This window comes from Couchioplanes azureus (genome assembly GCF_014648355.1).
In the GTDB taxonomy this organism is placed as follows: Bacteria; Actinomycetota; Actinomycetes; order Mycobacteriales; family Micromonosporaceae; genus Actinoplanes; species Actinoplanes azureus.
This window is the reverse complement of record NZ_BMQY01000005.1, coordinates 1-56925: the sequence shown is the minus strand read 5'-3', so window position 1 is coordinate 56925 and position 56925 is coordinate 1. Positions and strand designations below refer to the sequence as shown.

Genomic DNA, 56925 nt, shown 5'->3' with positions numbered 1-56925 from the left:
ATCTTCTTCCGTAACCCCCGGCCGGACGCGGTCGACCCCGCCACCGGCGAGCGCTATGCGGACGTGATCGTCTTCTGGGTCGAGTCGGACGCGGACAAGCAGGCGCTGATCCAGGACGAGTCGTCGCCCTTCTTCACGACGGCCCACTTCGACGGCCATCCGTCGGTGCTGCTGCGGGCCGGCCGGATCGGCGAGCTGACGCGCCGGGAGCTGGCCGAGCTGATCCAGGACGCGTGGCTGTCCCGGGCCTCCGCGCGCCGGGCGGACGCCTGGTTGAAGGCACACCCGCCGGCGAGCTGAGGCCGTCAGTCGAGGGCGACCTGGTTGCGGCCGGCCTGCTTGGCCCGGTAGAGCGCATGGTCGGCGCGGGCCAGGAGGGCGTCCAGGCCGTCGTCGGACGGGGTCAGCCGGGCCAGGCCGACGCTGATCGTCACCGGGACGGGGCCGACCCGCGTCTCCACCGGGGTGGCCTCGATGGTGGCGCGCATCCGCTCGACCACCTCCAGGTCGGCGCCCGCGTGATCGGGCAGGACCACCGCGAACTCCTCGCCGCCGTAACGGCCCAGGACGTCGGACGAGCGGATGCCGGCCGCGACCCGCCGGGCCACCTCGGTGATGACGTCGTCGCCGGCGCCGTGCCCGTACGCGTCGTTGACCCGCTTGAAGTGGTCGATGTCGAGCATCACCGCGGCGATCTGCCGGCGGTTGCGGCGGGCCACCTCGACGAGGCTGCCGGCGAGGTCGTGGAAGTGCCGGCGGTTGGCGACCCCGGTGAGGCCGTCGACGGTGGCGAGTTCCTGCACCTGGCTGAAGAGCTGCGCGTTGTCGTACGCGCTGACGCCCTGGCTGGCGAGGGCGGCGCAGATGTCGCGCCGGCTGTCGTCGAAGGCGGCCGCGGTGAGGACCACGACGCCGGCCAGGCGGTCGCGGGCGACGAGCGGGACGACGAGGGCGGCGCCGGACGGGTCGAGCACGCCGTGCAGTACGGCCGGTACCGGGCCCGCCTCGGGCGCGCCGGCGACGTCGAGCCCCTCGTGGCGAGCGCCCAGATGACCGGGATCGGTCTCGCCGTAGACGTCGGCCACGGTGAGGGCGCCGTCCAGCGGGTCCGGCAGCAGCAGGGCGCCGCCGGTGGCGGCGGCGTTCTCGGCCAGGGTGGCGAACAGGCGGTCGAGGACCTGCCGCGGCTGGTGCAGCGAGTTCAGCTCGGCCAGGCTGGTACGCAGCAGCTCGGCCAGCTCCTGCTGGTGGCGGGCGGTGCGCACGGCGACGTCGAGCTGGGCGGCGCGCGCGGTCTCCAGGGCGACCGCGACGTGGCTGACGACGGCGGTCAGCACGTCGACGTCGTCGGAGGTGAAGACGCCGCGGGCGAGCCGGCTGTCCAGGTAGACCACGCCGGTGGGGCGGCCCTTGAGCAGGACGGGGGCGACGATGATGCTGCGCAGGCCGTGCGCGACCACGCTGTGCGAGCCGAGGGCCGCGCCCTGGTCCGTGCCGGTGACGACGACCGCCTCGCCGCTCTCGTGCACCCGGTGGATCAGGGTGGAGCCGTAGTCGGTGACCGTGTCGAGGTCCGCCCCGCCCGCGTCGCGGCCGGCGAAGCGGCGCAGCCGGCCGGTGCCCTCGTCGCGCATGAACAGCAGGGCGCGTTCGCCGCCGAGGATGCGCAGCGTCTCGTCGAGGGCCACCCGAGCCAGCTGGTCGGGGTCGAGGACGGTGGCGGCGGCGACGCTCACCTGCTGCAGCGCCTCCAGCCGGCGGTTGCGTTGCGGGTCGGCGAGCCGGGTGCCGGCGTGGCCGTACCGTTCGGCCGAGCGGCTCCGGTCGACGCCGAACTCGGCGCGTACCTGGCGGATGCGGTGTTCCCAGCCGTGCGTCTCGGCCATGGCCGCGGCCAGCTCGGCCTGCCGCTCCGACTCCGCGACCCGGCCCAGCCGGCGCATCGCCCGGGCCCGGATCCGGGCCAGGTCGAAGCCGAGCAGCGGCGCGTCCAGCGACCACCACCGGGCCTCCGCCCGATAGGCGGCGGCGATCGCCGCCTCGGCGCGGCCGGACTGCTCCAGGAGAGCGGCCCGCGCCACGTCGTGGTAGGCCTTGATCAGCGGGGTACGGGCGATGCGCCGCAGCTCGCGCACGGCCTTGCGGGCGGCGGCGAGCCGGGCCGGCCGGTCCGCCTCGTCGGCGAGTCGCAGCTGCGCCAGCCGGCCGGCGGCGCGGAACACGAAGAACCAGTGGTGGAACACGAACATCTCGCCGCGGGTCAGGCGCATCCGCTCGAACTCGGCCACCGCCGTGTCGAACGGTTCGCCGAACTCACCCTGCTCCAGCGAGAGGAACAGGTTGGCCACGGCGATGTTGGCGCGCTGCGACACCGACGCGCCGTGCGCGACGGCTTCCCGCACGGCGGCCAGGGCCTCGGCGGCGTCGCCGTGCCGGCCCTGCAACGCCGGCGTCATCGCCCCGAGCAGCGAGAAGAAGTCCGCCGTCAGGTGCGAGGTGCCCGGCGGCAGCAGCGCCAGGCCGCGCTCGTGGGTGGTGCCGGCCGTGGTGGCGTAGCCGCGCAGCAGCTGCCGGATGCCCATCCAGCCGTAGCCGGTGAGGAACTGCGCCGGGGCCAGCCAGCGGGCGTCGCGGTGGATCGACCGCTCCCACGAGCTGCCGTCGTCGACCCCGGAGAGGTGCGTGGAGGTGCCGAGCAGCCAGGCGACGTACGCCTTCAGCGCCGGGTCGCCGACCGTCGTGGCGGCGTCGCCGGCCCGGGCGAAGCAGCGCCGGGAGATCGGGCGCAGCCCGGCCAGGGCACAGAAGAAGCCGAGCATCGCGTACGCCCGGGCGTACGGCGCGCCGGGTCCGAGCCGGTTCACCAGGTACAGCGAGCGCAGCGCGTAGAGCGCGGCCCGGATCATGCGGAGCCCGATCGTCGACCCGTAGGCGGCGGCGTCGAGGAGTTCGGCGCGCCGGCCGAAGTCGTCCCGGCGCTGCCCGGTCGCCGTGCCGGCACCGATGCCGGTGCGGCGGACGAGGGCTCCCGCGACCGCCGCGCCGAGCGCCGACAGCACCAGGGGGAGCGTCCGGCGCGGCACCGGGTGACCCAGCTCGGCCAGCGCCCGGGTGGCCGCGTCGACGGAGGGCGCGTCCGCCCAGGAGGTGTGCTCCAGCTCGGCCAGGGTGGCCCACAGCTCGGCCCGGGCGCGGGGGTCGGGCTCGGCGGCGATGGCCCGGTGCAGCCCGTCGCGAGCCTCGGCGAACCGGCCCGTACGCAGGTAGGCCCGGCCGAGCGCGTGTGCCACGGCCGTGGGTACCGGCCGGCCCAGCTCGGCGGCGGCCGCGGTGGCCGCCTCCAGATAGCCGGCGGCCTCGGCCGGGGCCTGGTCGGCGAGCGCCTGGGTACCGGCGGCCACGGCGCTGCGGTAGCGGGCCTCGGCGCCGCTCGCCGCCCCGGCCGCCGCGTGGTGCCGGGCGACCGCGTAGGCGTGGCCCAGCTCGCGGTCCGCCACGGCGAGCGCCTCGAGCGCCTCGCCGGCCCGCTGGTGCAGCCGTCGCTCCCGGTCCGCGGGCAGCTCGGCGAGGAGCGCGTCCCGTACGCCCGGGTGGACGAAGGTGTAGTGACCGGCCGTGCCGCCGTCCACGAGGCGCCGCGCCGCCGCCGTGCCGACCGCGGCCGCCACCTCGTCGTTAGGCAGCTGGCCGGTGGCGGCCACCAGGTCCAGCCGGAACCGGTTGCCGAGCACGGCGGCCACGGCGAGCACCGCCCGCTGCGCCGCGGAGAGCCCGTCCAGCCGAGAGACGATCAGCTCGCGGCCGCCGCCGGCGGGGAGCGCCTCCAGCCCCTGGCTCGCCAGCCGCCACGTGCCCCAGTGCGGCACCAGCAGGCCGCCCTCCACCAGGTCCCGCAGGTACTCGACGGCGGCGAGCGGCAGGCCGCCGCTGCGCGCGGCGACGTGCGAGGTGAGCTCCGCCGGCGCGGTGGCGCCCGGCAGCCGCGAGGCCACCAGGGCCGCGACGGCGGACTCGGCGAGGGGCGCCACGGGAACCGTGGCGTCCAGCGCGGCGCCGCAGGCGGCCCGGACGGCGGCGAGGTCGGCGCCGTCCGGCGCGGTCAGCACGACGAGCAGCGGCACGCCCGGGACGCCGTCGGCGACCGCGGTCAGCACCCGCAGCGTGGCCGGGTCGAGGTGGTGCGCATCGTCCAGTTCCAGCAGCAGGCCGCCGCAGCCGCGGGCGAGCTCGGCCAGGAAGGTGGCCAGGGCGGCGGCGAACTGCTCGTCGCGGCCCTGGCCGGCCGTGTCGGTGCCGCCGCCGAGCAGGTCGGCGAGGGCCGGCGAGGCGGTGCGGACCAGGGCGGTGCCGGCGAGCGTGGCGGCGGCCCGCAGCCGGTCCCGGGCAGCGTCGCCCTGCGGCCCGGACAGCCGGCGTACGCCGTCGGCGTAGCGTTCCAGCGCGGCGCGCAGGGCCGCCAGCGGCGCGTCCGGCTCGGGCGCGTTGCGGGCGCGCAGCGCGACCGCTCCCGAGCCGGTGACGATCTCGGCGAGGGCCGCGGCCAACCGGGTACGGCCGGCGCCGGACGGGCCGTGCACCAGCACCATGCCGCCCTCGCCCTCCGTGGCGGCGGCCCAGCGGGCGGTCAGCGCGGCGAGCTCGGCGTCCCGGCCCACCAGCGGCAGGTCCGCGGCGGGCACCTCGGCCCGGCCGGCGGCGTCCGTGCAGCGACGCAGGGCGAGCAGCAGCTCGCGGGCGTCGGGGAACCGGTCGTCCGGGTCCTTGGCCAGCAGCCGGTCGATCACCGCGGCCAGCTCCGGGGAGCCGTCCGGGCACAGTTCCCGCAGGTCCGGCGGGGGGCAGACCGCGTGCAACCGGAGCAGCTCGCCGATGTCGGCGGCGTCGAACGGCGGCCGGCCGGCCAGGCACTCGAACAGCACCACGCCGAGGGAGTACAGGTCGGAGCGGCCGTCGACCGGCCGCCGCAGCATCCCGGCCTGCTCCGGCGCGGTGTACCGGAAGGTGCCGACCGCCTGGTCGGCGAAGTCCCCGCCGTCCGCCGCGGCCAGCCCGAAGTCGATCAGGGTGGCCGGTCCGCCGGGCGGCAGCATGATGTTCTGCGGCTTCAGGTCGCGGTGCACCAGGCCGGTGCGGTGCGCGGCGGCGAGCGCGCCGGCCAGCTCGACGGCCAGGCTCAGCACCCGGTCCTGCGGCAGCGGCCCGTCGGCCAGCGCGTCGGCCAGGGTCGGGCCGTCGATCAGCTCGGTGACGATGGCGGCGTGGCCCTCGTAGAGGCCGACCGCGCGGGGCTTCAGGACGCCGGGGTGGTCGACGCCGGCCAGTAGCGCCGCCTCCCGGCGGAACGCGACCAGGGATTTCTCGTCGGCGGCGTGACGGGCGTGCTTGAGCGCGTACCGGGAGGTGCCGTCGTGGACCCGGAACACCGTGGTCGCGGCGCCGCGGCCGAGCACCTCCTCGACCACCAGGCCGGTCAGTTCGGGTACGTCGGCGCCGGCCCGCCCGGCCGTGTCCCACCCGCCGCTCATCGTCCCGCCCCATCTCACGTCGCCGGAGCCCGCGTGGTGCGGGGGCTCCGGAGCAAGACATCGGCGGGTGGCCCCCGAAGCTGAGCTTGAGGCACCCTTGAGCTTCGCCGGCTCAGGAATCGGCGCGCCGTGCCGATAGGCCGCGTCACGACGGCTCGCGGTGCGACAGAACGGGCAGGCAATGTACGAGGGATACACGGTGGCAGGCACCGCCGTGGCCGGGTGGTACCACGACCCGAGCGGCCTGCCTGCCCAGCGCTGGTGGGACGGATACGCCTGGACCGCTCATACCCGCCCATTCGTTGCGCAGATGCCGGCGCCGACCCGTCCGACGTCGACGGCCGGCGTCGCCACCTTGATCCTGGGCCTGGTGAGCCTCTTCGGCGGGTTCCTGCTGATCCTTCCCGTCCCGGTGACCTGGGCGGTCGGGCACGTCGCGCTCAAGGAGACCAGGGACGGCCGGATGAGCGGCCGCGGCCTGGCGATCGCGGGCAACGCCCTCGCCTGGCTCGCGTTCGTGCCGACCGTCCTCTGGACGATCAACCTGGTGTTCGGCAACGCCTGAGCGGCGAAGCGGGCAGGCGGCCACCGGCGGACAGCAGGATCGCCAGGGCCAGCAGAGCTGTCGCGATCATGAACGTCACGCGCATGCCGGCGGCGACCGCCGGGGGACTCGCCGTCGCCGGGTCCGTGGCAGCGGAGGCCAGGGCGAACACCGTACCCATGGCGGACGCGCCGGTGATGAGGCCGAGGTTGCGGGACAGGGTGAGCATTCCCGAGACCGATCCCCGCCGGTCGGGCCGGACGTCCAGCATGACGGCGGTGTTGTTGGCGGCCTGGAAGAGCTGGTAGCCCGGCGTCAGCACGACCATCGCCGCGAGATAGCCCGCCAGGCCCCACATCGCCGGCAGGATGGTCAGGGCGAGGGTGCCGGCAACCAGCGTGCCGAGTCCGGTGAGGACGGTGAACGGCGCGCCTCGCCGGTCGACCATGCGGCCCGCCGGGACCCCGGTGAGGGCGGAGACGACCGGGCCGGCCGACATCACCAGCCCGGTGAGCACCGCGCCGAGCCCGAGCGCGCGGGACAGGTAGAACGGCCCGACCACCAGCGTCGTCATCATCACCGTCGAGACCAGCGTGTTCGTGAGCAGCCCGGCGCTCAGCGCGCCAGCGCGCACGATCCGCGACCGCAGCGCCGGTGTGGCGATCACACCGACGGCGACGGCCGCCAGCAGCACCAGCGTGAGCCCGCCGGCGCCGATGGTGACGGCCACGGAGTAGGCGGCGAGCGCGAGAGCGAGCAGAAGCGTCTTCCGTACGCCGGAATCGTGGTCCTCGGTCTGCCGATGGCCGGCCGGAAGATGGCGGTGGGCGAGGACGAGGTTCAGCACACCCAGCGGCGCGAGGACGCCGAAGACGGACCGCCAGCCGGGACCGGCGAGCAGCAGACCGCCCAGCGACGGGCCGAGGGCGGTGCCGACCGCCGACATGGTGCCGAGCAGGCCCATGGCCCGGCCCGTCCGCTCCCGCGGCACCGTGTCGCGGACCAGGGCCACCGTGAGGGCCATCAGGACGGCAGCCCCCAGACCCTGCAGGGCCCGGGCGGCGATGAGCGTGCCGAGCGTGGGTGCGATGCCACACAGGACCGAGGCCGCGGTGAACAGCACCGTCCCGGCGGAGAGCACCCGGCGCCGGCCCAGCGTGTCACCGAGGCGGCCGGCACCGACGATCGCGACGGTGATGGCCAGAAGATAGGTCAGGACCACCCACTGGACCGCCGGGAAGGAGGCGTCGAAGGCCTCCGCCAGCGTCGGGAGGGCGACGTTCGCGATGCTCGTGCCGAGGGAGGACAGCAGCATCGACAACGCCAGGCCGGCAACTGCCCATCGAGGGGAGGAGGTCATGGCTGCCAGGCTCGTCGGCCGGCCGGCGGACCGGCAAAGATCGTTGCCGAAAGTGGGAAGGGCACAATGCGGGGATGGCCGACTTCGCACTCCAGGTCCAGCCGCTCGACGCGCGGGAGTGGCTCGAAACCGCCCGCCGGGCCGAGGCGGCCGGCTTCGACACACTGCTCGCCGCCGACCATCCGGGGTCCTGCGCCTCGCCGTTCGTCGCCCTCGCCGCGGCGGCCGCGGTCACCCACGAGATCAAGCTCGGCTCGTACGTCGCGAACGCCGGGGTGCGCGAGCCCATGCTGCTCGCCGCGGACGTCGCCACCCTGGACGTGATCTCCGGCGGCCGGGCCGTGCTCGGGATCGGCGCCGGCCACACACCCTCCGAATGGGACGCGGTGGGGCGGGTACGGCCCGGCGTGCGCGGCCGGGCGGACCGCTGCATCGCCGTCGCGGAAGCCACGGTACGGCTGCTCGCCGGCGAGAAGGTCACCGTCGCCGAGCCCGGCCTGACGATGCTGGACGCCTTCCTCGACAAACCCCGGCCGGTCCAGGAGCGGATCCCCCTGCTGGTCGGCACGGCCAACTCGCGCCTGCTGCGCTGGGCGGGCGCTCGCGCCGACATCGTCGGGCTGACCGGCTTCGGGCGGACCAGGTCCGACGGTCACCAGCACGAGGCCCGCTGGCGGCTGGCCGACATCGACGCGCAGGTCGCGCTGGCCCGCGAGGGCGGCGACGCGGTGCTCGAAGCGCTGGTCCAGCACGTCGAGATCACCGACGACGCGCCGGCCGTGCTCGGCGAGCACGCCGCCCGGCTGGGCATGAGCGTCGGCGAGCTCCGCGAGGTGCCGTTCATGCTGGTCGGCACCGAGCAGGAGATCGCCGCGGCGGTGCACCGCAACCGCGAACGGTGGGGGATCGCGCGTTACGCCGTACGCCGCAACGCGCTGGACGTCCTGGCCCCGTTGCTGCCGGCGCTGGCCGCGGTCTAGCGGCTCACTCCGCCAGCAGCTCGCGCTCGACCTTCACCCGGAAGTCCGCGTAGATCTGCTTGTAGCGGGCGACCGCGGCCTGGTTGTCGCCGCGCTCCAGCAGCGCGAGGACCTCCTCGTGACCCGTGATCCAGGTCTGCCACAGGTCGCTGTCCGCGCCCATGGCCAATATCCGCAGTGTACGGGCGACCACGAGATCCACCATGGACTGCAGCTCACGGTTGCCGCTGGCCAGGATCACGATGGTGCTGAAATCCGCGCCGGCCGCACCCGCCGCCAGCACGTTGCCGGCCCGCAGACCCTCGACGAACTCACGCTGGCGCTGCCGCATGAGATCGAGATGGGTCGCGGTGAGGTTCTCCACCCCCCACTCGAACCCCGCGCAGGCCAGGACGCTCATCACGTCGATCAGTTCGAGGGCGTTCTTCTGCGTCACCTTGGTGACGTGGCGCGTACGGTTCGGCGCGATGTCGATCAGACCCTCGACCGAGAGCTGGGCGATCGCTTCCCGCACCGGCGTGATGCTGACCCCGAGGCGGGCGGCGAGCTCCGCGTCCTTGACCAGCGTGCCGGGCGGAAGCTCCCCCGTGACGATCTCGTTGCGAAGCTGACGCACCACGGCGGCCGTACGGGTCGGCGGGACCGTGTAGGACATACGCAGAGCCTACCGACCGTCACACAACGCTGTGTTTCCGGCTGTCGCCTACTTCTCCGTGGTGCCGCTCCGCGTCTTGTCGCCGTTGTAGGAGGGTGGGGCGTTCCACTTCTGCAGCGGAGAGTTGGAGCAACGAGCCGTCCTCACCTTGGCCGTGCCGTCTCGGTGGGTCTCGGGGTTCTTCACGGTCAGGTCGGTCGCCGTGAGGCATTCGCCTCGGTTGCTGACGATGCTGTAGCTCGTCACCGGGTCCTTGGTGTCGCCGTACATGGTCCACATGAGGTAGGCGGGCGTGTCGGCCGGTTCCTGCCCGTTCACCCTGGCAGGACACGCGACCAGAGTGACCAGTCCGTAGGGTTCTTCCGGCTCACGAAGGCAGAAGCCGGGATTGCCGGTGCCGGCGGTGCGGAACCGTCCCTTCTGCCGTTCGGTCTTGCCGAGGGACACCGGCGGATGCTCCCACCGCTGGTTCCAGCGGACGTTGCCGTCGGGCGCCTGCTTGCAGAACCAGACGATCATGTACGTCGAGTAGACGTTGAAGTCGGTGACGTCCAGGCAGCGGCTGAACTGCTTGAAGTTGACGAGCTGCCCGGTGGCCAGGCCGGCACCGCCGGCCCCCGCCTCGGGGTCCGGCCGCCACACGTTGGCGTATTCAGCGGTGCACGGGTTGAGCACGACGTTCGTGCCCGAGGCGCTGAGGCAGAAGTTGTTGGTGGTGGTGGAGCCGAACGTGGTGCCGCGGAATCGGGAGCTGTCGTCCAGGCTCCACTGCTGGGCGGCCACCCGGCCGGCGCACTTCTGGAAGCCGACAACGGCGCCGTTCTTCACCGAGGCCGCTTCCAGGCACAGGCCGGTCGGGTAGTCGGTGGATTCCGAGCCCATCAGTTTGAGCGCGAGCTCAGGGGTGTAGGCGAAGCGCTGCTCGTCGGCACCGCCACTCTTGCACGCCTTCATCGTCAACGTCAGCTTGAGTGCGGCACTGCCGTCCATGCACATCTGAGGGTCCGTGGACGAGCTGGTGGCAAGCCGGATCAGGCCGCCGGCGGTGTTCGCGGAACTCCTTCTGAAGGTGTACGTGGTCTCGACGGTGCGGGTGTCCGAGGCGCCCTCGGTCAGAGTCGCGCTCTCCGAGCCGGTGCCGACGACCGTGAGCACGGCCTTCGTCGGCACCTCGGTCGGCGGGCAGGGCAGCTCCACCGGAGACGACCCTTCCTCGCTGTTCTCCGGCAGACCGTAGTAGGTGATCTTCACTTGGTACCGCAGACCGTCGGCGGCCTCGACACCGGTGATCTCGCAGGGAGGCAGGTCCGCCAGGTTGCCGGCCAGCGTGTCGCCGGAACCGGTCGAGGCCGCACGGAGCTGGGCGATGGCCGCGTCGAGGCCGGCGTTGGCGGCGTCGATCGACTCCGTGCGCTGATCGATGGTGCGGGTGGTGGTGACATTCTCGACGACGACCGGCACGATCGACGCGGTCAGGCTCATGGTGACCAGGCCGACCAGCATGGCCATCGGCATCGATCCGCTGTCGCGGAACGGGTCGGCGGTGCGTCCGCGCCGCCGCCGGAGCCGTTGCCTGATCTTCATGATGGCCTCCCTTCGCTGCACTGGTTGGTGGCCGGCGTCTCGCGCTCGGTGTTCAGGGCGGTGAACGAGATGTCGATCTCCGAGGCTCCGGCCGCCACCTTGGTGCTCAGGTGGACGCGGAGCCGATCGAACTCGGTGGTGAACTGCTTGCCGTACTTGGCGTTGGCGTAGGGCTTGCTGTCGATCTCCTGCAGCTCGAACGGCAGGTACTTGCCCGGGGCGGCGGCCGGCTGGCGCGAGATCTTCGTGGTGTCGATGTGTGAGGCGATGGTCATACCGCGGCTGCCCTCGGCGGGCGGGCTGCCGGGGGTCCACTCCAGGAGTTGCAGCAGTCCCTGGCCGGTGGGACTGTTCGAGCCGGGATCCGGGCCCAGCTCGAGTCGCAGCTGCCGGCACTTCTCGCCCGCCACGCCGGCGAACTCCACGTACCAGGTGTGTCCGCCTGATTCAGCGCGCACGCCTGGCTTGCTGACCCACGTGGCGTAGCGGAGGTAGCGATCGAAGCGCTGGAACGCGATGGAGAGCTGCGCCTGTGCGTCCGTCAGGGTGTCCGTCGCCTGAACGGTGCGGTACACCTGCAGGATGGCGCCGGTGAACACCAGCATCACCGCGCTCATGATCCCCATTGTCACCATGATCTCGGTGAGCGAGAAGCCCTCGTCGTCCGGGCGCGGCCGTCCATCCCGGCGGGTCATGTCACGGTCCACAGGAACACCAGGTGGGCGAGGTCCTTCTTGTTGTTCACCGTGAGCGTGACGCGATAGGTGCCCGGCTTCGTCGGTGTCCCGGACAGGCGGCCGCCCTTGGTGATGCTCACACCAGGTGGCAGGCCTCGCGCAGACCAGGTCCAGAACGCCTTCTGGGGGCCGAGCGCATCGGCGTCGATCGGCGTCATGGACACGCCGGCGCGAGTGACGACCGGATCTCCGGAAGGCGCGATGACCCTCATGTCACTTCCGCCCGCGCTCACCTCGAAGGTCACATAGATGCTCGCTCGCTGGCCGACTTTGTCGGTGACGGTCACGGTCGCGACGTACTGGGAGGCGTACTTGATGGTTCCGTAGATGATGCCGGTGCTGGCGTCGATGAACATGTCTTCCGGCAGGTCCGTGGCCGACCAGGTGTAACCCGGCTCGCCGCCGCTGGCCAGGTTCTCCTTACCCAGGTCGTAGCTGACGAACGTGCCCTTCGTCGCCGGAGCCGGGGTGTAGTCGGCCAGCGTCAGAGGTGTCGTCAACGGCCCGACGTACCAGGCGAACTTGGCGGACCTGGTGCGCGGCGCGCCGGAGTCGGTCACGGTGATCGTGGGGTAGTACGTCTGTGCGCCCGTGGTCGCGGTGCGACCGGTGATGCGACCGGTCGACGGGTCGATCGCCAGGCCGGGTGGGAGCTCGGTCGCGGTCCACTTCAGCGGAGTTCGCCCCCCGGCCGCCGTCACGGGGAGGTCGACGGCGGTGTCGTTCCGGGTCGACTGGTCGGTCGGCGCGGTCAGGACGAGGTCGTCCACCACGAGCCACTTGAAGAGGGCGTCGTCGCTCCGGCCGTCCTTGTCCGTGACCTTGATGACCACGTCGTAGTTGACCGAACCCTTCGCCGTGGGTTTGCCGCTGACCAGGCCCGAGTCGGGGTCCATGGCGAGTCCCGGCGGCAGCGTCCCGGTGTACGACCACGTCAACGGCAGCCGGCCACCTTGCGACTTGACCTGGTACTCGGGTCGGTATTGGGGGTCGGTGTCCACGTACACGACCAGGGTGTTGGGTTCGTCGATCACCTTGGGCGGCGGCTGCACGGTGTCGAAGACGGGGTCCTCGGCATCGCTGATCAGGGTGGATGCGGTGTAGACGCACTTGTCGGCGCACGCGGCGTGCTTCCAGCGGACGCCCACGACGACGCGGTAGAACGGTACGCCGCTCACGGCCTTGTCGCAGTTGCTCTCGGTCGGCGTCCCGCCGGAGCCCGATGCGACAGCTTTGCTCTGCCAGCAGCGGCCGACGTAGAAGTCCACCTCGTAGGTGGTCTTGTTGATCTCGACCGGCACGGATGTGGTCGGCAGCGGAGCCTGCTCACCCTCCAGGGAGCCCGGCAGATCCTCGTCCCAGACCCGCTCCATGTGCTCCAGCAGCGTTTCGACCTCGGCCGGGGCGGCCTTCCACTGCTCTTCCGCGGCGGCCTCGCCCCGGCCTTCCGGCAACTCGCGCGGTCGGATGGCCCGGGCTCGTTCGAGCCCGTCGTTGGCGACCTGGATCGCCACCTGATCGGTGCGCTGCCGGGAACTCATGGCTACGGAGGTGACCAGGAACGGGGCCGCCCCGGCCATCACGGTGCTGATCACGAAGAGGGCCGTCAGGACCTCGAGCAGCGACAACCCCGCGTCGCCAGGTGGCGGCGCGGTGGTGGCGCTGTGGGTTGGCATGCGTTCCTCACTGACATGGAGCTGACACCGCTCTTATCGAACGCCGAGATTCCGGATTGAGGATTCCGTCGGAAATCAAGCCGTCCGGCCTGGCGGAGGACCCGGGCGCCGCCCCTTGTCTCAGTCCGTGGTGACCGAGGGGGCTCCGGAGCCGACCGGCGGGGCCACGAAGGCCTGCACCGACAGGTCGAGCTGGCTCTTCGCGGCGGTGCCGCCTTCTCCCTCCGAGTCGCTCGCGGCGCTGTAGGTCGCCGACTCGATCAACACCGCGCGCTTCTGACTGCTGCCCTGCAACTGGTTCAGGAAGTCGCCGAGTTCCTCCGCGGAACCCTCCGCAGCTAGCTGGATCTTGATGGACCAGACGCCCTCGGCGCCCTCGATCTCTTCCGGCGCACCGACGGTGAGGCCGTTGACGTCCACGCCGACGTCGCCGCCCTGAGTCTGGAGCTGACGCAGGAATGCCGGTATTCCGGAGGTGGACGGCAGGGCCTTGCGATACGCGTCCCGAGTGGCCTTGAGCTTCTTCTCGATCTTCTTCGTCTTCTCGAGCTCGGTGATCTCCTTGAGCAGTTTGATCCTCTGTGTTTCGGCGGTCGCCGTCTGGTCCGCCAGCTCCTGGGTGTCGGCGGAGGTCGTACTCACGACCACGAAGTACGTCACGGCGACCAGCAACCCGGCGGCCAGGAAGCCGAGAATCAGCCAGAGCCGGTCAGCATGTCCGGTTCGCATCACTTACCTCCGGACTTGCAGGGCGCGCCGAACCGGCCGCACAGGGCCTTCTTGGTGATCTGCACGTCGATACTGAAACTGACGTGCTCCTCTCCCTCTTGCTTGCTGGTGGAGACGCTCGTGACGTACGGGTTGCCGACCGTGGCCTCCGCGGCGAGCGCGTCCACATAGGCGGCGACGGTCTTCTTGTCCGGAGCGGTGCCGGTGACCGTCACCGTGCCGATGGACGCGGACTTGGCGGCGCCCGGCAGGGCCCCTGGCGACTTGCTCGCGTCGGCCTTCGTCTGCTCGGCGATCTGGCCGCTGATGCTCGAAACCTTGACGGTGTCCGGTCCGGTGGTACGCAGCAGGTGCAGCAGCGCGGCCCAGTCGAGGTCGTTGGCCATCGCCGTCTCGAGCTGCTCCTTGAGCTCGTCACCCTCGTTACGCAACTTCACGACGGGGGCGAATTCTCCCTTCTGGCGTTGCAGGGCCGCCACCTTGCTCGTAGCGGCGGTCAGCTCCCGGTCGGCCTCCTGCTCCAGGCGTTTCGCGTGGACGATCCACGCGGCGCAACCCATGGCCACGAGGATCACGACGGCGATCATCAAGATCCGGATCCGCCGGGTACGGCGACGGGCGACGATCTCGTCGGGCAGCAGACGGGCCGAGATCGTCAGGAGCCGGTTGACCCGCTGGGCGGACACCGCCGGATCGACGGGCATCAGGGTGGTGGCCATCAGGCTGTCGCTCCCAGGGTGAGACCGATCGACACCGCCGCGGCGGGCAGGAAACTGTCGAACCCACGCTGCCGTGCCTTGCGGGTGTCGCGCAGCCGGCTCGCGTTGTCGGCGTAGACGACGGTGACGCCGAGCTGCTTCTGGATGTGTTCGGCCAGCCCCGGCATCAGCGCGCTGCCGCCGCACAGCGAGACCCGGGTGACCTGCTTCTGCCGCTCGCCCGAGGCGAGGTAGGTGAAGGAACTGCGCAACTCGCTGATCAGGGGCCGGACCGCATCGGTGACCGCGGTCGCGGCGTCGGGACGTTCGTCACCGTGCAGCCCGTAGCGGCACTTGAGCGCCTCGGCCTCCGGAGCCGGAATGCCCAGCCGGGTGGCGATGCTCTCGGTGATCTCGTCGCCGCCGCGCGGGACCGTGCGCACGATCAACGGCTCACCGTCGGCGTGCACGATCACGCTGGTGATCTGCGCGCCGATGTCGACGAGCGCCTCGACTTGCGCGTCCAGCCGGGAACCCGCGCGCAGCATGGCGAAGGAGGCGAGGTCGACGTCGACGACGTGCAGCCCGGCGCGCTCGACGGCCAGCACGAGGTCCATCACCGCGTCCTTGGGCATGGCGATGAGCAGTCCCCGGACGGTGGGATTCTGGCCGGGCTCTTCGAGCGGCCGGAAGTCCAGCAGCGAGCGTTCCACCGCGAGGGGGAGCATGTCGCGGACCTGGAACGGCAGCGCGCCCCGCATCTCCTTGGCGGGCAGGTTGGACACCGACGTCTCGCGAACCACGAGCTGTGGGTTCGTGACGCCGAGAACGACCCGCTTGGTGCGGAACTTACAGGCGGCCCAGAGCTGCTTGAGGGCGGATGTCACGGCGACCGGCTCGACCGGGACGCCGGCCTGCATCGTGCCGGGCGGCAAGGGGACCTGGCCGAAGTTGATCAGATCGAACTCGTCCTTCGCGCGGCGGACCTCCACGGCGCGGATGGACGACGAGCCGATGTCCAGCCCGATCGGAGAGACGCCAGCCATCGGTTCCTTCCTCGGTGGTCAGACGGTGGGGACGAAGAGAGACAGGTACCAGTCGGCGATCGGCGCCGCAGCGAACACCGCCAGGAGGGCGCCGGCGAGCATGTAGGGGCCGAAGGGTATCCGGGTCTTGCGGCCGGCCACCTTCAGCAGCATCAGCACGGTCGCGACGAGCCCACCGAGCAGGAACGCGGCGAAAGCCCCCACGGCGACAGAGCTCCAGCCGAGCCAGCCGAGGTAGAAGCCGAGCAGAGGTGCGAGCTTCACATCCCCGCCGCCCATCCCACGGGGGACCAGCGCGAGTGCCCGGTACAACGCGTAGAGGAGGGCCGCGGCGAGCAGGCCGCGGACCACGGTGCTCCAACTCTCGCCGGCGATCACCGCCGGCGTCAGCAGCAGTGGGGCCACCGCGTAGGACGGCAGGACGATCGCGTCGGGCAACCGGAGCACGTCGAGGTCGATCGCGGTCAGGGCGATCGCGATCGCGGCCAGATAGAGGTACGCCGGCAGTTCCCACGACCACCCGAACTTCGCCGTGACCGCGACGAACAACGCTCCGGTCGCCGCCTCGACGAAGGGATACCGGGCGCTGATCGGCTCCTTGCAGTCGGCGCAGCGGCCGCGCAGCATCAGCCAGCCGAAGACCGGGACGTTGTGCCGCGCCCTCACCCCGTTCCCGCAGCGCGGGCAGTGCGAAGCCGGTCGCACGAGGGACTCGCCCCGGGGAACTCGGTGGATGACCACATTCAGGAACGACCCGACCGCGACACCGAGCAGGCCGGCGATGCTGAGCAGCAGGAGCTGCGGCATGGTCGATCCTCCTCGGTGTCGCGGTCGCTGATGGGCGGGCGGGGTCGCCGTCCCGCAGGTCGGTGATCAGGTGCAGTCGTTCGTGTCCATGGTCGTGCTCTTGACCTCCTTGACGGAGCCACCCGCGTTGCTGTCGTAGAGGTACCAGACGTCGTCGCCGCCACCTTCGTTGTGCGCGCAGATCAGGTAGCTGTTGCCGTTGTTGGTCGGCACGTAGCCGAGCGCCGTGTTCTCCGACAGGGTGATCGAGCCGTCGGGCGGGTTGGTGCCCTCCTTGAGGTCGAGAGCTTCCTTCCCGGTGTTAGAACCGTCGTTGGCGCCCTCGACCTTGTCCGGGTACTTGTTCCCGTTCTTCGAGTAGAACTGCTCGATCGCGCTGATCGCGCCGCGGACGTCGGACTGGGCCGACTTGTCGGCCGCGCCCTCGCGGTAGTTCAGGTAGACCGGCACGGCGATGGCGACCAGCACGCCGATGATGACGACGACGACCAGAAGCTCGATGAGGGTGAAGCCCTCGTCGTCCTTCTTGGCGCGCAGCCGGCTGATGATGTCCTGCATTGGAGGTGCCTCCGTTGGCGTCAGGGTGGGGCGGGGATTTCGTTGTCCGGGCTCGGGCGCCCGACGTCGACCGGAGACCGGCCGGGTACTGCTTCCAGAGCCGTCAGCCCTGGATGTTCTGGTAGATGGTGAACATCGGTAGGTACAGACAGATCACCATTCCGCCGACCACGGAGCCCATGACGAGGACCATGATCGGTTCGATCGAGGCGGCGAGGGACTCGGCGGCGCTGTCGACTTCCCTGTCATAGAAATCGGCAACCTTGTCGAGCATCTGACTGATTTGACCGCTTTCTTCGCCGACTTCGACCATCTGGGTGACCATGGCGGGGAAGACCTTGTGGTGGCGCATGGCGGACGACATCGGCTGGCCGTCGCGGACGGCCGACTGGACGTCGGCCATGGCCCGGTTGACGACCTCGTTGCCGGTGGTCTCGCCCACGACGGCAAGCGCCTGCATCACCGGTACGCCCACGTTGAGCAGCAGGCCCAGGTTGCGCGAGAACCGGCTCATCGCAAGCTTGCCGAGCAGCGAGCCGAAGACCGGCATCCGCAGCTTGATCGTGTCGACCTTGAGCCGGAAATCGGCGCTCTCGCGGATCTGGCGCTTGTAGAGTGCCGCGCTGCCGATCGTCACGGCCAGGAACGTCGGGGCGATCCAGAACATGTTGTGGCTCACGTCGACCAGGAACTGGGTGATGGCCGGGAGCTCGCCGCCGAGGTTCTTGAACATCTGCTCGAAGATCGGGACGATGAAATAGAGGACCGCGCCGATCATGACGAAGGTGAAGCACAGCACGATCACGGGGTAGGTCAGCGCCGCCTTGATCTTGCCGCGGAGCGCCGAGTCCTTCTCCATGCTCTCCGCGATCTGCTCGAGAGCCTGGTCGATCATACCGCCGGCCTCGCCGGCGCGGACCATGGCGATCATCAGCCGCGGGAACACCCGGTCGTGCTTGGCCATCGCCGTCGACAGCGAGACACCGCCGGAGACGTCGGCGCGGACCTCGCCGACCGCCTTCTTGAGTGACGGCGCCGAGGTCTGCTCCTCCAGGATCGCCAGCGAGCGCAGCAGCGACATGCCGGACGCGGTCATCGTGGCGAACTGGCGCGCGAAGACCGCCAGGTCCTTCAGCTTGGTCCGGCCCCCGAGGCCGGGGATCTTGATGTCCTTGTTGAGGCCCTGGCCGGCCTCGGTCACGTCCAGCGGCGTCTCGCCGCGCTGCCTCAGCATCTGGGTGGCGGCGGCCTCGTTGGCCGCCTCCACCGTGCCCTTCGTCTTGCGGCCGGTCGAGTCGATGCTGTTGTAGTGGAAGGTCTTGGTCGCCGGCATCTCACACCCTTCCGATCAGGCGCTTCAGTTCCTCGGCGGAGTGGCAGATCTCGAGCGCGGCGTCGACCGACACGATGCCCTCGCGGACGCGTTCGGCCAGGTGCTGGTCGAACGCCAGCATTCCGTCGTTGCCGCCGGCCTGCATGAACGAGGGGATCTGGTGGGACTTGCCCTCGCGGATGAGGCTGCGGATCGCCGGGGTGGCCGTGAGGATCTCGCAGACCACCGCGCGGCCCTTGCCGTCGGCGCGGGGGGCCAGGGCCTGGGTGACGACGCCCTGGAGGCTGGCGGCGAGCTGGGCTCGGATCTGGAGCTGCTGGTGCGGGGGGAAGATGTCGATGACGCGGTCGATGGTCTGGGTGGCGCTCTGGGTGTGCAGCGTCGCCAGGACCAGGTGGCCGGTCTCCGCGGCGGTGAGGGCCGTGGCGGTCGTCTCGAGGTCGCGGAGCTCGCCGACCAGGATGATGTCGGGGTCCTGGCGCAGGGCGTGCTTGAGCGCCTGGGCGAAGGTGTGGGTGTCCGCGCCGACCTCGCGCTGGTTGACCACGCTGCGCTTGTGCGGGTGGAGGAACTCGATCGGGTCCTCGATGGTGATGATGTGCGCCGCCCGGCTGCGGTTGGCCAGGTCCAGCACCGAGGCGAGGGTGGTGGTCTTGCCGGAACCGGTCGGGCCGGTGACCAGCACCAGGCCGCGGGGGAGGTGGGCGAAGCGGGACACCGACTCCGGCATGCCGAGCTCGTCCAGCGGCTTGATCTTGTGCGGGATGGCGCGGAAGACGGCGCCGCACGAGTTGCGCTGGATGTAGAGGTTGCCGCGGAAGCGGGAGACGCCGACGATGCTGTGCGCGAAGTCCAGCTCGTGTTCCTGCTGGAAGGTCTGCCACTGCGCCGGGGTGACGCCCGCGCGGCACAGCAGGGCGGTGTCGGCCGAGTTCAGCTTGCCGTACCCGGGGAGCGGGCGCAGCCCGCCGTCGACCCGGATCATCGGCGGAGAGCCGACCGTCAGGTGCAGGTCGGAGCCGCGCGACTCGACGAGGGTGATGAGCATCTGGTCGAGCACGGCCAGGTCGTCCGCGGCGGGCTCGGACGGCGCGGCCTGCTGCGGCACTGAGTGGTCGAGCGTGTACATCTGCTGCACCGACAATCTCCCGATGGTCTCTGGACCCTCCTCATTCGGCATCGTGACGACCCGGTTAAGGACGTTTTTCGCCAGAAATGCGTCCCGTCGGCCGCGGCGAGGTACCCTGCTCAGACTGCGACACGGGACACCTCGGTCACCGACGTGAGGCCGCCGGCCGCCTTCGCCAGGCCGTCCGAGCGCAGGTCGTACATGCCCTGCTCGATCGCCACCTCACGGATCTCGCCGGCGGCGGCGCGGCGGATGGTGAGCGTCTCGATCTCGGGGGAGATCGGCATCACCTCGTGCAGCGCGATGCGGCCGCGGTATCCGGTGTTGGCGCAGTCGCGGCAGCCGACCGGCTTCCACAGCTGCTCCGGGATCTTGAGGTCCTGGACCGGCCAGCGGGCGTTCTCCAGCTCCTCCTCGGTCGGCGCGTACGCCTCCTTGCACCAGTCGCAGAGCCGCCGGGCGAGCCGCTGGGCCAGGACGCAGTCCAGCGACGAGCCGACGAGGAAGGGCTCGATGCCCATCTCGGTGAGGCGGGTGACCGCGCCCGGCGCGTCGTTGGTGTGCAGCGTGGAGAGCACGAGGTGGCCGGTCAGGGACGCCTCGACCGCGATCTGGGCGGTGTTGCCGTCCCGGATCTCACCGATGAGCACCACGTCGGGGTCGGAGCGCAGGATGGCCGGGAGCACCGCGGCGAAGGTCAGGCCGGCCTTGGCGTTCACCTGCACCTGGTTGATACCGCGCAGGCGGAACTCGACCGGATCTTCTACCGTGATCACATTGATCTCCGGCTTGCTGATCCGGCCCAGAGTCGCGTACAGGGTGGTGGACTTGCCGGAACCGGTCGGACCGGTGACCAGGACCATGCCGTGCGGCTTGCTGAACGACTCCGCGAAGCGGTTGAGGTTGTGCTGGGTGAAGCCCAGCTTGTTCATGTCGAGGTCGATACCGCCGGTGTCGAGCACCCGGAGCACGATCTTCTCGCCCCACACCGTCGGCAGGGTCGCGGTACGCAGGTCGACCTTGCGGTCGCGGATCATCACGGTGATGCGGCCGTTCTGCGGCACCCGCTTCTCGGTGATGTCGACGCCCGACATGATCTTCAGGCGCGAGGTGAGGGCGGACATGACGCCGCGCGGCACGGTGTCCAGCTCGTGCAGCACGCCGTCGATGCGGTAGCGCACCCGCATCTCGTCCTCGGTCGGCTCCAGGTGCAGGTCGGAGGCGCGGTTCTGGACGGCCTGCTCGATCAGGCTGTTGACGTAGCGCACGATCGGCGCGTCGTCGGCGCTGGTGGCCTGCGCGGCCATGCCGGCCTGGTCGTCGTCCGAGGTGTCGGCGATGTCGGCGAGGTCGCTGGCCTCGCGCTGCAGGCGCTCGATGATCCGGCGGACCTCGCTGCGGGCCACCACCACCGGGCGCACGGTCATGCCGGTGGCCGCCCGGACGTCGTCGAGCGCCACCACGTCGCCCGGGTCCGTCACGCCGACGACCAGCTCGTCGTCGACGATGTTCAGGCCCAGGACCCGGTGCCGCAGGACGACGGACAGCGGGATGCGCTTGAGGGCGGCCGGTTCCAGGGGGTAGCCGACCAGGTCGACGGTGTTCAGGCCGAAGGCGTACGCGGCCGCCTCGGTCAGCTGCTCCTCGGTGACGATCTTCTCGCTGATCAGGACCGCCCGCACGGACTTGCCGGTGCGCTCGGCGGTTTCGGCCGCCGCGTCCACCGCGTCCTCGTCGATGCCCATCTGCTTGAGGGCATCGATCAACGGGCGGAAGGTCTGGTCCATGACATCCTCACGAAAACGCCAGTGCCGGGGGTTATGTCAGTCCCATCGGACACTTCCGCCGCGAACTGAGCGCGGGTCTCAGGAGTGACGGAACGTACGTCGGTACGCGCTGGGCGCCACGCCGACGGACTGCTGGAAGTGCTGCCGCAGGGCCGTGGCGCTGCCCAACCCGCAGCGGCGCGCGACCACGTCGACGCTCAGGTCCGTCGATTCGAGCAGCAGCCGGGCGTGCGCGACCCGCTGCTGCAGCAGCCACTGCCGCGGGCTCGTCCCGGTCTCGTCGCGGAAGCGGCGGGTGAACGTGCGGACGCTCATCCGGGCGTGCCCGGCCAGCTCCTCCAGGCTCACCGGATCGGCGAGCCGGCCCAGCGCCCAGGCCCGGGTGGCCTCGGTGCCGCTGCCGTGTGCCGCCGGCACCGGGCGCTCGATGTACTGCGCCTGGCCGCCGTCGCGCCACGCCGGCACCACGCAGCTGCGGGCCGCGCGGTTGGCGACCGCGCTGCCGTGGTCCTGGCGGATGACGTGCAGGCAGAGGTCCACGCCCGCGGCGACCCCGGCCGAGGTGAGCAGGTCGCCGTCGTCGACGAACAGGACGTCGAAGTCCCAGGCGACCCGCGGGTACAGCCGGCGCAGCCGCTCGCCGTAGGCCCAGTGGCTGGCCGCTTTCCGGCCGTCGAGCAGACCCGCCGCGGCCAGCACGGAGGCACCCGTGCAGATCGAGATGATCCGGGCGCCACGGGCGTGCGCGCAGCGCAGGGCGGCGGCGACCTCGGGGGCCACCGTGCCGTCGCCGACGCTGGGCCCGCTGTGGATGCCGGGCACGAGGACGGTGTCCGCCTCCGCGACCGGCCCGAGGTCGTGGTCCGGCAGCACGGCGAAGCCGCCGCGCTCGGGGCGTACCGGCAGGCCGCCGACGCCGCAGGTGGTGACGGTGTAGAGGGGCTCGTCGCCGGGGCCGCGGGCGGTGCCGAAGACCTGCGGGGGTACGCCGAGGTCGAAGCCCACCACTCCGGCCAACGCGATCATCGCCACGGAATGCGTCATGGCCTGATTCTTGCGCATCATGGCCTCCGGGCCACTCGTTCGTTCCGCCCGGCCTCCGCAGAATGGATCGGGTGATCTCTCGCCGACTGCACCCCGCCTGGCTCGTCGCCGCCGTCGCCTTCGTCGCCCTGGTCGGCGCGGCCGGGTTCCGCGCCACGCCGTCCGTCATGCTGCGGCCGCTGCACGAGGAGTTCGGCTGGTCGCTCGGGACCATCTCGGCGGCGGTCTCGATCAACCTGCTGCTGTTCGGCCTGACCGCGCCCTTCGCCGCCGCGCTGATGGAGAAGCTCGGGATGCGCCGGGTGGTGGCCGGCGCGCTGCTGCTGGTCTCCGCCGGCAGTGGCCTGACCGTGTTCATGCGCGCGAGCTGGCAGCTCCTGCTCTGCTGGGGCGTGCTCGTCGGGCTCGGCACCGGCTCGATGGCCCTCGGTTTCGTGGCGATCGTGACCAACCGGTGGTTCGTACGCCGGCGCGGCCTGGTCACCGGCGTGCTGACCGCCGGCGGCGCGACCGGGCAGCTCGTCTTCCTGCCCTTGCTGGCCCGGCTCACCGACGCGCACGGCTGGCGGACGGCGGCGCTGACCGTCGCGGGCGCCGCCCTGCTCGTCGTGCCGCTGGTCTGGTGGAAGCTGCGCGACCGGCCGCAGGATGTGGGCGTCACGCCCTACGGCGGTGATGCCGCTCCGGTGGTCGCCGTGCCGGGCAGCGCGGCGCGCAACGCCCTGCGGTCGCTGGCCGTGGCGGCGCGGACCCGGCCCTTCTGGCTGCTGGCCGGCGGCTTCGCCATCTGCGGCGCCACCACCAACGGGCTGGTGGGCACCCACTTCATTCCGGCCGCCCACGACCACGGCATGGCCGAGACGACCGCGGCGGGCCTGCTGGCGCTGGTCGGCCTCTTCGACATCGCGGGAACGGTCGCCTCGGGCTGGCTCACCGACCGGGTCGACAGCCGGCTGCTGCTCGGCGGGTACTACGCCCTGCGGGGCCTGTCGCTGCTGGTGCTGCCCTCGCTGTTCGCGGCGGCGGCGCACCCGGGCATGATCGTCTTCATCCTGTTCTACGGCCTGGACTGGGTGGCCACCGTGCCGCCGACGGTCGCGTTGTGCCGCGAGTACTTCGGCGCGAGCGGGGCGGTGGTCTTCGGCTGGGTCTTCGCCGCGCACCAGTTCGGCGCGGCGATCGCGGCCACCTCGGCCGGGCTGGTCCGCGACCGCCTCGGCGACTACGACCTGGCCTGGTACGGCGCGGGCGCGCTCGCCCTCGCCGCGTCGTTGCTCTCGCTGATGCTGCTGGCCGGCAAGCGCACGCGCGACGGCGGCCCGGCCGGCCCGGGCATCGGCCTGGCGTTCCCGGGCCGTCCGGTGCCGGCGGACATCACGTGACCATGAGGCGGCAACCGGTATGACCTTCGCGCATCGGCCGACTTCTATCTGTCGATACGGTGAGAACATCCCCGTTCCCCGTCCCCCCGGGAGGTCACCGATGCTGGTCAAGAGACTGGCCGCCACGCTGCTAGCGGTGCTGGCGGCGGTCGGCGTGCAGGTCGCCGCCGCCGATCCCGCCACCGCGGCGCCTCGCGTGCGAGTGCTCTACTACGACGCCAGTCAGGCGCGGGAGTTCGTCTCCGTCGTCCACCAGGGCGCGCAGATCTGGAACAGCCGGGTCACGAACGTCCGGCTCGAGCCCGTCCCGGCCGGGCGCACCCCCGACATCCGGGTGTACGCCGACAACGGCTGGCCGCGCGCCTATCCCACCTCGCTCGGCAACGGGCGCTGGTACATGGGCCGGGAGGCGGTGAACGACGGCTACCACCCGCCGCGGATCGCCGCTCACGAGTTCGGGCATCTGCTCGGCCTGCCGGACCGCCGGACCGGCCTCTGCAGCGACCTGATGTCGGGCAGCAGCGCCCCGGTGTCGTGCACCAACGCCTACCCCAACGCGACCGAGGCCGCCACGGTCGACAGCAACTTCCGCGCCTCGGTGGCGGTGCCCGCCCGGGAGTTCGTCTGGGTGCGGTGACCCCGCCGGCGAGCAGGGCAGGGGGCCGTCCGGATGCCGGGCGGCCCCTACTGCTGGAGCCCGACGACCTCGAGGAGGCCGCTGAGGACCAGGATCTGGTGCACGCCCCGGGTCGGGCGGGCCAGCAGGAAGTCGACGCCCTCGTCGCGGGCCCGCTGGAAGCCGAAGATGATCGCGCCCAGGCCCGTGGAGTCGATGAAGGACAGCTCCGCCAGGTCCACCACCAGCGCCCTGGGCCGTGCCTCGAGCGCCTCCACGAGGGCCACCCGGACCTGGTCCACGTTGAGCACGTCCACCTCGCCGCGCAGGGCGACGGTGACCACGTCGGTGTCGCGGTCGAGGCTGGTCACGGGTTCGTCGGTCACAGGGGGCCTTCCATCGGTGCAGCTTCCGCAGTGGCGATGATTCCACGTACGGTAATCGGCAGCATCACAGTAGAGTCCTAGGTCACCAGTGGGGGAGGGGCGGCGTGCCGATCCGGGGCGGTCTGCCGCCGCGCAATCCGCGTTTCGTCGGGCGCGAGGAACTCCTCACCGACATCCGTGGACTCCTCGGCAACGGACCGGTCGTGCTGTTGCCTTCCGCCGATCACCAACTCGGTGGAACGGGACGTACCCAGCTCGCCGTGGAATACGCCTACCGCTACGCCGACACGTACGAGCTCGTCTGGTGGATCCCCGCGGAGCAGACCGCCGGGATGCGGGCCGCGCTGGTCGGGCTGGCGAGCGAGCTCAAGCTGCCCGAGGCCCGCGACATCAACCGCACGCTCGGGGCGGTGCGGGACGCGCTGAGCCGGGGGGAGCCGTACCGCAACTGGCTCGTCGTCTTCGAGAACGCCAACCGGCCCGAGGACATCAAGCCCTACCTGCCCAGCGGCGCCGGACACGTGCTCGTCACCTCGCGCAATCCCCGATGGGCCTCGGAGGTGGCGCAGGCCGTGCCGGTCCCGGTGTTCGACCGTACGGACAGCGTGGACTTCCTGCGCCGCCGCAACCCCGAGCTGACCGCGGCGCACGCCGAGCGGCTGGCCGCCCGCCTCGGCGACGTGCCGATGGCCCTCGACCAGGCCGCCGCGGTCCGCACCGCGACGGGCTGGGGCGTCGGCGAATACCTGCGCCGCTACGACGCCCGCGCGGCGGAGCTGGCGTTCCCGACGCCGATCCGGGTCGCCTGGGGCCTGGCCGCCGACGGGCTCGCCGAGGCCTCGCCGGCGGCGTTCGAGCTGCTGGAGCTCAGCGCCTTCCTCGCCAGCGCGCCGGTCTCCTGGGAGCTGCTCTGGGCGGCGCGCGGTCTGGTCTCGACGGAGCTGGCCCGTACGGTGCGCATCGAGCGGCGGCTCAAGGCCGCGATCCGGCTGATCGGCCGCTACGGCCTGGCCGATCTCGATCCGCCCGGCGAGAGCCTGATCGTGCACCCGATGGTCCGCGGCATGTTGGGCCAGCAGCTCAGCTCCGAGCGGCACGCCGCCCAGCTGCGCTCGGTGCGCGCGATGCTGGCCGCCGCCGACCCGGGCGATCCCGACGACCCGACGCACTGGCCGCGGTACGCCGCGCTCGTCCCGCACCTGGTCCACTCCGACGTCCTGGGCGGGGAGTCGGAGGAGATCCGCCAGCTGGTCGTCAACTGCGTCCGCTTCCTGTACGCCCGCGGCGACTACGACTCGAGCCGCGACCTCGCCACCCAGGCGGTGACCCGGTGGCGGGACAGCCTCGGCGAGACCGACGAGCAGACGCTGCTCGCCAGCTTCCACCTGGCGAACGCGCTGCGGGCGGTGGGGCGTACGGCCGACGCCCGGGCCCTGAACGCCCAGACCCTCCGTTCGCAGCGCGAGGCGCTCGGCGAGGACGACGAGACCACCCTGGCGACCGCCAACAGCGTCGGCGCCGACCTGCGCATGCAGGGGCACTTCGGCCAGGCCCGGCAGCTCGACGCGGACAACCTGGTCCGCTACCGGCGGCTGTTCGGCGAGAGTTTCCCGACCGCGCTGCGCTGCGCCAACAACCTTGCGGCCGACCTGCGCCTGCTCGGCGACTTCCGGGGGGCCCGGGCGCTGGACGAGCAGGTGCTGCGGCACCGGCAGACGATCTTCGTGGACGGCCATCCGGAGACGCTGTCGTCGCGGGCGGCCCTGGCGTTCGACCTCTTCGGCCTCGGCGACTACGCGGGCGCGAGCGAGCTGCTCGCCGTCGCCGGGCACTTCGACACGCTGGGCGCCGACCATCCGATGGCCCTGTGGGCCGGGCGCTTCGCGGCGATGGCGGCGCGGCGCTCGGGGCGTACCGAAGCCTGGGCGCTGGCCGCCACCAACGTGGAGCTCTACCGGCAGAAGTTCGGCGACCTGAGCGTCGAGACGCTCGGGGCGATGGTGTCGCTGGCCAACTGCGCCCACGACGCCGGAGATCTCGACGAGGCGCATCGGCTGCTGGAGCGGGTCGTCGCCCGCTACCACGCGGTGCTCGGCGACGAGCACCCGTTCACCCTGGCCGCCGGTGCCAACCTGACCGGCGTGATCCGGGCCACCGGGCGGCACGCCGAGGCGCGCACCATCGCCCAGGAGGCGCTCGGCGGCCTGCGGCGCAGCGTCGGCCCCGACCATCCGTTCACCTTGAGCTGCGCCAACGGCCTGGCGGCCGACCTGTTCGCCACGGGCGAGGGGCAGCGGGCCCGGGAGATCGCCCTGGACACCCTCAGCCGGTCCCGCGGCGTGCGCGGCGCCGACCACCCGGACACCCTGGCGTGCGCGTTCAACGTCGCGCTGGACGCCGGCGACGACGAGTCGGCCCACGCCGCCGTCGAGGAGCTGCAGAAGGCGTACGGCGAGGGCCACCCGACGCTCACCCGGGCGCTGTCCGGCGTCCGGCTGGAGACGGAGATCGAGCCTCCGCCGCTGTAGGAACCGCTCAGCCGGCGATCGCGGACTGGCGGGCCAGCAGCTCGGTCAGGTCGCCGGCCGGCATCGGCCGGGCGAAGTGGTAGCCCTGCGCCTGCGCACACTCCAGCTCGCGCAGCCGGGACGCCTGGGTGGCGTCCTCGACGCCCTCGGCGACCGGCGCCAGCTTGAAGGTACGGGCGATCTGGAGCACGGCCTCGGCCACCGACGCGCCGGAGGAGTTCTCCTGCATCGCCTGCACGAACGACTTGTCGATCTTCACGACGTCGACGGGCAGGGTGCCGAGGTGGCTCAGCGACGAGAAGCCGGTGCCGAAGTCGTCCAGCGCGATCCGGACCCCGAGGGTCTTCAGCGCGCCCAGCACCCGGGCCGACTCGACCAGGTCGACCAGCGCGACGGACTCGGTCAGCTCCAGCACGAGCAGCGACGGCGGGAGGCCGGTGCGCTCGAGCACGCTGCGTACCTCTTCGACCAGGTTCGGGTTGCCGAGCTGGCTCGCCGACAGGTTCACGTTGAGCTCGAAGCCGGGGTTCTGCTGCTGCCAGATGGCGGCCTGCCGGCACGCCTCCTCCAGCACCCAGCCGCCGAGGCGGGGAAGCAGGCCGAGCGACTCGGCGATGTCCAGGAAGGCGACGGGCGGGATCATGCCGCGCTCCGGGTGGTTCCAGCGGATCAGCGCCTCGACGCCGACCGTACGCTCGCCTTCGAGGTCGACGATGGGCTGGTAGTGCACCTCGAACTCGCCGGCGTCCAGGGCGCGGCGCAGGTCCGCCTCCTCCCGGCGCCGGGCCTCGGCCGCGGCGAACTGCGCCGGGTCGAAGCGCCGGGCGACGTTCTTGCCCTCTTGCTTGGCCTGGTAGAGCGCCAGGTCCGCCTCGCGCAGGACCTCGTCGACGGCCCGGCCGCTGCCCCGGGTGATCGCGATGCCCGCGCTCGCCGGGATGGTCAGCACGTAGTCGCCGATGAGCAGCGGCTGAGCCAGGTCCATCAGGATGCGGTTGGCCACCGTGTCGGCGATCTGGTCGTCGGTCAGGCGGGGCAGCAGCACCACGAACTCGTCGCCGCCGAGACGCGAGACGGTGTCGTTGGTACGGACGTTGGCGAGCAGCCGGGAGGCGGCCGTACGCAGCAGCTCGTCGCCGGTGGCGTGCCCGTACGTGTCGTTGACCTCCTTGAACCCGTCCAGGTCGAACAGGATCACGGCGGTCATCGTGTCGTCGGCGTCGGCCAGCGCGTCGGTGGCGTGGTCCAGGAAGAGCTTGCGGTTGCCGAGCTCGGTCAGCGGGTCGCAGGACGCCTGCCGGGCGAGCTGGGCACGCTGCCGGGTGAGGTCGCGGACGATGCTCTCGGTGGAGCGCGCGCCGAGGAACTGCCGGACCAGGATGATCGTGGCGACCGCGACGGTGAGCCAGGTCAGCCCCTGGCTGATCGCACCGTGCCGGCCGAACCAGAAGCCGGTCATGAGCACCGCGACGGCCACCGGGACGTAGCGCACCAGCGGCACGCGGCGGGTCAGCAGCAGCACCGCGGTGCCGGCGGCCGCCACCGCGGCCACCCCGGCGGCACGGCCGGCGACACCCGCGTCCTCGAGCAACGGGGGCCAGGCGAGCAGCAGCAAGGCTGCGTAGATCATGGCGCCGTCCACGCAACGACGCGCGCGATCCATGGTCTTGCCGCTCCGACTCATGACTCACCTCCCACGGGCAGCTTGATCGGCCCGGCGCCGGGGGACTTTAGGAAAGCCAGCGGATGATCGCCAGCGGGTCGGAATCCTCACCCCGCAACTCGTCGTAGGCCGCGGCCGCGAGCTCCGGCGCGGCCGGCAGGCCGCTGGTCAGCAGCATCCCGGCCCAGGCGGCCCGGTCACCCGGATTCCTCCGGTACGCGCTGAGCGCCGTCGCCTCGTCCCCGCGCACGTACGCGACGTCTCCCGCCGAGCCCTCCAGCGGCAGCCCGCGCAGCAGGCGGTGGGTCAGGTCGAGGCGCGGACTGATCTCCAGGGCCCGCCGCGGCGCCCGGCGCAGCACCGGCGTGACCGCGGGCGGCCGCTCGCCGCGCCGCCACGCGGTGGCCAGGTAGGTCCGGTCCGCCGGCTCGACGTGCAGGTTGCGCAGGCGCCAGCGCAGGTGGTGGTCCCGGTTGGCACCCTCGGCGAGGCGCCGGATCCGCGGCGGCACCGGCTCGTCGAGCCAGGGCCGGACCTCGGCGCGCAGGGCGCCGACGAACCGCTCGCCCGCCGGGGTCAGGTCCGGCAGCCCGTCCGCCGCCGCTGCCACGGCGGCGCGCCAGCGGGCGAACTCGAACCGGGCCAGCGGGTCGTCCGGCAGGGTGCGCCAGAAGCGGGTGACCGCCAGGTACGCGTACGCGCCGTGCAGGATGCCGGAGGCGGGCCGGGGATCGTCGCGCCACGGCGAGTAGCCCAGGGCGTCCGGGGCCTCGAGCAGGTCGAAGAGGTACAGCACCGCGTTGAGGATGCTGTGCTGGGCCTCGTGCAGCAGCCCGACGGCGAAGGCGGCCGGGTCGGCCGGCTCCGAGATGGCGACCGCCCCGAACGCGTCGGCCGAGGTCGCGCTGATGCCCCGGGCGGCCGGGTCGGCGCGTACCGGGATCACGGTGTCGAGGACCGCGGTGAGCGCCTCGGCGTCCGGGCGTACCCGTTCGACGAGCAGCCGCCACGCGGCGGCGAACGACTCCTGCCAGCGGGCGAGCTCGTCCGGGGCGAGCGGCGGCGTGGGCGGCAGGCCGAGCCCTTCCCGCAGCGGGTCGCGGTCCTCCAGCCGTACCGAGATGCCCAGCCCGTCGTGCTCGGCGGTGAGCTGCCGGCCCGGATCGCGCCGGGGATGCGGCGTCAGCGCGCCGGCCGCGAGGTCGCTGAGGTGGCCGACGCCGGCCCGCTCCGGTGCGGCGCCGGCGCGCAGGGCGCCCAGGCAGCCGGCCGCCCACACCCCGAAGAGCGGCCGGGCCAGCAGGTCGCGGACCCGGCCGGGGGCCGCGCGCTCGGCGGCGGCCAGGGCGGCGAAGTCATCCGTACGCGCCGTCGCGGCGATCTCGCGGAGCAGCAGCAGATGGCGGCTCAGCTGGGCGCGGCGCAGCTCGTCGAGGGCCGCCCGGTCCGGCCGCCCGGCGCCGAGGGCGGTGAGCGCGGTGTCGCTGAGCCGGTGTGGCAGCGCGGCCGACAGCGCGGTGAAGCCTGTCACCAGACGTGCCTACAGGGCCGAGTTGAACCCGGCGATCGGCTCACCCGGACGGGCGAGGTCGTCGGCGAGTCGCCGCAGGCAGTACGCCAGGGGGCTTTCGTCCGGCAAGTCCGATTCGGTGGTCGCCGCGAGGTCGGCCAGCGACAGGTCCGAGACGTCGATCATCGCCGACCGCCACTCCGGTGTCGCACCGGTGGTGCTCGCGCGCCCGTTCACGTCTCGCCTACCTTCGTGTTTCCCTGCACCGATCGATGTATTGCCGCCACATTACGGCGGTCGTCGGGTCGGGTGATGTCCGGGCGTGTCCGCGAGCGGGGTCGCCCAGGTTGCCGCGGCGTGATCTCATAGGACGCCAACACCGCGAAAGTCGGCAACGGAGGACAAACAGTGCTGGGGCGTAACGCCGGGGAGACGGGAGAGCGGGTGCAGGAGCCCGCCGAGGACGAAGTGACCGACGAGGGCGGCGCCGATGACGCGCCCGAGTCGCCGGTGATGCCGGCGCCGCCGTTCCCCACCTTCCAGAGCCGGCCGACGCTGCCGCACCAGACACCCGGGGTCGGGTTCGAGAGCGGGCGGGACAGCCGTGCACGCTGACGATTCGCGGCCGCACCTGCCGCGGCGCGGGCCGGCGCCCGCCGTCGAGCGCATGGACAACGCCGAGCTGGCGCGCATGGTCGAGGCGGAGCATCCGTACCGGGGGAAGGCGCTCTTCGAGCTCTGCGACCGGGTACCGCACGACGACGACGCCGCGACCAAGGTCGCGATGCTGAGCCGGCTGACGTCGCTGCGCCAGGCGCGGCTCTTCGACCGGGTCTCGCTGGCCTGGTCGGCGATCATCGCGCTGCTGGCGGCGGAGACGCCGCACGCCCGGGCCTCGGCGTACGAGGCGTTCGCCACGCTCGACCCCGCCGAGCAGCGGGACCTGCTGGACTACCTCGAGGTGCCCGCCATCGAGGAGGCGCACCCCAGGATCGGATAGGGCCGGTGGCCGGCGCGGGCTCAGGTCCGCGCCGGCCGCTTTCTCAGGCTTCGACCTTGACGCCCTTCCAGAACGCCACCCGGTCCCGGACCGCCTTGGCGTCCGGCTTGGGGTCCGGGTAGTACCACACGGCGTCCTGGGTGACGTGGTCGCCGGACTCCAGCGTGTAATAGGAGGCCTTGCCCTTCCACGGGCAGACGGTGTGCGTGTCGGAGGGGCGCAACACGTCCTCGCGCACGGAGGCGCGCGGGAAGTAGGTGTTGCCCTCGACTACCACGATGTCGTCGCTCTCGGCGATGATCTCGTCATTCCAGATGGCCTTCGGCATGCTTCGAACGTAGCGCGCCGGTCGCTCTCCGTCTGATATGCGGGGTTTATTCGCCTCCCCGGGGTGAAACGCCGTCGGACATCCGGACATTGCCCGCCCACCGTACGAAGATCTAAGGTCGATCCGCCCAGGACCCGACTGACGGAGCCCCCGCCATGATCAGTTCGACCACGCTGCCGGGCGTTCGCGAGCAGGCCCGGCACGCGCTGCTGCTCCTCGGGGTCCCGGCGCCCGCCCGCCTCGTCGTGGACGTGCACACCGCCCTGTTCGACGGCGACCTGTCCATGTCCGGTCTCGCCGCCGTGCTGCGCGACGAGGAACGGCACTACGATCCGCATGCGCTCGCCGCGTACCGGATCTGCCCGGCCCTGCACCACGACCTGACGGCGGCCCGCGGGCAGGTCACGCTCTCCGGCTGGCCGCCCGCGCGGCGCCTGGTGTCCCCGGCGGCCACCCAGGCCAACGCCCTGGCCGCGGTGATCCGCGTCGCCGAGTTCGTCGCCATCCGCGCGCAGGCGAGCGCCGCCGCGATCGACCTGCTGCGCCGCCTCGCCGACGCGGTGCCCGGCGGGCCCGAGGCCTTCCTGGTGCACGACCCGAGAGCGCTCGCCGACGCCGCCCGCGCCGCCCTGGCCGGGACGGCCGGCCACGAGGTGCCCGAGGCGCTCGAACGGCGGTGGGAACGGCTCGACGAACGGCAGCGGCTGTTCGGCGTCATGAGCCTGCCCCACCAGCGAGGGCGCGGGTGACCAAGGCGGTCGACCGGCCGCGCGGGGACGCGGCCGCGCTTGACCGGCTGCGCGGCGGCGTGCCCGCCAAGCGGCACAACGCCCGGACGATCGCCGCGCTCACCGCCAACCCGGGGTGCTCGCGGCGCGCCGTCCTCGACGCCGCCGGCGTCGACAAGCCGCGGCTGGCCGAGCGCATCGGTTTCCCGGGCAACTTCGGACAGTCCCGGTTCGCGCTCGCCCGCGGCAACGGCTTCGAGGCGATGCTCAAGAAGGACGACTGCGCGCTGCTGTTGTCGGTGTTGCGAGAGGTGCTCCACCTCCCGGAGGCAGCGGCGTCGCCGGACGACATCGTCTCCGCCGGCTCCCCGGCCGTTTCCTACGAGGATCTCGGCGAGGACGACGACGCTACGCTGGGAGCCCGGCACGGGCGTACCCGGGAACTGCTCGCTGCCGCCGCCGGTGCCGCGCTGATCGACCACCCGCTGCTGACCCTCGAGGTGGCCGGCCGGCAGGTCTTCCTGGAGCCGGACCTCATCGCCTTCCAGGCCGGCGGCCGCCTGCACGTCGTCGAGATCAAGTCCTTCGCCATCGTCGACGGCCAGGCGGACAGCGCCAAGGTGTCGGCCGCCGCCGTACAGGCCGCCGTGTACGTGCTCGCCCTGCGCCGCCTGCTCGCCGACCTCGGCCACGACCCCGCACTGGTCAGCCACGAGGCGGTACTGGTCTGTCCCCGCGACTTCTCGCTGCGGCCCACCGCCGCGCTGGTCGACGTGCGCAAGCAGCTGTCCACGCTCACCCGCCAGCTGACCCGGCTCACCTCGGCGGCCGACCTGGCCGCCTCCCTGCCGGCGAACGTCACCTTCGACACGTCCCTGCCGGTCGAGGAGCTGACCGCCGCGCTGAGCCGGGTCGAGGCGAGATACGCGCCCGAGTGCCTGTCGGCGTGCGAGCTGGCGTTCTACTGCCGGCACGAGGCCTCGGGAAGCACGGCCGCGCTGGGCCGGCCGGTCCGGGACGCGCTCGGCGGCGTCGACACGGTCGAGGAGGCGCTGGCGCTGGCGGCCGGCACCCGCACGCCGACCGAGGAGCAGAGCGAGGCGGCGGCGCTGCTTCGGGCGGCCGCCCGGCTCCGCGCCGAGGCTCTCCGGCCGGACGCGCACTCGTGAGCACGCTGACCGCCCTGGCCCGGGCGCAGGCATTCGCGGCCGGGCGGGCTCAGCCGATCGCCACCGTGCGCCATCTCCACCTGCACGAGCGCCCGCTGGTGCTTGTGCCGTACGCGATGGCGGGCGAGGCCAACGCACCCCTCGCCGCCATGGTCGGCACCGCGGAGGGCGAGCCCGAGCTGCTGGTGGTGGCCCAGCCGCGCAACCCCGACGACCGGTTCGGCTTCGCGGCGCGGCTCGCCGGTGTGCTCGTGCCGTACGTGGACTCCTTCGCCGCCGTCGCCGAGGCCGTACCGGTGGACCGCGGCCGGGACGTGCGCTACCGCTTCACCGACGCGCCCCAGCTGTGGGTACCCAACCCCGGCGGCGTCGACTTCCTGCGGCTGTTCGGGCGTTCCACCCGTTTCCGCAGCGTCGAGGGGGAGTATGCGGTGCCCGCCTCGGTGCCCCTGCTGGGACGGTGGCTGACCTTCTTCGCCGGCGCCGCCGAGGTGCCGGGCTCGTCGCTGCTGCTGAACGGCGTACAGGCGCTGTCGTCGCACTGGGTGACCGGGCAGAGCAGTGCCGAGGACGCCCAGCTCGCCGCCCTGATGGCCTGGCTGGACCCGCCGCCGGGACGGACCGTCTTCGAGGCCGCGGCGGCGGCCGAGGATCCGGCGGTGACGCCACCCCCCGGCCCCGCGACCGATCCGGCCTTCGACAACCACGTGCTGGCGCCGCTGCTGTCGGCGGCCCAGCCGGACGTCGCGGAACTGTCCGAGGTGCTGCGCGCCCAGCTGCTGCCGACCTGGACGCTCATGTGGCGCGCGCTGCGCCTGCTGCGGACGCTGCCGCCGGGCTCCCGGGTCGCCGGCCGCTGGGACGCCGACCGTGACTCGTACTCGTCCTTCGTGCAGCATCTCGCCGAGGGAGGCCCGCCGCAGCCCCGTCGCGACGGCGCGGTGGCCGCGGCCGCCCGTTTGGCTCGCCTGGAGAACGCGGCCGCCCGGTACGCCGTCCAGCGCGCCTTCGACGACCCGCTGGTGATGGCGGAGCACCGGCTCACCGGTGCGGCGTTCGCCGGGGAGGTCACGCTGGCCAAGGCCGACCGCGTCGACGACAGCGGCAAGCGGCCGGTGCTGCGCCCGCGCATCATGGTGGTCACGTCCGAGCCGGTACGGGTGGTGCCCGGCGCGGTGCTGACCTCGCCGGCACGGCCCGCGCAGAAGGCGACGGTCATCTCGGTGAACCCTGCCGCGGGGGGTGCCTCCGGCGGCGAGGGGGAGCTGACCGAGGTGGTGCTGGAGTTGTCCGGCGGGATGGGGCGCAAGCTGGTCGCCGAGCCGGGCAGCGTGCCGGAGGTGGGGGAGCGGCTGCTGCTCACCACGCTCAGCGAGGCCTACCGTCCGGGCGGTGCCTTTCCCGAACCGGACCAGACGCCGTGGACGCATGGCGGGCCGCCGGCGCCGCGCGATCCTGCGGACGAGGAGTTCGGAGAGCCGTCGCGGCTGCCGGATCAGTAGGGCGCGAGGGCCCCCGACGCTCGGGGTCCACGGCGCCGTGGCACCGTGGGGCGCAGTGGCCGCGCGGGAGGGCAGTGGCCGCGTGGGACGGCGGTGGCCGCGTGGAGCGCGGTGTCGTGGTGGTCAGGGGGCCGGGTCGGCCGCGGTCGTGACCCGTGCCTCACCGGCGAGCGGCGTCCACCTGTCGGTCCAGCGCTTGAGCACCACGTCGAACGCCGCGTCGTCCAGTCCGTAGGTCGAGATGACGATCTCCATGTGCCCGGCCTCCGAGCAGCCGAGATCCTGGCGACCGGCGATCACGACGAGGTGGCCGTCGCCGTCGACGCGCCAGGCGACCCGGCGGCCCGCCCGGGTCGCGGGACCGTCGATCAGCGTGAGCACCTGCCGGCCGGTCGCCGTACCGGTCAAGTAGATCGTGCGACGTGCGCCCTGCGGCTTCTCCTCCAGCAGGTGGCGCAACTGGATCAGGAAGGAACTCCAGCCCTCCTCGATCGCGTCGTACCGGTCGGGATCTCCGGCCGGCCTGCCCTCCCGCACCGCGCGCACCACGGCGTGATCGTCGTCGCCGGTGACCTCCAGATAGGACCCGTCAGCCCAGCCCATCCGCTCGGGCGCGCGCAGCGTCGCCTCGTCCACGAAGATGTGGCGGATCTCGGCATCGAGCCCGTCGTAGTCCCACCCGAACCACCGGCGCAGCACGGCCGGCTGGGTGACGGCTTCCCACACTCTGTCCCGGGCGGCGGCAACGGCGATCTCCACGGCGTACGGCTTCGGTGCCAGTTCATCGGTCACGCTCACTATCCTGGCCGTCACCCCAGGATCACGCCAAGCGATGCCGGTCAATGGGCGTCGGGCGAGGCTCACGGGGGCCACCGACCGGTGCCCGGGGGATCGTCGACTGCCGTCCGTGGGGGAGCGCCGGGTGGTGTTCGTGGGGGAGCGCCGGGTGGTGTTCGTGGGGGAGTGCCCGGTGGTGTTCGTAGGGGTGTGCCAGCCGGTGTTCGTGGGGAACGCCGGCCGGCGTCCAGTCCGGACCGGATGGTGCGGACGGTCTCGTCGCGGCCGAGTCCCGCCCAGGCCCCGGCCGCCCGGAGCTCGCGCGTCACCGTCGCCACGTCCAGCATCCCGGCGCCGACGAGGCGGCCGAGTGCGAAGGCAGCCCTGTTCAGCGTGTCGTTGCGGGTGCCGACCGCGGCGTACGCGACCCGATGGGTCTCCGCCTCCAGGGCCGCCGCCGCATACCGGCCCGGATGGGTGATCATCGTCAGGTCGGCGAGGGGTGCATCCGCCCCGGCCGGCGGATCCGGTCCGGCGATGAGCTCGCGCAGGGCGTCGGGCGCCGCCGGCGGCTCGGGTCCCGGGCGCACCACCCAGTAGTAGAAGGTGCCTCTGGCGTGCCGGGACGGGGGAGCTATCACGTAACCGCCGCGCCCGCGCCAGTCGACGCCCGGCAGCAGATGGACCCGGTTGCCGAAATCGGCCGGCCGGAACCAGAAGTGCCACCCACCACCGCCGGTGCGCACCTGCGGGCCCGCCGGCAGTTCGCCGCCGAGCAGGTGGCGCAGGGCATGCCAGCCCTCCGCCGAGTCGACGTCGGCGACGTCCATGACGATTCCCGTGTGGAGCCCGACGTTCGCGTCCGGCCAGCGGGACCACCACTGCGCGATCCGGTGGGGGTCGACGCTGGCCTCGGTCAGCCCGTGCCGGAGCCGGGGGTGCTTCCCCGGCCGGTCGCATCGGGCGCGGCCGCACGAGCAGGAACCGTCGGGCGCGGGCGAGTGGACCGGCAGGACCGGAATCCCGTGCCGGGCGTACGCGAGTGCGGCATCGAGCATCACTCGAACAAATGTACTACTGCACTGCTCTGAATGTGCCGTTCAAGGTCGAACAGCGGGGCCGGGACGCGGTGGGGCGCTAAAGGCGGGACAGCGAGGCGAGGACGTGGGCGATGTGATGGGACGTGCTCCACGCCATCCAGCTTGCCGGGCTTCCGCCGCCGCGGGCGCTACGGGCTCGGCGGGCGATCTCCGCGTCGCCCCACGAGAAGCGGGCTCCCGACGCCGGCCAGTGCGGCGATTGGACCAGGGTGCGGCACAGGTCGTGGCAGCGGTCGTCACTGCGGCCGCCGCGCCGGGCCCAGCGGTAGATCCACCAGTCACGCTCCGCTGTGTAGCGCAGCGTGGGGAGCTGGCGGTGGTTGATGCCGTTGCGGCGTACCGGAGACGTCACTCCGTAGTCCGCATAGCCGACGCCCGGCTCGCAGAGCCGGGCCCACATCCGGGCGTCGAGGCGGCCGACCGTGACCGGTTCGTCGGTGGGCAGGTCGTCCAGGTTGGGCGGCATGGCGCCGGCCGCGACGGTGACCGACCGCCACGGCGTCGCCCGGGCCCAGCGCAGGACGTGGCGGGCGCGTTCCTCGAAGCGCTCGGCGTGCGCGGTGCAGGCCGTCTCGGCGAGATCGATGAGCAGATCCACCCGCTCGGCCTCCAGCCCCGCCCCGGCCAGCAGCCGGTCGGTGGTCGCGGTCGCCTCGGCCGCGTTGCGCACGTCGACATGCGGCTGAAGCCGCAGGACCGCCCGCATCAGGTGCATCCGAGCGGCCAGGCCGTTCTCCACCAGGCGGCGACGGCTGTCGTACGCCCGGAGCACCGGAAGCATCGCCACCCCGAGCGCCACCAGGTCCTCGGCGAGGTCGAGTGGCGGGGAGACGAGCGGGTCCTCCGGGTCCGGCACGGCGCCGAGGTCCACGGCGATCGCGCCGGTGCGTGGCGGAAGCTGGCGGACCAGCGGGAGCAGCCTCTCGGAGGGCGCGGCCTCGATGATGGGGGTGACCCGGCGGGCGGCAGCCGCGTCGAGGTGGTGCAGGGCGGCGAGCTCGCCGCGGCGGGGACGCAGGATCGGGCGGTACACACCGTCCTCCGCGGCCTCGGGCCCCGTGAATACGGTCATTCACTCAAAGTAGCGGCATCTCGCCCGGCCGGGCCGATGCACGATCGGTTCCTCACTTCAGGTGAAGTTTGCGCCTGGCGGATTGTGTCGGACCCCGGCGATACGGTGGTCGCCGTGACCGCGACACCACCGCCGGCCTCGACGTCGACGCCCACCCTGGGCTCACCGTCGACCCTGACCTCGCCGCCGACCGTGAACTCACCGTCGACCCTGACCCCGCCGCCGGCCGCGAGCTCGCCGCCGGCCGTGAGCTCACCGCCGGCCGTGAGCTCACCGCCGGCCGTGAGTTCGCCGTCGATCCTGAGCTCACCATCGACCGTGGCCGCACGGGCGGTCCCGGCCTCGCCGCCGGAGAGCCCCGCCGCCGAGGCGGCCCGGGTCGTCGACGCCGTGCTGCACGACCTCGCCACCTCGCCGCATCGCGGTGTCGTCGTCGACTCCCCACCCGGCGCGGGCAAGAGCACCCTGGTGGTCAAGGCCGCCGGCGTGCTCGCCGCGACGGGCGCGCCGCTGATGATCGTGGCGCAGACGAACGAGCAGGTGGACGACCTCATCGCCCGGCTCGGGGCCGCGTCGCCGGAGCTGACCGTGGGGCGGCTGTCGGCGGTCGACTACGTCGCGACCGAGCGGGTCCGTGCGCATCCGTCGTGCCGGGTCGCCCCCAAGGTCGCCGATCTCGGCGCGCCGCCGGTGGTCATCGGCACCGCCGCGAAGTGGGCGACGGTCACCGACGGCACGTGGCCGTGGGCCATCGTGGACGAGGCCTACCAGATGCGGTCCGACGCGCTGCTCCGCGTGGCGTCCCGCTTCGAACGCGCGCTGTTCGTGGGGGACCCGGGTCAGCTCGACCCCTTCTCCACGGTGGAGGTCGACCGCTGGACCGGCCTGTCCTGGGACCCGATGCAGAGCGCCGTGGCCGTCCTGCTGCGGCACAACCCCGAGCTGCCGGTGCATCGTCTGCCCGTGTCGTGGCGCCTCCCGGCGTCCGCGGCGCCCGTGGTCGCCGAGGCCTTCTATCCCTTCACCGGCTTCCGCGCCGGCACAGAAGCGACCGACCGGGTCCTCACCTTCACCGACCCCGGGCGCGCAAGACCAGGCTCGGCGGCGAGGGGATCGCTGAGTGGTTCGGGGCTCGCGCCGGCGGGTGGCTCGGGGCCGGCGGTGGGTGGTTCGGGGCTCGCGCCAGCGGGTGGCTCGGGGCCGGCGGTGGGTGGTTCGGGGTTGGCAACGGTGGGTGGCTCGGGGCTCGCGGGGTTGGGTGGCTCGGTGTTCGCGGCAGCGGGTGGCTCGGCGTCGGCGATCGACGAGGTGCTGGACACGGCGGCGGCGACGGGATGGGGTTTGCACGAGCTTCCGGCGCGCTTCACCGTCCGCACGGATGCCGAGGCGGCCGCGGCCTGCGCCGCGCTGGCCGCGCGCGCCCTCTCGCGCGGCGGGGTCACCGTCTCCGAGGCGGGGACGAGCCCGCTCACCGCGGAGCGCATCGCCATCGGGGCGGCGCACCGCGATCAGGTCGCCGCCATCCGTTCCTTTCTCCCGCCGGAGGCGGCCGGCATCACCGTGGACACGGCGAACAGGCTCCAGGGCCGCGAGTACGACCTGACCGTCGTGCTCCACCCGCTCTCCGGCCGCCAGGACGCGACCGCCTTCCACCTGGAGTCGGGGCGGTTGTGTGTGCTCACCTCCCGGCACCGGCACGCCTGCGTAGTGGTGGCGCGGGCCGGCATCGCCGAGCTGCTGGACGCGCACCCGTCCACCGAGCCGGTGCATCTCGGAGTCCCGGTGAAGTTCCCGGACGGCTGGGAGGCGAACCAGGCGATGCTCGCCCATCTGGCGCGCTGCCGGTGAGATCCTGACCAGCCGCCGGCCCACGGGATACGACGACGCCGCGCGTTCGGCGGCGGACCGGGCCGGTGCCCGCCTCGCTTCCGGGCGGTGCCGGGCCTCGCTTCCGGGCGGTGCCGGGCCTCGCTTCCGGGCGGTGTCGGGCCTCGCTTCCGGGCGGTGTCGGGCCTCGCTTCCGGGCGGTGCCGGGCCTCGCTTCCGGGCGGTGCCGGGCCTTTTTGGGCGGTGCCGGACCCCGGTTCCCGGACAGTGGTGAACCTCGTTTCAGGGTCGTGAATGATCACCGTCCGTTGATGTTCGCATCGGCGCAATGCGCTCGAAATATGGGCCGGGTTAACTGTCAAATCGAGGACTGATCCGCGAGCTGACATGCAACTTGCACGAGCGGTTCGCCGTGCAAGTTGCATGTTCGCGGGTCGCGGACCTGCTGCTCCAACGTCGCCGCAACAGATTGACCGTCCTGTAATGCTTCATTCACGAACGTTTTTGAGATCTCGGTGGAAGGGCCTTCCTCTCGATCTTTGGAGGTGGAACTCTTCTAGCGAGACGTAGCGCCAGCGACACGGACGGTGGTGGTACCGGATGCGTCCAGACGTTCTTGTCGGTCCGAGCGAGTGGGTGGTCGAGCAGTTCGGTGACAAGGTCGCCGCCGAGCTCTGGACCCGGGTGCCCGAAGCCTTCAGCACGGCGATCGACCGCGAGGTCAACGCGCACCCCTCGACGACGCAGACCACAGAACGAGTTCTCGCCAACCCGCGTTGGCCCCTGCCGTACGAGGAGCTTGTCCTCTTCCTCGGCACCCTGCCCGGCGCTGAGATCATCAGCGTCCCCAAGTCGGTCTATCAGCTCGTGGTCATCAACGGTCACGTCGTCGTGCCCTGGTGTTACGGCCAGTCCGCCCGTGACTCCATGCGCGACGCCCCGGTCGGCCGCTCCTTCGGCCGGCTCGCCCGCGAGTTGCTGCGCCGGTTCGGCCCGCCGTGGCGCCGTTCGCAGGCCGAGGCCCCGTTGCCGCTCGACGCCGTCGACGAGCGGGAGGTGGCCAAGATCTGCGCCGCGATCGCCCGGATCGTGCCTACCCCGGAGGTGGTGATCGCCGGCTTCGCCGGCGCGCCGAATCTGGGTCTTCTGCGTGCCTGCCTCGGCGAGCTCAAGTCCACCGACAACGGCGCGCTGCACTGGAGCCACGTCGACGACCTGCCGCTCCCGCCGCCGGTGATCCCCCGTCCCCGCCGCATGCAGTTCCCCTGATCATCGACGTCGCCACCGCTCAGGCGCCCGCCGGACCGAGGTCCTGACGGGCGCTTGTCGTTGCGCAGGGACGGCGGCGCACGTCGGATAGTCTGCGAAGAATGCCCGAGCCAGAGTCGCCCACCGTCATCCGGGACCGGGCCGTCTCCGTCGCCGACTACCTGCTCGGCGTGCGGGCGCACATGGAGCGTCCGGCGCGAACCGTGCCCGCGGACGCCTGGTGGCTCGAGGCGCTGCCGGCGCATCCCGCATGCGGCGCCGGCCCGGCCGAGGACGGTACGACGTGGTTGCGCGTGGGCCTGCCCGACCTGCCCGGGCCGCCGCCGGTCCCGGCGGAGCTGCGCCGCCGGCTCACCGAGGTCACCCCGGCCGCCGAGCCGATGCTCACCCCCGAACCGGCTCCCCAAGCCCCGACGCCGCAAGGCTCAGCGCCCCATGGCTCAGCGCCCCATGGCTCAGCGCCCCATGGCTCAGCGCCCCAAGGCCCGGCCTCCCAAGGAGCGACGCCCGAAGTCCCGAAGCCCCAAGGCCCGGCGACCGACGGGCAGGGGCCCGTCGACGACGGTGGGTTCGCGGCCTGGCGTGACGAGGTGTGGCGGCCGTGGTCGCTGCTGAGCCGCGGCGCGGAACAGACCCGTACCCTGCACCGCCGCCTCTTCGACCTCATGCACCAGGTCGACATGGCCGCGGCCAGCACCGAGCTGGTCTGGGGACACGGCATCCTCGAAACGGTCGTCGACGGCCAGCGGGTTCGCTATCCGCTGGTCGCGACGCCGGTCGTGGTCGAGTACGCGCCGGACCGGTCGCTGATCACCGTGTCCCCGCAGGGGCCGTCCCGGCTGCAGACCGATGCCCTGGCCGGCCTGGACGAGCGTTACCTCGCCCAGCTGGTCGCCCTGGCCGGGCCCGCCGGCACCATCGAGGCCGACCTCTGGGACGACCTCGAGCGGCGGGAGCTGTTCGAGCGGGCGCTGGGCCGGCTCGGCTACGACCGGATCGTCGTGCCGCCGGGCCACACCGACACCGGCCCCGGGACGGTGCCTCCGGGACCGCGCATCGTGGACACCGGCGTGCTGTTCGCGCGGCCGAGACAGCGGCTGCTGCGGGGTTTCCTGGAGAACCTGCGCGACCGCCTGCTCGCCGGCGACACGGCCGGCGTCGGCGCGCTCGCCGCGATCGTCGCGCACGAGCCGAGCCGTCTGCAGATGCCCGGCGACCGTCCGGAGCAATGGCGGCGGGTGGGTGAGCGACTGCTCATGCCGCTGCCGACGAACGAGGCGCAGGAGTCGATCGCCCGGCGGCTCGCCCTGCACCGCAACGTCGCGGTGCAGGGTCCGCCCGGCACCGGCAAGACCCACACCATCCGCAACCTGATCTGCCATCTCATGGCCAACGGCAAGCGGGTGCTGGTGGTCGCGCAGAAGGAGGACCCGCTGCGGGTGCTCCGCGACGGGCTGCCCGAGGAGGTGCGGGCGCTGTGCCTGGCCGTGCTGGGGCGTACGACCGACCAGCTCGTGCAGTTGCAGCTCGCCGCCCGGGAGCTGTCCGACCGGGCCGCCACACTGGACAAGGACGCCGAGGCTGCGCGGGTCGAGCGGCTCACCGGCCGGCTGGAGGAGGCGGAGCGGGAGCTCGACCGGGCGCTGGGCGGGCTGCGGGCGATCGCGGAGGGCGAGGCGGCCACCTACCGGATCGACGACGCCGACCTGTCACCCGCGGAAGTGGGTGCCTGGCTGCGGGAACGGGCCGCGGCACACGGCGGCATCCCGGACGCCGTCGATCCGTACGCGCCGCCGCCGCTGACCGCGGACGAGTGCGCCGTGCTGCTGGAGCTGGCCGCCACGCTGCCGCCGGCCGACCGGGCCGCGGCGCTGCGGGACCTGCCCGAGGTCGCGGATCTGCCCGATGCGGCCCGGGCGAAACAGGACCGGGCCGACCGGGCGGCGGCCGCCGAGCGGGTGTCGCGCTTGGCGGCCGCCGGTGTCGACCCCGATCCGGTACGGGCACACGGCTCGAAAGCCCTGGCTGACCTGCGCGACGGGCTCCGGGACGCGGTGGCGTGGCTGCGCCGGCGCGAGGGCACCTGGACGGACCGGCTGGGCCGGCTGCTCTCCGACCCGCACTGGGCCAGCGTGTGGGCCGATCACGTGGCCGCCACCGAGGAGCTCCAGCGATCGCTGGCGGACCTGACCCGCCGGCTCGCGGGCCACCGGATCGCCGTGCCGCCCGCGCTGGCCGCCGAGCCGAAGCGCCTGCTCGCCACGCTCGCCGAGGTGCGGGGCCGGTTCGCGGCCGGCAAGGGTCTCCACCGCCTGCTGCAGGCCTCGCTCTGGAAGGTCGCGGACGAGGTACGCGTCGACGGCGAGCCCCTGCGGACGGTCGACGACGTGGACCTCGCCATGGCGTGGATGCGGCGCTCGCAGGCGCGGCGTCGGCTGGGCGAGCACTGGGCGGAGTGGATCCGGCGCCTGGACGTGCCGCGGCCCGAGGGCGATCCGGAGGTCTGGACGGGCGGATTGCTGGCCGAGGCGATGCAGTCGCTGGCCTGGGACGCCCGGCACTGGCCGGAGATCTCCGCGCGGCTGGCTGCGCTCGTACCCCAGGAGGAGCTGGAGCTCGACGCGGCCCGGCTGGCGGAGATCTCGGCCCTGCTGGACGACGGGCCGGTGGTCTTCGAGCTCGACCGGTGGGACGCCGGGGACCGGGCGGTGGCCGAGGGCCTGGCGCGGTGGCCCCGGCTGGCCGAGGCATGGCGCACCCTCGACGGCTGGGACGAGCAGGTGGCGGAGGTCGAGCGGCTGCGGAGTTTGCGGCCGCACGTGTCCCGCTACGTCGCGCTGCGGGACCGGCTCGCGGCGGCGGCGCCCGAGTGGGCCGCGCAGATCGACGACGGTGCCGTGCCGGCCGTCTCGGCGACCGCGTGCGCCCGGGCGTGGCGGTGGCGGCAGGCGCAGACGTGGTTCGACCAGGTGGTCGGCAGCGTCGATCCGGCGGTGCTGAACCGCCGGGTGGAGCAGGGCCGGGAGCGGATCCGCAGGCTCACCGGCGAGCTGGTGGTCGCCTCGGCATGGCTCGAGGTGGCCCGGGCCCTCGACGACCGGCGGCGGGCCGCCCTCGCGGACTGGACGACCGCGCTGCGCAAGATCGGCAAGGGCACCGGGCGCAGCGCCGCCGCCTGGCAGGCGCACGCCCAGCGGGCCATGGCCTCCGCGGTGGAGGCGGTGCCGGTCTGGGTCATGTCGGTGGACCGCGCGATCGAGCAGTTCGCCGGTGGCGCCCGCTTCGACGTCGTGATCGTCGACGAGGCGTCGCAGGCGGACCTGTTCGCCCTGCCGGTGCTGTCGCTCGCCGAGCGGGCCGTGGTGGTCGGCGACGACCAGCAGATCGGGCCGCAGCTGGGCTTCGTCGGACCGGTCGCGGGACTCATCCACACCCACCTGGGCGACGTGCCGTCGGCGGAGCACTTCGACCCCGAGTCGTCGCTCTACGACCACGCCGTGCGGCGCTCGCCCGAGCGGATCCTGCTCACCGAGCACTTCCGGTGCGTACCGCAGATCATCGAGTTCTCGTCGCGGCACTACTACGACGGCAAGATCCAGCCGCTGCGTGCGGACCGCTCGGCCCTCGACCCGGTCGCGGCCGTGTTCGTGGCCGACGGCGTACGCCGGCCGCGGGAGTCCTTCGGCGACGTCAACCTGGCCGAGGCGGAGGCGCTGGTCGACCGGGTCGCGCGGATCGTGGCGGACCCGGCGTACCGGGGCAGGTCGCTCGGGGTGATCAGCCTGCTGAGCAGCAGCGGGCAGGCGTCCTATCTGCTGTCCCGGCTGCGGGAGACCATCGGCGAGGACGAGATGGAGGCGCGCCGGCTGCGGGTCGGCGACGCGTACACCTTCCAGGGCGACGAGCGCGACGTGGTGCTGGTGTCCATGGTGGTCTCCGACAACGACGGCCGGCCGGCCGCCTTCACCAAGCGCGACTACCACCGCCGGATCAACGTCGCCGCCTCCCGCGCCCGCGACCAGCTCTGGATCTTCCATTCCGTACGCCCGTCGTCCCTGCTCCCGGACGACGCCCGCGCGCTGCTGCTGAACTATGCGTTGAACCTGACCGCCTCCGGCGCGCAGGCGGACGCGGAGCTGCTCTGCGAGAGCGACCTGGAACGCGCGGTGCTGCGCCACCTGGTGGCCCGGGGCTACCGGCCCACGCCCCAGTTCCGCATCGGCGGTTACCGCATCGACTTCGTCCTGAACGCGCCGGACGGACGCCGGCTGGCGATCGAGTGCGACGGGGAGGCGTACCAGGGTCCCGCGCAGTGGGCGAGCGACATGCGGCGCCAGGCGGTGCTGGAGCGGGTGGGCAACTGCGTGTTCGTGCGGATCCGCGGGAGCATCTTCGCGCGGGAGCCGGACGCGGCGCTGCGCCCGCTCTGGCAGCGGATCGAGGAGCTGGGCATCACCGCCTAGACGGATTCCTCCTTCTCGATGCGAGCCTTGATGCCGGAATGCTCGGCCAGCAGGTTGAGCAGGGCCGGACCGTCGAGCAGCTCCAGCGGACGGCCCGCCACCGCCTCGTACGCGTCGGGTTCGTAGCCTTCCGTCGCCACCAGGATGCCCTTGGTGGCGCCGCTGTCGGCGACGGCGGCGGCCAGGGCGACCGCCGTGCCGGCCGGGACCACCCGGCCGCGGACGGCGTGAATCACCACCTGGCCGCCGAAGACGGGCCGCGGATCGACCGCCTGCCACCGGCCGTCCGAGGCGGCGCCCATCGCCAGACCCATGTTGCTGAACAGGTCGGCGAGCGTCTGCTCCCATTCCGCCGTGGGCATCGTGGCGAGGTTGGGGCGGTGGTCGATGTCGGCCAGGACGTTGAACTCCTCGGTGAAGTCCTTGTCCGCCTCGCGGTCGAAGTCGATGACCGGGGTCACGCCGTCGAGCTGGTCGGGCGCGCCCGAGAGGCCGGCCTGCAGGTGCTTGAGGCAGGCGACCGGGTCGACGCGGCGCAGCTTGATGGCGGCGAAGGTGTCCCGGTCGGTGTGCAGCGAGACCAGGCAGGGCCGCACGAACCGGCCGGTACGCCGGTCGATCGTGTCCACGATGCCGTTGAACAGTACCTTCGCGACCAGGCCGCCGCGGTCCGCCTCGATGATCTCGTGCACCGTACGCAGCGCGACCATCGAGATGATCTCCGTGTAGCGGCGGCGGATCTCGGACTCGTCCCGCGGCACGGCGATGAGATCGTCGCGGACCCGGTCGTAGCGGTACTCCTTCACCACCGGGATGACCTCGACCGGAGGCAGGTGGTACTCGACGAGCAGGTGCTGCTGCTTCGGCAGGTACGCCAGCCGGAAGTGCTGAGGGAAGTCGTCCGGGTACACGGAGTTGCCGAGCACCATGGCGAAGTACTCCACCACCGAGGCCGGGTCCGCGTTCGCCACCGCCGCCGCGAACCGGTCCACCTCGGCGTTGTACGCGAGCAGCCGCGCCTCGTAGCGGCGGCGGTTCTCCTCGTACTGCGCGCGGCGTGCCGCCAGTTGGCGCTCGCGGCGCCGCTCGCCCTCCGCCCACTGCGCCCGTGCCTGCTCGAAGGCGCGCTTCGCCTGGTGGAGCTGCTGCTGATGGATCCGCTCACCGCCGAGGATCTTCCCGACGCCGCGCGGCGCGGGCGGGGCGAAACTCTGCCAGGACGGTTCGGGCGCCGCCCGGCCCAGCGGCCCCGGGTCGAACGGCGGCGCGGCGATCGGCTTCTTGAACCGGTCGAGGTCGATGTGATCGTCGACGTCCAGAGTGGACAGCAGGAGGGAGTCGAGGTCGCTGAGGCGGGCCCGGAGGTCGGCGTTGGCGGCGGCGGCGTCGGCCGTGCGCGCCTCGGCGTACAGGCGGCGGTGCTCGCGCTGCCGTTCCGCGTCGGCGGCGGCCTGCTGGGCCGCGGCTATCGCCAGGTCCGCGTTGCGCCGGATCAGCTGGCGCTGCCGGGCCGCGGCCGTGCCGGCCCGTAGTTCCGCGGCCGCCTGCGTCGCGTGCGCCCGCTGCATGTCCCGAATGATGCCCATGCGTCGTCGTCCTCGCTCACGTGTCCGAAGGGCCACCATATCCACCGGCTCGCGATCTCGTTACGGGGTGCACCGCTGTGGACGCTGTGCGTGCATGACGTGGGTGACCGGCGGGTAGGGGTCGCACATGGTTCCACAATCAGCACTGGCAGTAACTGTCCGTCATGGATTTCGCGCGTTCCGGGTCGTCCCGGGGCGCGGCTCATGCGTCAGCCGATCGGTCGGATTCACCGTCTGATCGGTCGAGAAACGCCTGTTCATTGTTTTGTTGGCCGAGCTACGAAAACATTGGTGCGGTCGTCCCCTGTTACATCGAGCGGTGACGGGTCGTAATAGGTCAGGGGCATCTAATCAGCGTGAGGGGAGGCGGCGGCGCATGACGGCACCCGAAGAGCGCTTCCCGCGTCCCCGTGCGCTGCGCGACCGCCTCTCCCGCCGTCCCCGGCTCAGCCCCAACGCCGCACCCCGGCAGGCGCACCTGCCGGAGTCGCGCAGCTCCGCCGAGGACGAGGCCAGCTTCACCTATCTGGCGGACGGCGACCGCATCGTCTGGTCGGCCGCCCTCGCCGCGCTGCTCGGCCGCCCGCCGCAGGACAACGAGGTCAGCCGCCAGCTCCTCGCCCGCCACGTGCACCGCGACGACCGGGCCAGGGCGCTGGCCGCGATCACCCGCGCCTGGACGGCGTGCGAGCCGGTGCGGATCACCCTGCGGCTGATGCACGCCGCCGGCGGCTGGTTCGACGTCGACTGCCGCCTGGAGGCGGTCTCGGGCCCTGATGGCACGGTCAGTGGCATCAGAGGCGCACTGCGTGACGTCTCCGCGCGCGAGCGCGCCCGCCGGGAGGTCGCTCGCCTGTCCCGCCGCGGGGAGACCGTGCAGGCGTCCATCGTCGACCCGGATCCCGCCACCGGTCTGCTCACCCGGGCCCGCTTCGCCGACGAGATCGACCGGGCGCAGCGCAGCGGCGGCGGAGCGCTGCTCATCGTCCGGGTCGAGCCGGACCGGGCGGACGGCGTGCGGTTCGACCTCAACGCCGACCTGCTGCACCGGGCCGCGCGGGTCCTGGAAGGGCTCGTCCGGCCGGACGACCTGCTGGGCCGCGTCGGGCCGAACGAGATCGGCGTCCTGCTGCCGGGGGCGTCCTGGGTCATGGCCCGGCGGCAGGCCGACCTCTTCGTCGAGGCGCTGCGGACGCAGCCGTTCGTGCTGCCCGACGCCTGGGTGCACGCCCGCGCGTGGGCCGGTCTCGTCCGGTTCCGGCCCGGCGGCGACGCGGGCAGCCACGAGCTGCTGATCGACGCCGAGCACGCCTGGCGGCAGGCGCGCGAGGCGGACCGCCCGCTGACGCTGGTCCCCGAACCGGTGCCGGTGAAGGACCGCCAGGGCTCCTACCGCAACCGGGTGGCCGACGCGCTCGGCACCGACCGGTTCACCCTCTTCGCCCAGCCCATCCTCGAGCTGCAGACCAACCTGGTGCTGCGCCACGAGCTGCTGCTGCGGGTGCTGGACGAGCACGGCGAGCCGCAGTCGCCCATCCACGTGCTCGACACCGCCGAGCGCCTCGACGCGGTCTACGACATCGACCTCTGGGTGGTCGAGCGTGCGATGGAGGTCGCGGCCTCCCTGCCCGCGCACTCCTTCCAGATCAACCTGTCCGGGCGTACGGTCGGCGACCCGCGCCTGACCACCGAGGTCGAGACGTTGATCGACCGGTACGGGGTGAACCCGGAACAGCTGACCTTCGAGATCACCGAGACGGCGCTGATCGGCAACCTGAGCGAGGCCCGGCACTTCGCCGACCGGATCCGTGACCTGGGCTGCCAGCTCGCGCTCGACGACTTCGGCTCGGGATACGCGTCGTTCCGCTACCTGCGCCTGTTCCCCATCGACCTGGTGAAGATCGACGGCGAGTACGTGCGCAACCTGGTGCGCAACCCGCAGGACCAGGTGCTGGTGCGGGCGCTGGTGCAGGTCTGCCAGGCGTACGGCATCCACACGGTGGCGGAGTTCGTGCAGGACGAGGCGACGATGCGAATGCTGGCCGATTTCGGGGTGGATTTCGTGCAGGGTTATCTCATCGGGCGGCCCGAGCCGCTGTCGGCGCTGGGTCCCACACCCCGCCTGCGCCGCTCCTGACCCCGCGCCGGGCGGGCCCGCCACGATTGCGACGGGCCGGTTGCGGGTATCGCCCCTGGCATGGAGCACTACACGATCGCCACGGTTGCCGAGAAGAGCCCGGATTTCCGCCGCGTGCTCTGGACGGGCAAGCACACCCAGCTCGTCATCATGACGATCCCGCCCGGCGGCGAGATCGGCGAGGAGGTCCACGAGGTGGACCAGATTCTGACGTTCGTGAGCGGCACCGGCGAGGCCCGGGTGAGCGGCAAGACCCGCAAGGTCAACCAGGGGGACCTGGTCGTGGTGCCGGCCGGTCACACCCACAACTTCGTCAACGAGGGCCCGAACCCCTTGGTGCTCTACACGGTCTACGGGCCGCCGGAGCACGCCGACGGCGCGGTGCACAAGACCAAGCAAGAGGCGGACGCGATGGAAGAGGCCGGCAAGGACGAGCCGCCGCAGTCCTGACACCGCGCTGCGCGAGACGGCGCCGGAACCGGGTGAGGCCCCCCAGCCAGCCCGGTCCCGGCGCCGCGCCGGAACGATACCCTGGCCGATCAAGGGCCCCGATCCACCGTTCTGGCTGCTGAGACACCCGGCGTTCGCGTACCGGAGGGTCCACTAACCTGCAGCCATGGATGAGCCGCGGTGGTTGACCGACGAGCAGCAGCGGGCCTGGCGCGCGTTCGTCGAGGTGCTCGTCAAGGTTCCGGCCGCGCTCGAGGGCCAGCTCCAGCGGGAGGCGGGCCTGACCCACATGGGATACCTGGTCCTGGCGACGTTGTCGGAACAGCCGGATCGCCGCCTGCCGATGAGCCACCTGGCCCGCAAGGCGAGCGCCTCGCTGTCGCGGCTCTCCCACGTGGCGGCCCGCCTGGAGGCGCGGGGCTGGATCCGCCGCGAACGCGACCCGGAGGACGGCCGCGTCCAGATCGCCGTGCTGACCGCCGAGGGCTTCCGCAAGGTCGAGCAGACCGCACCGGGGCACGTGGAAGCCGTCCAGCAGCTCGTCTTCGACCGGCTGACCGCCGACCAGGCCGGGCAGCTCGCCGAGCTCTGCCGGGCCCTGTTGCGAAGCCCCGCCGGCTGAACCCTTGCTTCGCGCGGCGCCCGCGCGATGGCAAGGTGGTCGGCATGAGCCAGCGAGTCAACGGAGTCATCGCCCGGGCCAAGGGCGCACCCGTCGAGGTCACCACCGTCGTCGTGCCCGATCCCGGCCCCGGCGAGGCGGTCGTGCGGATCCAGGCCTGCGGGGTGTGCCACACCGACCTGCACTACCGCGAGGGCGGCATCAACGACGACTTCCCCTTCCTGCTCGGCCACGAGGCCGCGGGCACGGTGGAGGCGGTCGGCGCCGGGGTCACCGACGTCGCCCCGGGGGACTTCGTCGTGCTGAACTGGCGAGCGGTCTGCGGTGACTGCCGGGCCTGCCGCAGGGGCAAGCCGTGGTACTGCTTCGCGACGCACAACGCGGCCCGCAAGATGACCCTGGAGGACGGCACCGAGCTGTCTCCCGCCCTGGGCATCGGCGCCTTCGCCGAGAAGACGTTGGTCCATGCCGGGCAGTGCACCAAGGTGGACCCGGCCGCCCGGCCTGCGGCCGTCGGCCTGCTCGGCTGCGGGGTCATGGCGGGCATCGGCGCCGCCATCAACACCGGGGGCGTCACCCGCGGCGACTCCGTGGCGGTCATCGGCTGCGGCGGCGTCGGTGACGGCGCGATCGCCGGGGCGGCCCTGGCCGGCGCCACCACGATCATCGCGGTGGACACCGACGACCGGAAGCTCGAATGGGCCCGCACCTTCGGCGCGACCCACACCGTCGACGCGCGGGACGCGGACGTCGTCGAGGCCGTACGGGAGCTCACCGGCGGCCACGGCGCCGACGTCGTCGTCGAGGCGGTCGGCCGCCCGGAGACGTACCGGCAGGCGTTCTACGCGCGCGACCTGGCCGGCACCGTGGTGCTGGTCGGGGTGCCGACCCCGGAGATGACCATCGAGCTGCCGCTGCTCGACGTCTTCGGCCGGGGCGGGGCACTGAAGAGCAGCTGGTACGGCGACTGCCTGCCCACCCGCGACTTCCCCATGCTGACCGAGCTCTACCGGCAGGGCCGGCTCGACCTCGACGCGTTCGTGACCGAGGAGATCCGGCTCGACCAGGTCGAGGACGCGTTCGCCAAGATGCACGCCGGCGGGGTCCTGCGCTCGGTGGTGGTGTTCTGATGGGTGCCCGCGTCGATCACACGGTGACCAGCGGCACGTTCTCCCTCGACGGGGAGACGTTCGACGTGGACAACAACGTGTGGGTGATCGGCGACGACGCCACCTGCGTGGTCGTCGACGCGCCCCACTCCGTACCCGCGATCCTGGGGGTGGTGGGCGGCCGGGAGGTCGCCGCCGTCGTCCTCACCCACGCGCACGACGATCACGTCCGGGTCGCTCCGGAGCTGGCCGCCGCCTCGGGTGCGCCGCTGCTGCTGCACCCCGCGGAGGAGGTGCTGTGGAAGCTCACCCATCCGGGCCTGCCGATGCCGGCACCGCTGAGCGACGGCCAGGAGATCGAGGTGGCCGGGACGACCCTGCGGGTGCTGCACACGCCGGGGCACAGCCCGGGCGCCGTCTGCCTGTACGCGCCGGAGCTGGGCTGTGTCTTCACCGGCGACACCCTGTTCCAGGGCGGTCCGGGGGCGACCGGGCGCTCCTACAGCGACCGGCCCACGATCGAGCGGTCGATCCGCGACCGGCTGCTGACCCTGCCGCCGGAGACCGTCGTGCACACCGGCCACGGCCCGGACACGACGATCGAGGCGGAGCGGTTCTAGGCCGCCCGCGCGTACGCGGGCACGGAACGGTCCGCGAGCAGGTCGAGGGAGAGGGCGGCGGTCCGGCCGGACGCCGGGGCGCCGAGGCCTTCCCCGGTGCCCGGGTGGAAGGAGTCGTGCAGCCCGGCTTGATGCACCAGCCGGATCGACGCCGTGCGCAGCTCCTCCGCCGCATCGCGGTAGCCGTGCACCAGCATGCCGCGCCGCAGCAGCCAGTTGACGTCGATCCGGATCGCCCGCCCGCCCGCGGGCGGGCCGGCCTTCGCCATGATCGCCTCGACCTGCTCGCGGGGCAGGTCCGGGAGCAGGAGCGGCATCAGCCCGTTGACGTGCGGGGCCGGGCTCAGCGCGCCGGTCGTCGCGTCCCGGAGGCGGAAGACGCGGGCGCGGTGGTCGTACAGGCGCGTGGCGATCGCCTCGGTGATCCGCCGGGCGCGCCGCAGGTGCGCCTCCGGGTCCGCGCCGACCACCGCGGCGAGGTGCACGAGGGCCAGCTCCGCGGCGGCCAGGATCGCGTTGAAGGCCGGGCACTCGACCTCGGGCCGGTGCGCCGGACCCACGTCCCAGGCCGGGCTGTCGCCGAACGCCGACTCCGAGGGGTGCACGATGCTCGCCAGTCCGGCGCCGCCCGGGTCGCGCCCGCGGGTCAGATACTCCTGCTGCGCGACGAGCCGGGGGTAGAGCCAGGAGAGCTGCGCGCCGGCCTCGTACGCACACACCGCCCCGTGCGAGGCGGCCCGGCGGTAGACCTCCCAGGCGGCGACCGCGTGCAGCGGCGGCCGGACGAGCCCGGCGACGACCCCGGCGCCGCCGTCCGGGACCCGGCCGTCGGGCCACTGCGCCTCGAACAGGTGACGCAGGTCACGCCACGCCCGGCCGGGGTCCACGTACGCGAGCCCGACCGCGGTGACCGCGACGTCCCAGCTGTCCTGCCGCACGGGAAGGCGCCGGCCCAGGACGGCGACGGCGGAGTTCCAGAGATCGGCGGACCCCGGCAGCGAGTGACCCATCGTGACCCGCCCTTCCGCCGAGGAACCCCCATGATCGGGTCGCGGGGGTCTCACTGAAGGAAAATCACGCCGCGATCGTCAGCCACATGCGGCTGCGGCGGCCCGGCAGATAGGGCGAGTCCAGGCGCTTCGCGACGATTCCGGCCAGCCCCTGGGCCCGGGCCGCGTCCCGCGCGAACTCACCGCCGCCGCTGAAGTAGGGCGGGGTCTGCCAGTGGTCGCCGGCGAGGTCGAGTCCATCCAGGAGCTCCCGCCGCTCGCCGTAGCGCACGAGCTCCACCGTGGAGTGGCCCTCCAGCCACAGCAGGTCGTACGCCAGGAAGTGCACCGGCGTGCGCTCGGCGGCCCGGCGTGCGGCCGCCGAGTCGCGCGGCGCCTTGCGCCGTGCGAGCAGCTCCGGCGAGACGGCCGGGCCGTCGAACGCCACGATCTCGCCGTCGAGGACCGCCTCCAGCGGGGCCAGTGCCTCCCCGAGCGGGCGCAGCTCCGGATACCAGGTGGTCACCTCGGCGCCGTCGGCGTCGGTGAGCCGCACCCGGCCGCCGGAGACGTACGCGATCGTGCGGCGGCCGGCCCAGCTCAGCTCGTACCCCCAGTCCTGGTCGTCCGGCGGCAGGCCGGCGGCCGCGGTCGCGAGCATGGGAGCCACCGCGTCGGGCATGCTCTCCCAGCCCGGTTCCGGCGGGTCCATCCGCCGGACCATCCAGTCCCGGCCGCCGGTCTGGAAGAAGACGTACCGGCCGTGGGTGCGGTCGCCGTGGAAGGTGACGCCGATCTCGTCGTCGCGCCACTTGTCGGTCTCGTAGGTGCCGTGGTCGTGGATGGTCATCCGGCCGCCGCCGTACTCGCCGGCCGGGATCTCGCCGTGGAAGCGGAGGTACTCCAGCGGGTGGTCCTCGGTGTGCTTGGCCAGGTGGTTGCGGGCCCGGTCGCGCGGCAACCCGCGCGGCACGGCGAACGACACCAGCACGCCGTCGCGCTCCAGGCGCACGTCCCAGTGCAGGCTGCGGGCATGGTGCTGCTGGATGACGAACCTGTTCCCCCTGGTCGGGCGGGGCCGCACCCGGGGCACCGGCTCCGGCGTGCGGCGGGCGTCCCGCTTGCGCCGGTACTCGTCCAGACGGTCGGCCATGTGCCGATTGTCCGCCCGGACTACACCGTTGTCATTCCGAGCGGACGGCCGGACTGTCGTACCTGCGTGCCAGGCTCGCCTCATGTACGCCGAATGGGCATCGAGCCTGCCGCACGTCGTCGCCTGGCGCAGCACCGTGCCGCCGGGCAGCACGGTGAAGCGGATCCTGCCGGACGGCTGCCTCGACGTCATCTGGCAGGACGGCGACGTCTTCGTGGCGGGTCCCGACACGACCGCCCAGCTCGCCGCGGCGCGACCCGGCAGCAGGCTGGTCGCGCTGCGGTTCGGCGACGGCGTGGGCGCGCCCGTGCTGGGCGTGCCCGCCGACGAGCTCACCGACCGCCGGGTGCCCCTGGCCGACCTCCTGACGCCGGCGCGGGTGCGTCCGCTCGCCGAGGCCGACGACCCCCTCGCGGCGCTGGAGGACTTCGCCCGGCGCCGCTGGCGAGGCCCGGATCCGACGATGGTCGCGGTCGCGGCGGGGGCGCGCGCCGGGGCCCCGGTCGGCGCGATCGCCGACTCCTGCGGCCTCAGCCCGCGACACCTGCAACGACGCTGCCGGGCCGCCTTCGGGTACGGGCCCAAGACGCTCGAGCGGATCCTGCGGCTGCAGACGGCCGTGCGGCTGGCCCGGCGCGGCCGCCCGTTCGCCGACGTGTCGGCGACGGCGGGCTACGCCGACCAGGCGCACCTCGCGCGCGACGTGAAGGCCCTGGCCGGGGTGCCGCTGAGCGAGCTGGTCAGGTGAGGGGCGCGAAGAGGTCCACACCGTTGCCGTCGGGATCGAGCACGACGGCGTAGCGCTGACCCCAGGGTGCGTCCCAGGGCTCCAGGTGGGATGCGTGGCCGGCCTCGACGAGTGCGGCGTGCGTACGGTCCACCTCGGCCGGACCGGCGCAGGCGAAGGCGAGACCGACCCGGCCGGCGCCGGTGGCGGGGGAGAAGCCCGGATCGAACGACCGGATGGTCTCGTGGGTGTCCCACATCAGCTTGACGCCACCGGGCAGGGTGGCTTCCACGTGCGGCGCGTTCTCGGCGCCGGCCGGGATGTCGAGCCCGAGCCGCCGATAGAACGCGAGCGACTTTTCCAGGTCGGCCACCGCGAGGCCGATCGCAGCAAAGGTAGGTGCCATGGGCGACACGCTACGAGCACTCTGGAGTGTTCGTCTTGAACAAATCGGACGCCGCGATGATCGTGGGTTTCAAGCTCCGGTGGCGCCGGGTAGTGTCTTGGCTCCGACGCGTATCGACCACCCCTCGGAGGCGTTGCTGCGATGACCTTGCGCATCCTGGTCGTGGGCGCTGGTGTGAGTGGTCTCGCCGCCGCCAGGGGGCTGCGGATCGCCGGCTTCCGTCCCGACGTCGTGGAGGAGCTTCCCGCGACGATGAGCCCCGGCGCCGGCATCTTCCTGCCCGGCAACGCGTCGCGCGCCATGCGCCTGCTGGGCCTCGACGCGCCGCTGCGGCCCCTCGGCGACCTGATCTTCCGCCAGGTCTTCCTGGACAGCGAGGGCGCCGAGCTCTTCGAGCTGGACGTCGCCGCGCTCTGGGCCGGGGTGGGGGAGTCGCGCGCGCTGTCCCGCGCCGACCTGCAGCAGGTGCTGCTCACCGGCGTCGGCGGTGCGGTGCGCTACGACACGGCGGTGCGTGACCTGGCCATCATCGACGGCGCCGCCAAGGTCGAGTTCGGCGACGGCAGCGTCGCGGAGTACGACCTGGTGGTCGGCGCCGACGGGCGGCGCTCCACGATCCGCGAGAAGGCCGGGCTCGGCGGCGCCGCGGTGCCGACCGGTCAGGTCGTCTACCGCAGCGTGGTCAGCGGCGGGCCGGTGCTCAGCGACTGGACCGCATTCCTCGGCGACCGCCGCCAGTTCGTGGCCATGCCGATGGGCGGCCGGCGGCTGTACTGCTACGCCGACGAGACGGCCGAGCCGGGGATGCCCGACCCGCCGGATCCGCGCGTGCGGCTGCGCGAGCTCTTCGGCGACTTCGGCGGCTGCCTGCCTGCCGTCCTCGACGCGGTGGAGAAGGTGCAGGTCGCCCGCACCGACGAGGTGGCGATCGGCGCCTGGACCGCCGGGCCGGTGCTGCTCGTCGGTGACGCCGCTCACGCCACCGCGCCGAGCCTCGCCCAGGGCGCGGCGATGGCGCTGGAGGACGCCGTCGTGCTGGGCGACGTGCTCCGGGCCGCCGGCGGCGATGTCCCCGCGGCCCTGCGTACCTATGAACAACGCCGGCGCCAACGCTGTGACCTGGTGCGCGAGCAGACCCACGAGCGGGACCGGACCCGGGACGTGACCCCGGCCGAGCGCGACCCTATGCTGCGCAGGCGGGGCCAGCAGATCTTCACCGATCACTACCGGCCGCTGGTGGAGCCGTTCTGAGGCCTGGGCCGCCTGTGGTCACCCCGCGCCCGCCGAAGCTCGGCGGGGGACTATTCTGCCTGCGGAGTACGCCCTTGATCTCGGGCGTACGCAGTGGGACGAAACGAGAACCGGAGGACATCCGTGACGACCGTTGCGCCTAAGCCGATCGTGACCCGGCCATGGCCGGTGAGGCAGCAGGTCAAGGGCTCGGCCCTCGCGCGGATCCTGCGGACGACGGACGCGAAGCAGATCGGGATCATGTACATGATCACCGCCTTCGTGTTCTACATCCTGGGCGGCTTCATGGCCCTGCTCATGCGCACCGAGCTGGCCCGCCCCGGCATGCAGGTCCTGTCGCCCGAGCAGTACAACCAGATGTTC

Annotated in this window: 49 protein-coding genes (1 of these 49 only partly in view); 22 read left to right on the top strand and 27 right to left on the bottom strand. The window is 72.7% G+C overall.

What is annotated here, in order from left to right:
- A protein-coding gene (locus IEY99_RS18795) for an MmcQ/YjbR family DNA-binding protein (RefSeq protein ID WP_229798953.1) crosses the window boundary here: on the top strand, positions 1-300 show its 3' portion. 129 nt of this gene lie to the left of the window's left edge; the window shows 300 of its 429 coding nt (coding positions 130-429); its start codon lies off the left edge, out of view; it ends in the stop codon at positions 298-300.
- Positions 301-305: 5 nt separating this feature from the next.
- Here IEY99_RS18795 and IEY99_RS18790 read toward each other — a convergent pair whose 3' ends face one another.
- Positions 306-5525: a diguanylate cyclase gene (locus IEY99_RS18790; protein ID WP_189204997.1), complete on the bottom strand. Its 5220-nt coding sequence runs from the start codon at positions 5523-5525 to the stop codon at positions 306-308.
- 199 nt (positions 5526-5724) lie between these two features.
- Between IEY99_RS18790 and IEY99_RS18785 the strand changes: the two genes are divergently transcribed.
- Positions 5725-6090 carry a DUF2510 domain-containing protein gene (locus IEY99_RS18785; protein ID WP_189204995.1) on the top strand — a complete coding sequence of 122 codons (366 nt, stop codon included), beginning with the start codon at positions 5725-5727 and terminating at the stop codon, positions 6088-6090.
- On the opposite strand, the gene IEY99_RS18780 is transcribed toward IEY99_RS18785, so the two are convergent.
- Positions 6065-7429: an MFS transporter gene (locus IEY99_RS18780; RefSeq protein ID WP_189204993.1), complete on the bottom strand. Its 1365-nt coding sequence runs from the start codon at positions 7427-7429 to the stop codon at positions 6065-6067. The two genes, IEY99_RS18785 and IEY99_RS18780, sit on opposite strands and share 26 nt — an antisense overlap.
- A 74-nt stretch (positions 7430-7503) precedes the next feature.
- On the opposite strand from IEY99_RS18780, the gene IEY99_RS18775 reads away from it, so the two are divergent.
- Positions 7504-8409 carry an LLM class flavin-dependent oxidoreductase gene (locus IEY99_RS18775; RefSeq protein WP_189204991.1) on the top strand — a complete coding sequence of 302 codons (906 nt, stop codon included), beginning with the start codon at positions 7504-7506 and terminating at the stop codon, positions 8407-8409.
- Positions 8410-8413: 4 nt separating this feature from the next.
- Here IEY99_RS18775 and IEY99_RS18770 read toward each other — a convergent pair whose 3' ends face one another.
- From IEY99_RS18770 to IEY99_RS18710, 13 genes are all read right to left on the bottom strand, one after another.
- Positions 8414-9064, bottom strand: coding sequence for a GntR family transcriptional regulator (locus IEY99_RS18770; RefSeq protein ID WP_189204989.1), 651 nt, complete (start codon positions 9062-9064; stop codon positions 8414-8416).
- Positions 9065-9112: 48 nt separating this feature from the next.
- A complete protein-coding gene (locus IEY99_RS18765; protein ID WP_189204987.1) occupies positions 9113-10648 on the bottom strand; it encodes an RICIN domain-containing protein in 1536 nt (511 codons plus the stop codon).
- Positions 10645-11343: a PulJ/GspJ family protein gene (locus IEY99_RS18760; protein WP_189204985.1), complete on the bottom strand. Its 699-nt coding sequence runs from the start codon at positions 11341-11343 to the stop codon at positions 10645-10647. The genes IEY99_RS18765 and IEY99_RS18760 overlap by 4 nt, the downstream gene beginning before the upstream one ends.
- Positions 11340-13061 (bottom strand): putative Ig domain-containing protein, encoded by a 1722-nt coding sequence (locus IEY99_RS18755; protein ID WP_189204983.1) that lies wholly within the window; start codon positions 13059-13061, stop codon positions 11340-11342. The genes IEY99_RS18760 and IEY99_RS18755 overlap by 4 nt, the downstream gene beginning before the upstream one ends.
- A 120-nt stretch (positions 13062-13181) precedes the next feature.
- Positions 13182-13790: a type 4a pilus biogenesis protein PilO gene (locus IEY99_RS18750; protein WP_189204981.1), complete on the bottom strand. Its 609-nt coding sequence runs from the start codon at positions 13788-13790 to the stop codon at positions 13182-13184.
- Positions 13790-14509, bottom strand: a complete 720-nt coding sequence (locus IEY99_RS18745; RefSeq protein ID WP_189204979.1) for a PilN domain-containing protein — start codon at positions 14507-14509, stop codon at positions 13790-13792. Before IEY99_RS18745 ends, IEY99_RS18750 begins: the two co-directional genes overlap by 1 nt.
- A complete protein-coding gene (gene pilM / locus IEY99_RS18740; protein ID WP_189204977.1) occupies positions 14509-15534 on the bottom strand; it encodes a type IV pilus assembly protein PilM in 1026 nt (341 codons plus the stop codon). The genes IEY99_RS18745 and pilM overlap by 1 nt, the downstream gene beginning before the upstream one ends.
- Positions 15535-15552: 18 nt before the next feature.
- Complete coding sequence (locus tag IEY99_RS18735; protein WP_189204975.1) at positions 15553-16341, bottom strand: prepilin peptidase; 789 nt, start codon at positions 16339-16341, stop codon at positions 15553-15555.
- A 66-nt stretch (positions 16342-16407) separates the two neighbouring features.
- A complete protein-coding gene (locus IEY99_RS18730) occupies positions 16408-16899 on the bottom strand; it encodes a prepilin-type N-terminal cleavage/methylation domain-containing protein (RefSeq protein ID WP_308427065.1) in 492 nt (163 codons plus the stop codon).
- A gap of 103 nt (positions 16900-17002) precedes the next feature.
- Complete coding sequence (locus IEY99_RS18725) at positions 17003-18232, bottom strand: type II secretion system F family protein (protein WP_189204973.1); 1230 nt, start codon at positions 18230-18232, stop codon at positions 17003-17005.
- Position 18233: 1 nt separating this feature from the next.
- Positions 18234-19361, bottom strand: a complete 1128-nt coding sequence (locus IEY99_RS18720; RefSeq protein ID WP_189205801.1) for a type IV pilus twitching motility protein PilT — start codon at positions 19359-19361, stop codon at positions 18234-18236.
- A 119-nt stretch (positions 19362-19480) separates the two neighbouring features.
- Positions 19481-21148: a GspE/PulE family protein gene (locus tag IEY99_RS18715; protein WP_189204970.1), complete on the bottom strand. Its 1668-nt coding sequence runs from the start codon at positions 21146-21148 to the stop codon at positions 19481-19483.
- A 78-nt stretch (positions 21149-21226) separates the two neighbouring features.
- Positions 21227-22192, bottom strand: coding sequence for a GlxA family transcriptional regulator (locus IEY99_RS18710; protein ID WP_229798952.1), 966 nt, complete (start codon positions 22190-22192; stop codon positions 21227-21229).
- Positions 22193-22263: 71 nt separating this feature from the next.
- On the opposite strand from IEY99_RS18710, the gene IEY99_RS18705 reads away from it, so the two are divergent.
- Complete coding sequence (locus tag IEY99_RS18705) at positions 22264-23574, top strand: MFS transporter (protein ID WP_229798950.1); 1311 nt, start codon at positions 22264-22266, stop codon at positions 23572-23574.
- Positions 23575-23674: 100 nt separating this feature from the next.
- Complete coding sequence (locus IEY99_RS18700) at positions 23675-24211, top strand: snapalysin family zinc-dependent metalloprotease (RefSeq protein WP_189204964.1); 537 nt, start codon at positions 23675-23677, stop codon at positions 24209-24211.
- A gap of 47 nt (positions 24212-24258) precedes the next feature.
- Here IEY99_RS18700 and IEY99_RS18695 read toward each other — a convergent pair whose 3' ends face one another.
- A complete protein-coding gene (locus IEY99_RS18695; protein WP_189204962.1) occupies positions 24259-24576 on the bottom strand; it encodes an STAS domain-containing protein in 318 nt (105 codons plus the stop codon).
- 104 nt (positions 24577-24680) lie between these two features.
- Between IEY99_RS18695 and fxsT the strand changes: the two genes are divergently transcribed.
- Positions 24681-27104: an FxSxx-COOH system tetratricopeptide repeat protein gene (gene fxsT / locus IEY99_RS18690; protein ID WP_189204960.1), complete on the top strand. Its 2424-nt coding sequence runs from the start codon at positions 24681-24683 to the stop codon at positions 27102-27104.
- 7 nt (positions 27105-27111) lie between these two features.
- Here fxsT and IEY99_RS18685 read toward each other — a convergent pair whose 3' ends face one another.
- The 3 genes from IEY99_RS18685 to fxsA all read right to left on the bottom strand — a co-directional run bounded on the left by IEY99_RS18685 (position 27112) and on the right by fxsA (position 30514).
- Positions 27112-28734, bottom strand: coding sequence for a putative bifunctional diguanylate cyclase/phosphodiesterase (locus tag IEY99_RS18685; protein WP_229798948.1), 1623 nt, complete (start codon positions 28732-28734; stop codon positions 27112-27114).
- Positions 28735-28834: 100 nt separating this feature from the next.
- The gene (locus tag IEY99_RS18680; RefSeq protein WP_189204959.1) at positions 28835-30298 is read right to left on the bottom strand and encodes an aKG-HExxH-type peptide beta-hydroxylase; all 1464 of its coding nucleotides are present in this window, start codon (positions 30296-30298) and stop codon (positions 28835-28837) included.
- Positions 30299-30307: 9 nt separating this feature from the next.
- Complete coding sequence (gene fxsA, locus IEY99_RS18675; RefSeq protein ID WP_229798947.1) at positions 30308-30514, bottom strand: FxSxx-COOH cyclophane-containing RiPP peptide; 207 nt, start codon at positions 30512-30514, stop codon at positions 30308-30310.
- A 171-nt stretch (positions 30515-30685) separates the two neighbouring features.
- Here fxsA and IEY99_RS18670 point away from each other — a divergent pair, with 171 nt between their 5' ends.
- Together IEY99_RS18670 and IEY99_RS18665 are read left to right on the top strand one after the other, a co-directional pair.
- A complete protein-coding gene (locus IEY99_RS18670; RefSeq protein ID WP_189204957.1) occupies positions 30686-30892 on the top strand; it encodes a hypothetical protein in 207 nt (68 codons plus the stop codon).
- On the top strand, positions 30882-31277 hold the full coding sequence (locus tag IEY99_RS18665) for a hypothetical protein (RefSeq protein WP_229798945.1): 396 nt from the start codon (positions 30882-30884) through the stop codon (positions 31275-31277). Before IEY99_RS18670 ends, IEY99_RS18665 begins: the two co-directional genes overlap by 11 nt.
- Before the next feature lie 43 nt (positions 31278-31320).
- On the opposite strand, the gene IEY99_RS18660 is transcribed toward IEY99_RS18665, so the two are convergent.
- Entirely contained in the window at positions 31321-31605 is a 285-nt protein-coding gene (locus IEY99_RS18660) for a DUF427 domain-containing protein (RefSeq protein ID WP_189204955.1), read from the bottom strand.
- Between the two features lie 155 nt (positions 31606-31760).
- Here IEY99_RS18660 and IEY99_RS18655 point away from each other — a divergent pair, with 155 nt between their 5' ends.
- Genes IEY99_RS18655 through IEY99_RS18645 form a run of 3 tightly spaced genes read left to right on the top strand, consistent with a single transcriptional unit; the run spans position 31761 to position 35004 of the window.
- The gene (locus IEY99_RS18655; protein WP_189204953.1) at positions 31761-32354 is read left to right on the top strand and encodes a hypothetical protein; all 594 of its coding nucleotides are present in this window, start codon (positions 31761-31763) and stop codon (positions 32352-32354) included.
- Complete coding sequence (locus IEY99_RS18650; protein WP_229798943.1) at positions 32351-33502, top strand: hypothetical protein; 1152 nt, start codon at positions 32351-32353, stop codon at positions 33500-33502. Before IEY99_RS18655 ends, IEY99_RS18650 begins: the two co-directional genes overlap by 4 nt.
- Complete coding sequence (locus tag IEY99_RS18645; protein WP_189204951.1) at positions 33499-35004, top strand: hypothetical protein; 1506 nt, start codon at positions 33499-33501, stop codon at positions 35002-35004. Before IEY99_RS18650 ends, IEY99_RS18645 begins: the two co-directional genes overlap by 4 nt.
- Before the next feature lie 123 nt (positions 35005-35127).
- Here the strand turns inward: IEY99_RS18645 and IEY99_RS18640 are convergent, their stop codons facing one another.
- The 3 genes from IEY99_RS18640 to IEY99_RS18630 form a co-directional block, all read right to left on the bottom strand.
- Positions 35128-35796 carry an SRPBCC family protein gene (locus IEY99_RS18640; RefSeq protein ID WP_189204949.1) on the bottom strand — a complete coding sequence of 223 codons (669 nt, stop codon included), beginning with the start codon at positions 35794-35796 and terminating at the stop codon, positions 35128-35130.
- Positions 35797-35864: 68 nt separating this feature from the next.
- Positions 35865-36839 carry a bifunctional DNA primase/polymerase gene (locus IEY99_RS18635; RefSeq protein WP_229799036.1) on the bottom strand — a complete coding sequence of 325 codons (975 nt, stop codon included), beginning with the start codon at positions 36837-36839 and terminating at the stop codon, positions 35865-35867.
- A 79-nt stretch (positions 36840-36918) separates the two neighbouring features.
- Positions 36919-37953: a beta family protein gene (locus tag IEY99_RS18630; RefSeq protein ID WP_189204945.1), complete on the bottom strand. Its 1035-nt coding sequence runs from the start codon at positions 37951-37953 to the stop codon at positions 36919-36921.
- A gap of 390 nt (positions 37954-38343) precedes the next feature.
- On the opposite strand from IEY99_RS18630, the gene IEY99_RS18625 reads away from it, so the two are divergent.
- From IEY99_RS18625 to IEY99_RS18615, 3 genes are all read left to right on the top strand, one after another.
- On the top strand, positions 38344-39801 hold the full coding sequence (locus tag IEY99_RS18625) for an AAA family ATPase (RefSeq protein WP_373293402.1): 1458 nt from the start codon (positions 38344-38346) through the stop codon (positions 39799-39801).
- A 579-nt stretch (positions 39802-40380) separates the two neighbouring features.
- Positions 40381-41049, top strand: coding sequence for a hypothetical protein (locus tag IEY99_RS18620; RefSeq protein ID WP_189204943.1), 669 nt, complete (start codon positions 40381-40383; stop codon positions 41047-41049).
- A gap of 101 nt (positions 41050-41150) precedes the next feature.
- Entirely contained in the window at positions 41151-45512 is a 4362-nt protein-coding gene (locus tag IEY99_RS18615) for a PDDEXK-like endonuclease domain-containing protein (protein WP_189204941.1), read from the top strand.
- Here IEY99_RS18615 and IEY99_RS18610 read toward each other — a convergent pair.
- Positions 45509-47098, bottom strand: coding sequence for a restriction endonuclease (locus IEY99_RS18610; protein ID WP_189204939.1), 1590 nt, complete (start codon positions 47096-47098; stop codon positions 45509-45511). The genes IEY99_RS18615 and IEY99_RS18610 overlap by 4 nt on opposite strands.
- A gap of 376 nt (positions 47099-47474) precedes the next feature.
- On the opposite strand from IEY99_RS18610, the gene IEY99_RS18605 reads away from it, so the two are divergent.
- From IEY99_RS18605 to IEY99_RS18585, 5 genes are all read left to right on the top strand, one after another.
- Positions 47475-49235, top strand: a complete 1761-nt coding sequence (locus IEY99_RS18605; protein ID WP_189204937.1) for an EAL domain-containing protein — start codon at positions 47475-47477, stop codon at positions 49233-49235.
- A gap of 60 nt (positions 49236-49295) precedes the next feature.
- The gene (locus IEY99_RS18600; protein WP_189204935.1) at positions 49296-49685 is read left to right on the top strand and encodes a cupin domain-containing protein; all 390 of its coding nucleotides are present in this window, start codon (positions 49296-49298) and stop codon (positions 49683-49685) included.
- Between the two features lie 166 nt (positions 49686-49851).
- A complete protein-coding gene (locus IEY99_RS18595; protein WP_189204933.1) occupies positions 49852-50307 on the top strand; it encodes a MarR family winged helix-turn-helix transcriptional regulator in 456 nt (151 codons plus the stop codon).
- A gap of 44 nt (positions 50308-50351) precedes the next feature.
- Positions 50352-51437 carry an S-(hydroxymethyl)mycothiol dehydrogenase gene (locus IEY99_RS18590; RefSeq protein WP_189204923.1) on the top strand — a complete coding sequence of 362 codons (1086 nt, stop codon included), beginning with the start codon at positions 50352-50354 and terminating at the stop codon, positions 51435-51437.
- Positions 51437-52036 (top strand): MBL fold metallo-hydrolase, encoded by a 600-nt coding sequence (locus tag IEY99_RS18585; protein WP_189204921.1) that lies wholly within the window; start codon positions 51437-51439, stop codon positions 52034-52036. Before IEY99_RS18590 ends, IEY99_RS18585 begins: the two co-directional genes overlap by 1 nt.
- Here IEY99_RS18585 and IEY99_RS18580 read toward each other — a convergent pair.
- Together IEY99_RS18580 and IEY99_RS18575 are read right to left on the bottom strand one after the other, a co-directional pair.
- On the bottom strand, positions 52033-53046 hold the full coding sequence (locus IEY99_RS18580; RefSeq protein ID WP_189204919.1) for an MGH1-like glycoside hydrolase domain-containing protein: 1014 nt from the start codon (positions 53044-53046) through the stop codon (positions 52033-52035). The two genes, IEY99_RS18585 and IEY99_RS18580, sit on opposite strands and share 4 nt — an antisense overlap.
- 64 nt (positions 53047-53110) lie before the next feature.
- Positions 53111-54178, bottom strand: coding sequence for a DNA polymerase ligase N-terminal domain-containing protein (locus IEY99_RS18575; RefSeq protein ID WP_189204917.1), 1068 nt, complete (start codon positions 54176-54178; stop codon positions 53111-53113).
- A gap of 82 nt (positions 54179-54260) precedes the next feature.
- On the opposite strand from IEY99_RS18575, the gene IEY99_RS18570 reads away from it, so the two are divergent.
- Positions 54261-54926, top strand: a complete 666-nt coding sequence (locus tag IEY99_RS18570; protein ID WP_189204915.1) for a helix-turn-helix transcriptional regulator — start codon at positions 54261-54263, stop codon at positions 54924-54926.
- On the opposite strand, the gene IEY99_RS18565 is transcribed toward IEY99_RS18570, so the two are convergent.
- A complete protein-coding gene (locus tag IEY99_RS18565; protein ID WP_189204913.1) occupies positions 54919-55311 on the bottom strand; it encodes a VOC family protein in 393 nt (130 codons plus the stop codon). The genes IEY99_RS18570 and IEY99_RS18565 overlap by 8 nt on opposite strands.
- 141 nt (positions 55312-55452) lie before the next feature.
- Here IEY99_RS18565 and IEY99_RS18560 point away from each other — a divergent pair, with 141 nt between their 5' ends.
- Together IEY99_RS18560 and IEY99_RS18555 are read left to right on the top strand one after the other, a co-directional pair.
- Positions 55453-56562 (top strand): FAD-dependent monooxygenase, encoded by a 1110-nt coding sequence (locus IEY99_RS18560; protein ID WP_189204911.1) that lies wholly within the window; start codon positions 55453-55455, stop codon positions 56560-56562.
- A gap of 123 nt (positions 56563-56685) precedes the next feature.
- The coding region (locus IEY99_RS18555) for a cbb3-type cytochrome c oxidase subunit I (protein ID WP_373293386.1) at positions 56686-56925 on the top strand (240 nt) is incomplete at its 3' end.

Coding starts and splice junctions, on each gene's coding strand:
- IEY99_RS18790 (WP_189204997.1), bottom strand. CDS start 5,525: ATGAGCGGCGGGTGGGACACGGCCGGGCGGGCCGGCGCCGACGTACCC.
- IEY99_RS18780 (WP_189204993.1), bottom strand. CDS start 7,429: ATGACCTCCTCCCCTCGATGGGCAGTTGCCGGCCTGGCGTTGTCGATG.
- IEY99_RS18775 (WP_189204991.1), top strand. CDS start 7,504: ATGGCCGACTTCGCACTCCAGGTCCAGCCGCTCGACGCGCGGGAGTGG.
- IEY99_RS18770 (WP_189204989.1), bottom strand. CDS start 9,064: ATGTCCTACACGGTCCCGCCGACCCGTACGGCCGCCGTGGTGCGTCAG.
- IEY99_RS18765 (WP_189204987.1), bottom strand. CDS start 10,648: ATGAAGATCAGGCAACGGCTCCGGCGGCGGCGCGGACGCACCGCCGAC.
- IEY99_RS18760 (WP_189204985.1), bottom strand. CDS start 11,343: ATGACCCGCCGGGATGGACGGCCGCGCCCGGACGACGAGGGCTTCTCG.
- IEY99_RS18755 (WP_189204983.1), bottom strand. CDS start 13,061: ATGCCAACCCACAGCGCCACCACCGCGCCGCCACCTGGCGACGCGGGG.
- IEY99_RS18750 (WP_189204981.1), bottom strand. CDS start 13,790: ATGCGAACCGGACATGCTGACCGGCTCTGGCTGATTCTCGGCTTCCTG.
- IEY99_RS18745 (WP_189204979.1), bottom strand. CDS start 14,509: ATGGCCACCACCCTGATGCCCGTCGATCCGGCGGTGTCCGCCCAGCGG.
- pilM (WP_189204977.1), bottom strand. CDS start 15,534: ATGGCTGGCGTCTCTCCGATCGGGCTGGACATCGGCTCGTCGTCCATC.
- IEY99_RS18735 (WP_189204975.1), bottom strand. CDS start 16,341: ATGCCGCAGCTCCTGCTGCTCAGCATCGCCGGCCTGCTCGGTGTCGCG.
- IEY99_RS18730 (WP_308427065.1), bottom strand. CDS start 16,899: ATGCAGGACATCATCAGCCGGCTGCGCGCCAAGAAGGACGACGAGGGC.
- IEY99_RS18725 (WP_189204973.1), bottom strand. CDS start 18,232: ATGCCGGCGACCAAGACCTTCCACTACAACAGCATCGACTCGACCGGC.
- IEY99_RS18720 (WP_189205801.1), bottom strand. CDS start 19,361: ATGTACACGCTCGACCACTCAGTGCCGCAGCAGGCCGCGCCGTCCGAG.
- IEY99_RS18715 (WP_189204970.1), bottom strand. CDS start 21,148: ATGGACCAGACCTTCCGCCCGTTGATCGATGCCCTCAAGCAGATGGGC.
- IEY99_RS18710 (WP_229798952.1), bottom strand. CDS start 22,192: ATGACGCATTCCGTGGCGATGATCGCGTTGGCCGGAGTGGTGGGCTTC.
- IEY99_RS18700 (WP_189204964.1), top strand. CDS start 23,675: ATGCTGGTCAAGAGACTGGCCGCCACGCTGCTAGCGGTGCTGGCGGCG.
- IEY99_RS18685 (WP_229798948.1), bottom strand. CDS start 28,734: ATGATCTACGCAGCCTTGCTGCTGCTCGCCTGGCCCCCGTTGCTCGAG.
- IEY99_RS18660 (WP_189204955.1), bottom strand. CDS start 31,605: ATGCCGAAGGCCATCTGGAATGACGAGATCATCGCCGAGAGCGACGAC.
- IEY99_RS18655 (WP_189204953.1), top strand. CDS start 31,761: ATGATCAGTTCGACCACGCTGCCGGGCGTTCGCGAGCAGGCCCGGCAC.
- IEY99_RS18635 (WP_229799036.1), bottom strand. CDS start 36,839: ATGCTCGATGCCGCACTCGCGTACGCCCGGCACGGGATTCCGGTCCTG.
- IEY99_RS18630 (WP_189204945.1), bottom strand. CDS start 37,953: ATGACCGTATTCACGGGGCCCGAGGCCGCGGAGGACGGTGTGTACCGC.
- IEY99_RS18620 (WP_189204943.1), top strand. CDS start 40,381: ATGCGTCCAGACGTTCTTGTCGGTCCGAGCGAGTGGGTGGTCGAGCAG.
- IEY99_RS18615 (WP_189204941.1), top strand. CDS start 41,151: ATGCCCGAGCCAGAGTCGCCCACCGTCATCCGGGACCGGGCCGTCTCC.
- IEY99_RS18610 (WP_189204939.1), bottom strand. CDS start 47,098: ATGGGCATCATTCGGGACATGCAGCGGGCGCACGCGACGCAGGCGGCC.
- IEY99_RS18605 (WP_189204937.1), top strand. CDS start 47,475: ATGACGGCACCCGAAGAGCGCTTCCCGCGTCCCCGTGCGCTGCGCGAC.
- IEY99_RS18600 (WP_189204935.1), top strand. CDS start 49,296: ATGGAGCACTACACGATCGCCACGGTTGCCGAGAAGAGCCCGGATTTC.
- IEY99_RS18595 (WP_189204933.1), top strand. CDS start 49,852: ATGGATGAGCCGCGGTGGTTGACCGACGAGCAGCAGCGGGCCTGGCGC.
- IEY99_RS18590 (WP_189204923.1), top strand. CDS start 50,352: ATGAGCCAGCGAGTCAACGGAGTCATCGCCCGGGCCAAGGGCGCACCC.
- IEY99_RS18585 (WP_189204921.1), top strand. CDS start 51,437: ATGGGTGCCCGCGTCGATCACACGGTGACCAGCGGCACGTTCTCCCTC.
- IEY99_RS18580 (WP_189204919.1), bottom strand. CDS start 53,046: ATGGGTCACTCGCTGCCGGGGTCCGCCGATCTCTGGAACTCCGCCGTC.
- IEY99_RS18575 (WP_189204917.1), bottom strand. CDS start 54,178: ATGGCCGACCGTCTGGACGAGTACCGGCGCAAGCGGGACGCCCGCCGC.
- IEY99_RS18570 (WP_189204915.1), top strand. CDS start 54,261: ATGTACGCCGAATGGGCATCGAGCCTGCCGCACGTCGTCGCCTGGCGC.
- IEY99_RS18565 (WP_189204913.1), bottom strand. CDS start 55,311: ATGGCACCTACCTTTGCTGCGATCGGCCTCGCGGTGGCCGACCTGGAA.
- IEY99_RS18560 (WP_189204911.1), top strand. CDS start 55,453: ATGACCTTGCGCATCCTGGTCGTGGGCGCTGGTGTGAGTGGTCTCGCC.